The following is a 56,732-nucleotide window of genomic DNA, read 5'->3' as shown; positions in this document are numbered from 1 at the left end:
GTCGCCGAGGCGTGGGCGCTCGCCTGGGTCGATCCCTACCGTGCCTGCACCCACAACAAGGGCGTCATGAACGGCATCGACGCCGTCGCGCTCGCGACCGGCAACGACTGGCGCGGCATCGAAGCGGGGGCGCACGCGTACGCCGTGCGCGAGGGCGCGTATCGTCCGCTCAGCACGTGGCGCGTCGAGGGCGGCGCCCTCGAAGGCCGCCTCGAGGTGCCGTTGGCCGTCGCGACCGTGGGCGGCAACCTCGAGCTGAACGCGCGCGCGCGTCTCGCGCTGCGGCTGCTCGGCGTCGAGTCGGCGCGGGATCTGGCGGCGGTGATGGCCGCCGTCGGGCTGGCACAGAACTTCGCGGCCCTGCGTGCGCTCGTCACCGACGGCATCCAGCGCGGCCACATGGCGCTGCACGCACGCGGCCTCGCGCTCGCGGTCGGCGCCTCCGAGGAGCTCGCCGACCGCGTCGTCGAGCGGCTCATCGCCTCGGGCGAGATCAAGCTGCACAAGGCGCGCGAGATCCTCGCCGCGCTGCATGCGGAAAGCGCGGCCCGGCGATGAGCTTCGCCGCCGTCACCGATCCGGGTGAGGTCGCCGCGCGCGGCCCGGCGCTCGACGACGCCATCGCCCGCAGCCAGGAGTACCTGCTCGGCCTGCAGGCGCCCGACGGCTACTGGCACGCGCCGCTCGAGGCCAACGTCGGGATGGACGCGCAGTACGTCGTCTTCAACCGCTTCATGGGCCGGCGTCCGCAGGAGACCGAGCAGCGGCTCGCGGCGCGCATGCTGGCGACGCAGTCGGACGACGGCAGCTGGCCCCTCTACCACGGGGGGCCGGGGCACCAGTCGACGACCATCGAGGCCTACTTCGCCCTCAAGCTGACCGGCGTCTCCGCGGATCATCCCGCGATGCGGCGTGCGCGCGAGTTCATCCTGGCGCACGGCGGGCTCGAGAAGGCGCAGGTGTTCACGCGCACGTTCCTCGCCTACTTCGGGCAGTTCCCGTGGTGGGGCCTGCCGGCGATGCCGGTCGAGCTCGTGCTGCTGCCGCCGTGGTTCCCGATCAACATCTGGAAGATGGCGAGCTGGGCGCGCGAGACGGTCGTGCCGATGACCGTGCTGATGGCGTTCCGGCCGCGCGTCGCGCTCGAGCCCGGCTGCGGCGTGGAGGAGCTGTGGTGCGACCCGAGCCCGACCCCCGAGTCGCTCGGCTTCCCGCGCAGCAGGCAGTTCTTCACCTGGCGCAACTTCTTCCTCGCCCTGAACCGCACGCTCGAGGTGGTGGGCAGGAGCCCCTGGAAGCCCTTCCGTGCCCGGGCGCTGCGCGCGGCGGAGCAGTGGATCCTGGAGCGCCAGGACGCGAACGGCGGCTGGGGCGGCATCCAGCCGCCGATGCTGAACTGCGTGATGGCGCTGCGCACGCTCGGCTACCGCGACGACCACCCCGCGATCGTGAACGGCATCCGGGGCATCGAGGACTTCCTCATAGAGCACCAGGGCCAGCTCTTCTTCCAGCCCTGCGTCTCGCCGACGTGGGACACGGCGCTCACCGCCAAGGCGCTCCTCGACTCCGACCTTCCCGGCACGCACGACGCGCTCGTGCGTGCCGCCGACTGGCTGATCGACAACCAGATCTTCGCCCCGGGCGACTGGAGCGTCTACAACCCCGACCTCGATCCCGGCGGCTGGGCGTTCGAGTTCGCGAACGACTGGTACCCCGACGTCGACGACTCGGCGGTGATCCTCATGGTGCTGGACCGCATCCGCGCGAGCGACGTCCGTCGCCAGCGCCGCGCGATCGCGTACGGCACCAACTGGTCCTATGGCATGCAGAGCCGGAGCGGCGGCTGGGGCGCCTTCGACACGGACAACGACGCCGCCTGGCTGAACGAGATACCGTTCGCCGACATGCGCGCGATGATCGACCCGCCGACGGAGGACCTGACCGGCCGCCTGCTCGAGCTGATGGGCCAGCAGGGCTTCGACCTCGGCTACGCGCGCGCCCGCCGCGGCCGCGCCTTCCTGCTGCGGACGCAGCGCCCCGACGGCTCGTGGTGGGGCCGCTGGGGCGCGAACTTCGTCTACGGCACCTGGTCGGCGCTCTCCGGCCTGCGCGCCATCGGCGACGAGCCCGAGGCGGCGCACATGCAGCGCGCCGTCGCCTGGCTGAAGCGGCACCAGAACGCCGACGGCGGCTTCGGCGAGACGCTCGCCTCGTACGACGACGAGACGCTGGCCGGGCAGGGCGAGTCGACGCCGTCGCAGACGGCGTGGGCGGTGCTCGGGCTGCTCGCCGGCGAGCGCGGCGCGAGCCCGGAGTGCGAGCGCGCCGTCGCCTGGCTGCTCGAGCGCCAACGGCCCGGTGGGGGGTGGGACGAGACGCTCTTCACCGGCACGGGATTCCCGGGCCACTTCTACCTGCGGTACTGGATGTACCGCGACTACTTCCCGCTCATGGCCCTCGGTCGCTGGCGCCGGCGTCTGCGCGGGACGGAGGCCGCATCGTGAGCACCCCCGATCCGATCGGCGTCGGCATCGACGCCCTGGGCGTCTACCTGCCGCGCTACGTGCTGCCGCTCGAGCGCCTCGCCGCGGCGCGCGACGTGCCGGCGGAGAAGATCACCGTCGGCCTCGGCGCGCACGCGATGGCCGTGACGCCGCCCTGGGAAGACACCGTCACGCTCGCCGTCAACGCCGCGGCGCCGCTGTTCGCGCGCGGCGAGGTGCGCCGCGACGAGATCGGGCTCCTCGTCCTCGGCACCGAGACGGCCGTCGACCACGCCAAGCCCGCCAGCATCTTCGTGCACGAGCTGCTCGGCCTGCCGGCGTCGTGCCGCACCTTCGAGGTGAAGCACGCCTGCTACGGCGGCACCGCCGGCGTGCTGCTCGCCGCCGACTGGGTGCGCTCGCCGGCGTCGCGCGGGCGCAAGGCGCTGGTGCTCGCGTCGGACATCGCCCGCTACGAGCTCGGCTCCAGCGCCGAGTTCACGCAGGGCGCGGGCGCGGCGGCGATGGTGGTCTCGGCGGCGCCGCGGCTCCTGCGGCTGGATCCGGCGACCGGCGTCCATGCGAGCAGCGTCTGGGACTTCTGGAGGCCGCTCGACCGCCGCGAGGCGCTCGTCGACGGCAAGTTCTCGCTCGACTGCTATCTCGACGCGCTGACCGGCGCGCTCGCCGACTGGCGCACGGCGCGCAACGGCGACGGCGCGGGGCCGCTGCTCGAGCGCTTCGCAGCCTTCCTCTACCACACGCCCTTTCCGAAGATGGCGCACAAGGCGCACGCGCGCCTCGTCGCCGGCGAGGACGGCGACGCCGACGCGCGCGCGCACGCCTTCGAGCGCTCGTACGCCGAGCGCGTCGACCCGTGGCTGGCGCTGGCGCGGCAGTCGGGCAACACCTACACGGCGTCGCTCTGGCTGGCCCTGGCCTGGATGGCGGAGCAGCACGCGAGCGCGCTGGAGGAACGCGACGTCGCGCTCTTCTCCTACGGCTCGGGCAGCTGCGCCGAGTTCTTCACCGGCCGCTTCCCGACCGGCAGCGCGGCGGCGGCGGGCGCGATCGGCGCGCGCGCGCTGCTCGCGGGCCGGCGCGAGGTCGACGTCGCCGAGTACGAGGCGCTGCTGCGCGACGGGCCGCGCGGCGGCACGCCGCCGGCGGGCTACGGCGGCGTCTGCCATCTCGCCGAGGTGCGCGACCACAAGCGCGTGTACCGCTCGGAGGCGTGGGCGGCGTGATTCCGTCGGCGCTCGCCGAGGCGCACGCCTACTGCCGCGACGTGCTGAAGCGCAGCGGCAGCAACTTCGCGCAGGCGTTCCGCCTCCTGCCGCCCGAGCGGCGCGCCGGCCTCGAGGCGGTGTACGCGTTCTGTCGCTTCGTCGACGACGTCGCCGACGACGAGGGGCGCAAGGACCCGGCCGCGCTGCTCGCGCGCTGGCGCGACGAGCTGGATCGCGTCGTCGCCGGCAATGCGACGCATCCCATCGGCGTGGCGCTCGCCGACGCCGTGCAGCGCTTCCGGCTGCCGCGCGAGCCGTTCGAGGAGCTGATCCACGGCGTCGAGATGGATCTCCGCGTCCGTCGCTACGCGACCTGGGACGACCTCTACACCTACTGCTGGCGGGTGGCGTCCACGGTCGGGCTCCTCTGCATCGAGGTGTTCGGCCGCAAGCACGACTCCGCGACCGACTACGCCGTCGACCTCGGGATCGCCTTCCAGCTGACGAACATCCTGCGCGACGTCGCCGAGGACGCGCAGCGCGGGCGCATCTACCTGCCGCTCGAGGACCTGGCGCGCTTCGACGTGTCGGAAGACGAGCTGCTCTCCGGCCGCTGGTCGCCGCACGTGGGCGCGCTGCTCGCGTTCGAGTGCGGGCGGGCGCGGGCCTACTACCTGCGGGCGTCGGGCGCGCTCGATCCGGGCGACCGCCGGGCGCTCGCGCCGGCCGAGGCCATGCGCGCGATCTACGAGCGGTTGCTCGATCGCATCGAGGCGCGGCGCTTCGACGTCTTCGGCGCCCGCGTCACGCTGCACCGCTACGAGAAGGTCGGCCTCGCGCTCGCGGCGTGGGGGCGCTCGCAGCTGGCGGCGCTGACGTGACCCGCCACGTGGTGATCGTCGGTGGGGGCTTCGCGGGGCTCGCCGCCGGGGTCGCGCTCGCCGAGCGCGGGCTGGGTGTCACCGTGCTGGAGGCGCGCCAGCGTCTCGGCGGCCGCGCCTACTCGTTCCGCGACGCGGCGACCGGCGAGACCGTCGACAACGGCCAGCACGCGATGATGGGCTGCTACACGCGCACGCTCGGCTTCCTGCGCCGCATCGGTGCCGCCGGGAAGCTCGTGCGCCAGGAGAACCTGCGCGTCGACCTCGTGCATCCGACCGAGGGGAAGGGCTCGATCGCATGCCCGGGCTGGCCGAGCCCGCTGCACATGCTCGCCGGCATCACGCGCTATCGCCTGCTGTCGCGCGGCGAGCGCCTGCGGGCGCTGCTCGGCGGCCTGCGGCTCCTCGCGCGTCACCGGCGCCGGGACGCGGCCCTGGCGGCGGCGACGGTCGACGAGCTGCTCGTCGGGCTCGGACAGTCGGCGCACGCGCGCGCCGCGTTCTGGACGCCCGTCGTGCTGGCGACGCTGAACGAGTCGCCCGAGCGCGCCGCCGCCGGCCCGTTCGCCGAGGTGCTGGCGCGCGCCTTCTTCCGCTCGCGCGCCGACTCGCAGTTCGTGCTGCCGCGCGTGGGCCTGTCGGACCTCTACACCGACGACGCCCGCCGTCACATCGAGGCGCACGGCGGCCGCGTCGAGTCGGGCGCGCCGGCGGCGGCGCTCGAGACCGACGGCACGCGCCTGTCGGCCGTCGTGCTGCGCGACGGGCGGCGGCTCGCCGCCGACGCCTGCATCAGCACGGTGACGCCGCGTGCGCTGGGCCCGCTGCTGCCGCCCGCGCTGCGCGCCGCCCCCGCCCTGGACGGCCTCGACGCCTTCGAGACCTCGCCCATCGTCTCGGCCCACTGCTGGCTCGACCGCCCCGTGCTGGACGGCGACTTCGTCGGGCTCCTCGGCACGACCACGCAGTGGGCGTTCAACCGCACCCGGCTGACGGGCGAGACGGCCGGCGGGGGGCAGTGCGTCAGCGCCGTCATCAGCGCCGGGCGGGAGGTCGTCGGCTGGGAGACGTCGCGGGTCGCCGAGCGCGTCCTCGCCGACCTGCGCGCCGTGCTGCCGGCGGCGCGTGCGGCGGCGCTGCGGCACGCGGTGGTGGTGAAGGAGAAGCACGCGACGACGTCGCTGACGCCGGCGACCGAGCGCCGGCGACCCGGCCCGGTGACGCCGCTCGGCGGCTTCTTCCTGGCCGGCGACTGGACGGCCACCGGCCTGCCCGCCACCATCGAGAGCGCCGTCGAGAGCGGCGAGCGCGCCGCGGAATTGGTGGCGGCGCAATGGGGCGCGTGCTAGGCGCCCGAGAGCACACGGAGGACCCGATGCGATTTCCCCTGCACGTCGCCACCGACATGATGAAGTGGCAGCTCCGCAACTGGTGGGCCGGCAACCGGCGCTATCCGTTCGTGCTGATGCTGGAGCCCCTGCACACGTGCAACCTCGCCTGCATCGGCTGCTCGCCGGAGCGCTACAACGGCAACCTGAAGGACCGCCTCACGGTCGACCAATGCCTCGAGGCGGTCGACCAGTGCGGGGCGCCGGTGGTGTCGATCTGCGGCGGCGAGCCGACGGTGTATCCGGAGCTGGCCGAGCTGGTCGAGCGGACGATCGCGCGCAAGAAGCACGTCATCGTCTGCACCAACGGCATCCTCCTCGACCGCTTCTGGAAGAAGGGCACGCCGCACAAGCGCCTCATGATCAACGTGCACCTCGACGGCATGCGTGCGACGCACGACAAGATCACCGACCGCCCGGGCACCTTCGACCGGGCGATCGAGATGATCAGGGAGGGCAAGCAGCGCGGCTACGCCGTGTGCACCAACACCACGATCTTCCGCGAGACCGGCATGGACGAGATCGAGGAGATGTGCGCCTTCCTCACGGGCCTCGGCATCGACGGCATCCTGCTCTCGCCCGGCTACCACTACGAGAAGATCGCGGCGGACCGGTTCCTCCACAAGCAGGAGACGCACGAGAAGTTCACGCGCGTGCTCGAGCTGGCGAAGCGCTACCCGGTGTCGTCGACGCCGCTCTTCCTCGAGTTCGCCGCCGGCAAGCGCGACTACCCGTGCACGCCGTGGGGCAACCCGACGCGCTCGCCGAAGGGCTGGAAGGGTCCCTGCTACCTGATCGAAGGCAAGTACTACCCGACCTGGCGCGACTTCTGGGGCGGCGTCGACTGGGACTACTGGGAGACGCGCGAGGACGCGCGCTGCCAGAACTGCTTCATGCACTCCGGCTTCGAGCCGTCCGTCGTGCGCAAGCTCGGCGACTCGCCGAGCGACGTGCTGCGCATGGCCCGCTGGCAGATGGGCGCGTGACGGCGAGGCGGCCGGGCGACGGCGTCGCCCGGCCGCGCCGTGCGCGTCAGCGTCGCAGCCGCAGCTTCAGGACCAGCTTGCCGGACGAGGCGCGGTCGGCGCCGACGATCTGGAGCGTCGCGCGCAGTACCTTCGGGGCACCCTGCTTGTCGACCTGGTAGACGAGCGGCGCGTCGGCGAGCGTCACGTTCCAGCCCGTCTGCCCGGTGAGCGCCTCGATGCGCGCGACGACGTCCGAGAGCAGCGCGCGCCGGCTCTCGGCGTCGAGCGTCAGCGTGCGCGTGCGCCGCTTCCCGGAGCCGATGGCGGCGCGCAGCATGGTGCCGCGGTCGGTCTCGACGACGGCCGTGTCGGCGAGGCCGAGCCGCCAGGTGAGGTCCTTCCACGTCGTGCGGCGGCCGCCGAAGCGGAGCTTCGCCGTGCCGCGCAACGCCTGCGGCTCGGCGGGGAACGGCACCGGCAGGAGGTTGCGCGCGAAGAACGCCCAGGCCTCCTCGGCGAGGTTCAGGTCGGGGTTGACGTAGAGGATGTGGCCGCTGAAGAACGCGCCCGGGTACTCCTGTGCGACGACGCTGCACAGGCCCACCTCGAAGCCTGTCGCGCACTGCGCCGGGGCGAACGTCTCGCAGCGGGCGGCGCCGTGCGGCACCAGCGCCGGCGTGCCGGAGCAGCCGTGGATGTCGCGCCAGCGGGCGAAGGTCCCCGGCGCCGAGCCGAACGAGCCGTTCTCGTACGCGACCAGGACGTCGGTCAGGCCCATCACCATGCGGATCGGCATCGGGCGGGCGGGCGCGCAGGTGGCGAGGTTCGGATAGGGCAGGGGAAACGCCATCGGCGCCGCCGCCGCGAACAGGTCGGACGCCTCGCAGGCGAGCTTGTGCGACATCGCGCCGCCGTTCGAGAGGCCGGTGACGTAGGTCCGCCGCCGATCGACGTTGCCTTCGGCCGTCGCCGCCTCGATGACGGCGCGCAGGAAGGCGACGTCGTCGAGCCCCGGATTGCCGCAGCACACCCCGGCGTTCCACGCGTTGTTGAGGCCCTGCGGCCACACGACCAGGAACCCCTCCCGGTTGCTCACCGCCTCGAGGCCCGACAGCGCCTGCTGCACCGCTGCGTTCGCGCTCCAGCCGTGGATGTCGAGCACCAGCGGCACCTGCTTCGCCGGCGTCCAGCCGGGCGGCACGTGGACGCGGTACGTGCGCGTCTGACCGCCGACGTCGATGGTGCGGTCGTTGTCTCCGGGCACGAGGACCGCCGCCGCGAGCGACGGGAGCAGCAGGGCGGTGAGGAGGAGCGAGGGAAGCAGCATGCGGCGAATCTCCCGGTGTCAGCGGCGCTTCAGCGCCAGGGTGAGGCGACCCACGGCGGCGCCTGCCACGTCGCTCCGCCGGATGCGGAGCGTGGCGCGCAGCGCCCGCGGGACGCCGTTGCGGTCGAGCTGGACGTGCAGGACGGCGTTCGGGTCGAGGGTGATCTGCCAGCCCGACGTGCCGGTGAGCGCCTCGACGTGCGCGAGCACCTCGGCGGTCAGCCGCTCCAGCGACGGGGCGGTCGGGGTCAGCGTCACTGCGCGTGCACGCTTGCGGCGTCGCGCGCTGCCGCCGAGCTTCGCGCCGTCGGCGGTCGTCGCGTTCCACGTGCCGGCGCTCACCGCCGCCGTCCAGGTGATGCGCTCGCGCGCGCCCTTGCGGGTGCCGAAGCGCAGCCGTGCGGTGCCCGAGAGCGCGGTCTCGGCCGCCGGTGCGACCTCGGACAGCGTGAAGCGGGAGAGGAAGCGCCACGCTTCCTCGGCGAGCACGAGCTGGTCGTTCAGGTAGAGGACGTGCCCGCTGATCGGCAGTCCGGGAAAGGCCTGCGCGACCACGCTGCACAGAGAGACCTCGACTCCGGCGTTGCACGACGCGTACGTCTCGCAGCGCGCGACGCCGTGGGCCACGGTCGCCGGCGTGCCGGTGCAGCCGTTCGCGTCGCGCCACCAGGCGAAGGTGTCGGCCGCGGACGGGAACGGGCCGCCCTCGTAGGCGACGAGGGTGTCGGTGAGGCCCATCACGGTCAGCACCGGGATGGCGCGCGCCGGCCGGCAGTCCGCGAAGTCGGCGTACGGCAGCGGGAAGGCCATCGGCGCCACCGCCGCGAAGAGGTCGGCGGCGTCGCAGGCGAGGCGATGCGACATGGCGCCGCCGTTCGAGAGGCCCGTCGCGTAGATGCGCTCGGGGTCGACGCGGACCTCGGCGGCCGTGCGCGCGACCACCTCGCGCAGGAAGGCGACGTCGTCCCGGCTGGCGCCGGCGCAGCAGATGCCGGCGTTCCAGGCGTTGTCGACGCCGTTCGGCCACACCACGAGGACGCCCTCGCGATCGGCCACCGCCTGGATCCCGGAGACGATGCGCTGCTCGGCGCCGGTCGACGTCCAGCCGTGCAGGTCGAGGACCAGCGGCAGGTCCCGCGTGCCGTCGTATCCGGGCGGGACGTGCAGCACCCAGTCCCGCGGCGTCCCCGCGACGTCGCCGGTCCGCGGATGGTCCCCGGGGCCGACGGCAGCGGCCACGAGGCCAGGGACGAGCAGGGCCACCAGCCCCAACGCGGCGCGCATGACGCCGGCATGGGTACCGCGTCGCCCTCCGTGCCATCAACCCCGCACCGTGTCAGACGCGTCGCTGCACGGGCCGTACGGCCACCGAAGCCGACCGCAGGCGCGCCCGGCGCGGCCTCAGGACGCCTTGAACTCCTCGCCCTTCGCCGTCTTCTCGCGCAGCACCGTGAGCAGCCTCTCGGGCCCGCCCGACGCTACGATGTCCTGGAACTGCGAGCGGAAGTTCGACACCAGGCTCACCTGCTCGATCACGAAGTCGATGATCTTCCACTGCCCGTCGACCTTGCGCAGCCGGTAGTCGAGGTCGACGTCGGCGCCCGCGCCGCCGCGCAGGATGCGCGACTTCACGGTGACGTCGCCGTTCGACTCGGTGCGCTCGCTGGTCACCTGGATCTTCTCGTTGCGGTACTGGTCGAGGCGCCGGCCGTAGGTCTGCGAGAGGTGGCGGCGGAACTCGCGCATGAACTCGTCCTGCTGCGCGGGCGAGAAGCGGCTCCAGTTCCGCGCCAGGACGAGGCGCGAGAGGATCTCGAAGTCGACGCCCGAGACGACGATGTCCTCCACCTGCTGGCGCTTCTGCTCCTGCGACAGCGCCTCGTTCGAGAGGACCGCGATGATCCGGTCGGCGTTCGCCTGCACGACCGCCTTCGGATCCTCCCCGGCGCGCGCCACCGCGACGGTCGCGAGCAGCACGAAGGCCCCGAGGGCGAGGCGCTCAGTCCACGATCTCGTAGAGGCTGTCGTCATAGGTCTTGTCCTTTTCCGCGCGGTCCTCGATGAGCGCCTGCCGGCGCTGGAGATAGGCGTTGCGCACGAAGACGTAGTAGTCGAACGACGCCTCCTTCGCCTCCGCGACCTCGCTCAGGAAGGCGGCGCGGGTGTTGATCACGTCGAGGATGCGCGGGCCGATCGTCACCGCCGCGCTGACGAAGAACGGATAGATCGTCGCGGCGGCGTCGACGGGCAGCCCGGCGGTGTCGCGCACGGTCGACGGGCCGAGGATGGGGAGCACGAAGTAGGGCCCGGCGGGCGTGCCCCAGTGCGCCATGGTCTGGCCGAAGTCCTCGTACGACTGGCGCAGGCCGAGGTCGCTCGCCGGGTCGAGGAAGCCGGCGCCGCCGATCGCCGTGTTGACGACGAAGCGGGCCACGTCCTGCGAGGCGTCGAACAGCTTCAGCTGGAAGACGTTGTTCACGAAGTTCACCGGGAAGCGCAGGTTGTTGAAGAAGTTCGAGAACCCGGTGCGCATCGGCTGCGGCGTGATGTACGCCCAGCCCCTCGCCGTGGGCTCGAGCACCCAGGTGTCGAGGCCGTCGTTGAAGGCGAAGATCTTGCGGTTGAAGCCCTCCCAGGGGTCGTACTCCACGATCTGGGGCGCGACCTCGGCAGGCGTCTGCGCCTGTGCTGCCGCCGGGGCGGCCGTCGCCGGCCGCTCCACCTCCGGGGCACTCTCGTCGGCGTGGGCCGGGGGCGCGCCGCCCGCGAGACAGAGCCCCAGCCCGAGCGCAGCCCCGAGCCATGCGAGACGCGACATCACGATCCTCCCCCTCCGTCGCCCTTTCCGACGTCCGTATTGTGGATGAACTTCCCCAGCAGCCGCTCGAGCAGCACCGCCGACTCCGTGAACGCGAGCGCATCGCCCGACTTGAGGAGAGTGTCGTCGCCGCCGAGCTGAAGCGAGACGTAGCGGTCGCCGAGGAGGCCGGCGGTCACGATCGAGGCCGAGGTGTCGCTCGGCAGCCGCAGCGCCGGGTCGAGCTGGAGGGTCGCGCGGGCGCGGTAGTCCTGGTCGAGCGCGATGCCGCTCACCTGGCCGACCTTCACGCCCGAGATCACCACCGGCGCGCGCGCCTTGAGGCCCCCGAGCTCGTCGAAGTCGGCGTAGACGACGAGCGGCTCGGTGGTCGTGAACGTGACCCCGCCGACGCGCAGGGACAGGTAGGCGATGGCCGCGAGGCCCGCGACGACGAAGAGTCCGACGAGGAGATCGCGTCCCGGAGAACGGCTCACGTGCTCATACCCCCCACAGCGCAGTGATGACGTAGTCGATCAGCAGGATGGACACCGAGCCGACCACGACGGTCGCGGTCGTGGCGGCGCTCACGCCCGCCGACGTCGGCGCGCTCGTGAACCCGCGGTAGGTCGCGATCAGCCCGACCAGACCGCCGAACACCACCGCCTTCACGAGGCTGCCGAGCACGTCGTCGTGGAAGTCGACCGAGGTCTCGAGGCTCGACAGGTAGGCGCCGCCGTCGACGCCGAGCAGCTTCACGCCGACGAGGTAGCCGCCGAACACGCCGCACACGATGAACAGGGCCGACAGCAGCGGCATCACCAGCACCATGGCCACGGCCTTCGGCGTGACGACGACGTCGACCGGGTCGATGGACATCATGCGCAGGCCGTCGAGCTGCTCGGTGGCGACCATCGTGCCGATCTCCGCCGCGGTGGCGGAGCCGGCGCGGCCGGTGGCGAGGAGCGCCGTCAGCACGGGTCCGAGCTCGCGCACGAGGCTCAGGCCGACGACCGCCCCGAGCGCGCCCGTGGCGCCGAAGCGCTCGAGCGTGTTGTAGCCCTGGAGGCCCAGCACCATCCCCACCGCGAGCCCGCAGACGCAGATCACGACCAGGGACAGGACGCCCAGCTTGTACATCTCGTCGAGCAGCGCCCGGAAGCGGTACGGCGGCAGGACGATGCAGCGGACGACGTCGCCGGCGAACTGCGCCATCCGGCCGAGGTCGGCGACCGTGCGCACGGCGAGGAAGCCGAGGTCGCGGATCGGCCCGAGCATCACGCCGTCTCCGAGAGCGCCGACGGGTCGTGCTCGTCACCGGGGTCTTCCCCGAGGAAGGCGCGGACGCGCCGGTCCGGGCTCTGGCGCAGCTCGGCGGGCGGACCCTGGACGGCGCCGCCGTCCTGGAGCAGCACGATCCAGTCGGCCATGCGCATGGTGGAGTCGATGTCGTGCGAGACGACGACCAGGGTGAGCCCGTGGCCGGCGTTGATCCGGCGCAGGAGGCCCTCGATGCGCTTCGTCGAGATGGGATCGAGGCCGGAGAACGGCTCGTCGGCGAGGACGATGCCGGGGCGGCGGATGATCGCGCGCGCGAGTCCCACGCGCTTCACCATGCCGCCCGAGAGCTGGCTCGGCAGGAGGTCGTCGACGTCGCGCAGCCCGACGGCGGCGAGCCGGTCGTGCACCTCGGTCGCGATGGCGGTCTCGTCGAGATCGGTGTGCTCGCGCAGCGGGAAGGCGAGGTTGTCGAAGACCGACATCGAGTCGAGCAGCGCCCCGCTCTGGAACAGCATGCCGACCCCGCGGCGCACCTCGTAGAGCTCGCGCTCGGAGAGCCGGGTGACGTCGCGGCCGTCGACGCGGATGTGGCCGGCCCGCGGCTGCACGAGGCCGCCGATCAGGCGCAGCATCGTGCTCTTGCCCGAGCCGCTGCCGCCCAGGATCACGGTGATGCGCCCGCGGGGCATGACGCACGACAGGTTCCGGAAGACCGTTCGCCCGCCGAAGCCCATCTCCACCGCTTCGAACTCGATATGTGCGCCCTCGCCCATGCCCGGGGTGAGCTCGTCCTTGTAACAGTATCGGGCGTTGGCGCCAGCGGCTGGAGGTGTCAGGCGATTGGCCCGGCGCGCACCGGGTCTCACCCGGGCGGGAAGCGGATGGGGGCGCCGGGCCCCAGCGGGAGACCGAGGAGCACCCAGGCGACGGCCAGGGCGCTCCAGGCGACGCCGAAGGCGACGGCGTACGGCACCATCGCCGCGAGCAGCGTGCCGAGCCGCACCTCGGGGGCCCAGCGGCGCACGGCCACGATGACGATCGGGAAGTAGGGGTTCAGGGGCGTGACGCAGTTGGCGAAGGAATCGCCGACCCGGTAGAGCGCCTGCGTCACCTCGGGCGACCAGCCGAGCGCCATGAACATGGGCACGAAGACGGGTGCCATCGCGGCCCATTTGGCCGAGGCGCTCGCCATGATGAGATCGATGAACGCGGTGAGGCCCACGAATCCGAGGAGGAGGGGCACGCCGTTCAGGTCGGCGGCGCGGAGCGCATTCGCACCCGAGATCGCGACCACGAGCCCCAGCTCCGACTGGCGGAACCAGGCGACGAACTGTCCGGCGAAGAACGCGAGCACGACGTAGGGCCCCATGTCGGCCATCGCCCGCGCCATCATGCCGGCGGCGTCGCGGTCCGAGCGCAGCGAGCCGGTGGCGACGCCGTAGGCGATGCCGGGGACGGCGAACACCACCGTCAGCAGCGTCACGAGGCTCGCGAAGAACGGCTCCAGGTCGCCCGTCTCGGGCGCGCGCAGCGGCGCGCCGGGCAGGGCGAGCGCGACCACGCCGGCGAGCGCGACCACGACGGCGACGCCCGCCCAGCGCAGCCCGCGGCGCTCGAGCGCGTCGAGCGGGGTCAGCGCCGGCACGTCGGCGGGCGGCGTCCAGGCGCCGAGCCGCGGCTCGACGATGCGGTCGGAGACGAACCAGCCCACCAGCGTCAGCAGCGGCACCGAGGCGGCGAGGAACCAGTAGTTCGCCGTCGCGTAGACGGTGTACGACGGATCCCACAGCCGCGCCGCCTCCTGCGTGAGCCCGGCCAGCATCGGGTCGAGCGCCGACAGGAAGAGGTTGGCCGAGAAGCCGCCCGCGACGCCGGCGAACACGGCGGCGACGCCGGCGAGCGGGTGGCGGCCGAGGGTCGCGAAGAGCAGGGCCGCGAGCGGCGTCAGCACGACGTAGCCGGCGTCGGCGGCGACGTGGGAGTTGAGCCCCGCGAGCACGACGGCCGGCGTCACCAGCCGCGGCGGCACGCCGGTGACCGAGGCCCGCAGCACCGCGGCGAGGAGCCCGCTGCGCTCGGCGATGCCGATCCCGAGCATCACCGTCAGCACGACGCCGAGCGGCGCGAAGCCGGTGAAGTTCGGGACCACGCCCGTCAACACGGTGCGCAGGCCCGCCGACGACAGCAGGTCGACCACACCGACGCGCGCGCCGGTCACGGGATGCGTCACCGCGAGGCCGAGGTGCGCGGCGATCGACGACGCCGCCAGCGTCGCGGCCCCGAGCAACACGAAGATGGTCACGGGATCCGGCAGGCGGTTGCCGAGGCGCTCGATGCGCCCGAGGAGCCCGCCCGCCACCGGCCCGTCCATCGCGCGCCGTGATAGCGGCTTGGGGGCCCGGCGGGAAGCTTGCTAAGAGCTCCGCGTGCGAGCCGGCGATCGCGCGCGGTGGTGGGTGCTGCTCGGCTGCCTCGTCTGCCAGATGGGGCTCGGGCTCGGCGGGTACGTCTTCGCCGTCTTCCTGAAGCCCGTGGTCGCCGAGATGGGCTGGAGCCGGACGGCCTTCGCGGCCGCGGGTGGACCGCTGCTGCTCGCCATGGCGCTGGCGAGCCCGCTCGTCGGCGCGCTGGTCGAGCGCGTCGGCGCGCGGGCGGTCTTCGCCTCCGCCATCACGCTGGTGGCGGCCGCCCTGCTCGGGCTGTCGGTCATGCAATCGCTGTGGTCGTTCTACGCGCTCGGGTTCCTCCTCGGGGTCGCGATCACGGGGCTCGGCGACATCCCGGCGGGCGGCGTGGTGTCGGCCTGGTTCGGGCGCCGGCGCGGGCTCGCGCTCGGGCTCGTGTTCGTGGGCTCGAACCTGGGCGGGGCGCTCGTGCCGCTGGTCGCGGCGGAGGTCGCGGCGAGCGCGGGCTGGCGCGTGGCGCTGCGCGTGCTCGCCGTCGGCGGCTGGCTCCTCATCATCCCCTTCGCGCTGTGGGCGGTGCGCGAGCGGCCCGCGGACGCGCAGGCCGCGCCGGAGATCCCGCCCGACACGCTCGGCGGCGCGACGCTCGCCGAGGCCGTGCGGACGCCCGCGTTCTGGATCCTGGCGGGCGTCCTCTTCACCTTCTACTTCTACTACCTCGGCGTGAACCACCACCTGGTGGCGTTCCTCACCGACGTCGGCTTCAGCGACGCCGCCGCGGCGCGCCGGTTCGCGTGGGCGATCGCGGTCGGGATCGCGGGCAAGATCGGCGTCGGCCTCGTCGCCGACCGCATCCCCGTCCATCGGGCCGCGCTCCTGACCTTCGGTCTGCTGACGCTCGGCTCCTTCGCGCTGCTCGCCGTCGGCGAGGTGCCGCGGCTCCTGCCGCTGTTCCTCACCGTGCACGGGCTCACGGTCGCGGCGGAGAACGTCATGCTGCCGCTGCTCGTGGCGTGGTGCTTCGGGGCGCAACACCTGACGCGCATCTACGGCACCCTCATGCTCGCGCTGCTGCCCGGGGGCTTCCTCGGCGCCGTCTTCGCGGCCTGGGTGCAGGATCGGACGGGGCGCTACCTGCCGGCCTTCGTGGTGTTCGCGGTGCTGAACGCGTGCGCGCTCGGCGCGCTCGCGCGGCTGCGCGGCGCGGCCGCACGCAGCGGTGGATGATCGGCCGCCGGTCGGACGCCGTCGCGCCTTCCGCGTCGCCCCGTCGACATGCGGAGCGCCCGCCGTCGCCGGCCATGCGAACCTGCATCGCCCGCCGGCGTCGCCCGGTGCCCGCCGCGCGTGCGGCGCAATGCCCAGCCATCGGGCAGCGCGCGCCTCGGGATGCCGGGGGCCGACGGTCCCGTCTGTACCCGGTCGCGGTCCCGATCCTTGCTAACGGGCTCCGGGGGGGAGCGTCGGTGCCGGGACTCGAGTTTCTCTACGCCTTCGGGCGCGAGGTCATGGTCGCCCTGTACGAGGGCGGGCTGTGGATCCTCGTCGGCTTCGTCGTCGCCGGCATCCTCCACGTCTGGGTCGACCCGTCCCGGCTGGCGCGCCACCTCGGCGATCGCAGCCTCGGGGCGGCGCTGCGCGGGGCGGTGATCGGGGCGCCGATCCCGCTCTGCTCGTGCGCGGTGCTGCCCGCCGCGATCGAGCTGCGCAAGAAGGGCGCGAGCCGCGAGGCGACGCTCTCCTTCTTGATCACGACGCCGGAGGTGGGCGTCGACGCGGTGGCCTTCACCACCGCCTACTTCGGGCCGGTGATGGGCGTCATCCGGCCGCTGGTCGCGATCGTCACCGGCGTGGTCGCGGGCGCGCTGTCGCTGCGCATGCCGGACGACGGCCGGCCGCTCGCGGCGCCGCCGTGTCGGGTGCACCCGGACGGCGCCCCTGCGCCGGACGCCGCGCACGACCACGACCACGACCACGACGAGCACGCGCACCACGGCCACGACCACGGCGACCCGCTGGCCGCGGACGCCCCGGCGACGCCCGAGACGTTCGTCCAGAAGCTGCGGCGCGGCATGCGCTACTCCTTCGTCGACCTCTTCGACGACCTCGGCTTCTGGCTGGCCTTCGCCCTGGTCCTCACCGGCTTCCTCTCGGCCCTCCTGCCGGCCGACTTCTTCGACACCTACTTCCCGTCCTCGATCGCGGCGATGGCGCTGATGGTCGTCCTCGGCGCGCCGATGTACGTCTGCGCCAGCGCCTCGACGCCCCTCGCGGCGATGTTCGTCGCGAAGGGGGCGTCGGCCGGCGCGGCGCTCGTCTTCCTGCTCGTCGGGCCGCCGATGAACGGCGCCACGCTGGCCACCGTGCGGCGCTTCCTCGGGCCCGAGATGGTGCGGGTCTATCTCGGCTCCATCATCGGCGTGGCCATGGCCGCGGGGCTGCTCGTCGATCTCCTGCTGCCGGACCTCGGCGACATGGTGCGGCTCGGCGAGCCGCTCGAGCCCGAGGTGCTCGCGCCGCTGAAGACGCTCGGGATGCTCGTCTTCACCTGGTACCTCGTGCGCTCGCTGCGCCGCACCGGCCTGCGCGCCGGTCTCCACGAGATGTTCGCCAACGTGCGCGACGCCGCCGCGTGGGGACGCGAGATCGACCTCATGCCGCTGCTGCGCAGCCGCATCACGCAGGCGGTGCTGGCGGTGTGGGTCGCGGCGACGTTGCTGGAGGGCATCCACCGCGTGCCGCCGGGACAGCTCGGGCTGGTGCGCCGCTTCGGCGCCCTCGAGGGCGCGCCGCGCCAGCCCGGCCTGGTGTACGCGCTGCCGTTCATCGACGAGCTGTCGCTGGTGAAGACCGACGCGGTGCGCGAGCGTCCGATCAACTTCCTCGCCCGCCCCGGATCGCTCGAGCGCGACCGCGATCCCGAGGCCACGCTCTACGTCACCGCCGACGAGAACCTGATCGACATCCACGCCGAGGTGCAGTACCGGGCCGCGGATCCGGTCCGCTTCCGGCTCGAGGTCGAGGACCCCGACGCGGTGCTCGGCGCCGTCACCCGGGCGCAGCTCCTCCAGGCCATGGCGCTGCACCCGATCGACGCCACCTACACGCGCGATCGCGCCGAGGTGGAGACGTGGTTGCTGGGGCGCGTGCGCGCCGACGCCGAGAGGCTCGGGCTCGGCCTCTCGATCGTGTCGGTGCGCCTGCTCGACGTGCACGCGCCCGACACCGTGCACGAGGCGTTCCGCGACGTGGCGAGCGCCCACGAGGACCGCCTGACGACGATCCACCAGGCGACCGAGTATGCCAACGGCGTCGTGGCGGTGGCGCGCGGCGAGGCCGAGAAGCTGGTCGCGGAGTCGCAGGCCTGGGCCATGCAGCGCCTGGTGCAGGCGCACGGCGACTCATACCGCTTCCTGGCGCTCGCCGAGGTGCACCAGCAGGCGCCGGCGCTCACCGAAGCGCGGCTCTACGTCGAGACCGCGGAGCGCGTGCTGCCCGGCGCACGCAAGGTGATCCGGGCGACCGACGACGGGCCGCAGGGCTACGAGCTGTGGCTGCGCGGCGAGGGGATGGGCCAGCCGGCGCCGGCGATCGGCCCGGCGGTGGCCGCGAAGCCCCGGACGCCGCCGTCGATGGAAGAGCTGATGGAGGAGGACGACGAATGATGACGCGTGGCCGCGTGCTGCTCGCCGCCGGCGGCGTGCTCGCCCTGCTGCTCGTGCTGACGCCGTTCGTGGTGGACGAGACCGAGTACGCGATCGTCACCCGCTTCGGCCGGCCCGTGAAGGTCTACACCGACCCCGGCCTGCACGTGCGCATTCCCCTGATCGACCAGGTGGTCCGCCTCGACGCCCGCACGCTCCTCACCGAGCCGCCGCCGACCGAGTACCTGACGCTCGACAAGAAGAACATCGTCACCCGCTCGTTCCTCGCCTGGCGGGTGGCGGATCCGCTGCGCTATCTGCAGACGGTCGTCCTGCGCGACACGGCGGAGTCGCGTCTCGCCGCCGTCGCCGGCTCCGAGGTGGGCGCGGCGCTCGGCTCGGTCCCGTTCGAGGCGCTGGTGTCGACCGACCGCGCCAAGATGCGGCTCGACGCGCTGGTCGCGGACGTCGAGGAGCGCGTGCGCACGACCGCGGCGACGGAGTTCGGCATCGAGCTCGTCGCCTACCGGCTCGAGCGGCTGTCGTTCCCGCAGCAGAACGAGAACAGCGTCTACCAGCGCATGCGCGCCGAGCGGCAGCGCATCGCCAAGCAGTTCCGCTCGGAGGGCGAGGAGCAGGCCCTGCGCATCCGCGCCGAGGCCGACCGCGAGCGCGTGCGCATCATCTCCGAGGCCGAGCGTACGGCGGCCGAGACGCGCGGCAAGGCCGAGGCGGAGGCGGCGCGCATCTACGCCGACGCGCTCGGCCGGAACCCGGACTTCTACCGCTTCGTCCGCACGCTCGAGGCGTACGACAAGATCATCGACAAGGATACGACGCTCGTCCTCCCGGCGGACTCGCCGCTCATGAAGAGCCTCCTGAACGGCCCGCCCGCCGACGCCGCGCCGCTCGCCGCGCCGATCGCGGGCGAGGCAGCGGACCCTGCCGCGCGCGGCCGCACGCAGCCGGTGCGCAGCCCGGCCGCGATCCGCGGCCGGCGTCCGAGCTCGGGCGTCACCGCCGCCACCCCGCCCGGGCCGACCGCCGCCGCGCCGGTCGGCCGGGTGGCCGGCCGCGGACCGGCGGTGCCGTGACGGAACGGCTGCGCACGCTGCTCGCGCGGCGCGGGGTACGCGTCGGCCTCGGGCTCGGCGCGTTCGTCGCCTGGGTCGCGAGCGGCATCTACATGGTGCCGCCGACCAGCGTCGCGGTGACGCGCCTCTTCGGCGCCGTGCAGGATCAGGCCGTGCCGCCGGGTGTCCACTGGTGGTGGCCGCGCCCGATCGGCTGCGTCGATCGGGCGGAGGTGACGCGCACGTTCGCCATGCCCATCGGCGTGCGGCCGCAGGCGAAGCCCGACGCGACCGGGCACGACCTCGTCGATCCGATCGAGAGTCGCTGGGTGACCGGCGACACGAACATCATCCACCTGCGCAGCAAGGTGAGCTGGCGGATCGCCGATCCCGGCGCGTTCCTCCTGCGGACGCAGGATCCGGAGCGGCTGCTGCGCGTGGCCGTCGGCGCGGCGTTCACGGCGGCGACGAGCGGGATGCCGGTCGACGACATCCTGACCAGCGGCCGCCTCCTGCTGCGCGAGCAGGTGCAGCGCCGCGCCCAGGGAATGCTCGACGGCTGGCGCGTCGGCATCCAGGTGCTGTCGGTGAACCTCGACGGCGTCGACGCCCCCGCGCCGGTGGTGAAGGCGTTCCAGGAGGTGCAGAACGCGCGCGCCGACCGCGAGCGCCTCGTCTCCGAGGCCGAGGCCTACGCCAACACCACGGTACCCGTCGCCCGCGGCGAGGCGCAGAAGACGCTGCTCGAGGCGAAGGGGTTCGAGGATCGCCGCCTGAACGCCGCCCGCGCCGACGCCGACCGCTTCGCCCGGCTGGCCGCGGAGCACGATCGCGATCCCGCGCTGCTCGAGAAGCGGCTCTACCTCGAGACCGCGGAGCGCGTGATGCCGCGCGTGAAGCGCTACGTCCTCGAGCCGGGCGGCCGGCGCAGCATGCCGATCCGCATCCTCGAGTGACGCCGGCCTCAGGGCCGGTCGCGGGCCGGCAGCGCGGCCGGGCGGCCGAGCCGTGCCCGCACCCACGCCGGCACGGAGGCGCCGAGGTCGTCGAAGATGGCGTATGCGACCGGCGTCACGAGCAGCGTCAGCAGCAGCGAGAGCGACTGCCCGCCGATGACGACGACGGCGATCGTGTGGCGCTCCTCGGCGCCCGGCCCCGTGCCGAGGGCCAGCGGCAGCATGCCGGCGACGAGCGTCAGCGTCGTCATGAGGATCGGACGCAGCCGATCGCGGCTGCCGCGCAGGATGGCGCTGCGCCGGTCGAGGCCCAGCGCGCGCAGCTGCTTTATGTGGTCGACCTGGAGGATCGAGTTCTTCTTGACGACGCCGAACAGCACGAGGATGCCGAGCGCCGAGTAGAGGTTCAGCGTGTTGCCCGCGAGCCACAGCGACAGCAGCGCGAACGGGATCGCCAGCGGCAGCGACAGGAGGATCGTCACCGGGTCGATCAGGCTCTCGTACTGCGCGGCGAGGATCATGTACATGAACGCGATCGAGAGCAGGAACGCCCACAGGAACTCGACGAACGTGCGCTCCAGCTCGCGGCCGCGTCCCGAGACGTAGGTCGAGTAGCCCGGCGGCAGGCCCATCTCGGCGACGGCCAGCTTGATCGCGTCGAGGCGGTCGCCGAGCGCGTAGCCCGGGGCGACCGTGGCGCGGACGGCGGCGACGCGCTGGCGGTCGAGCCGGTCGATGCGCGACGCGGTCTCCGACGGCTGCAGCGACGCCACCCCGTCGAGTCGGACGAGGCCGCCGTCGCTGCGCGGCACGTAGAGGCGCGCGATCGTGTCCGGGTCGTTGCGGTCGCCCTCCTCGAGCCGGATCTGGACGTCGTAGTCCTCGTTGACGCTCGGGTCGATGAAGCGTGAGACGCGGTCGTCGCCGCCGACCATGAGCCGCATCGCGAGGGCCACGTCCTCGACGGCGACGCCGAGGTCGGCGGCGCGGTCGCGGTCGACGACGACCTGGAGCTCCGGCTTGTTGAGCTTGAGCGTCGTGTCGGCGTCCGCGATGCCGCCCATGGCGAGCATCCGATGGCGCAGCTCCTCGGACAGCTTGGCGAGCACGTCGAGGTCCGGGCCGCGGATGTTGAAGTCGATGTCGACCGGTGCGCCACCGAGGTTGAAGGCGGGCGCGTTGCGCACCGAGATGCGGAGGTCGGTGTACTGCCGCAGCTTCGCGCGCAGCGCCTGCATCACGTCGCGCTGCGTGTAGTTGTCGCGGAACGCGCCCAGCGGGTCGAGGCGGAGCAGGCCCGAGAGGAAGCGTGTGAGCGAGAAGTAGCGCTCCGCGTGCGGCGCGATGCGGACGTAGACCTGCGCCTGGTTCGTGCTGCCGAGGAACCCGCCGGCGACGGTCGAGAGCGCCGTCACCACGCCGGGCGTCGCGCGGATGTCCGCGACGACGCGCCGCACGGTGTCGTCCATCGCCGCGACGCTGGTGCCCTCCGGCGCGACGATGCTGACGTCGAACTCGGCCTCGTCGACGTCGGTCGGGACGTACTCCTGGCGGATGGCGCCGTAGAGCGGGATCGACGAGGCGATGACGACCAGCGCCAGGATCGCGACCAGCCGCGGGCGGTCGAGCACCCGTGCCAGCCAACGCTCGTAGAGCGCGTCGAGGCGGCCGTAGAGGCCCTCGCGCGAGTGGGCGTCGGCCGAGGTCTCCTCCGGCCGCAGCAGCCGCGCGCTCATGGTCGGCGTGAGCGTGAACGAGACGAGGAGGCTCACGAGGATCGCCACCGCCGCGGTCAGGCCGAACTGGTAGAGGAAGCGGCCCGAGATGCTCGACATGAACGAGACCGGCACGAACACCACGACGAGGCTCAGCGTCGTCGCCAGGACGGCGAGGCCGATCTCGGCGGTGGCCGCGCGCGCCGCCTCCATCGGCGCCATCTTCTTCTCCTCGACGAAGCGGAAGATGTTCTCGAGCACGACGATCGCGTCGTCGATGACGACGCCGACCATCAGCACGAGCGCCAGCATGGTGACGCTGTTCAGCGTGAAGCCGAGCGGCCACATGAAGGCGAAGGTGGCCACGACGGAGGTCGGGATCGCGATGCCGGCGATCAGCGTCGAGCGCCAGCTGCGCATGAAGAGCAGCACCACCAGGCAGGCGAGGATGCTGCCGAGCACGAGGTGCACCGTGATCTCGTGCAGGGCGGCGTGGATGTACCGCGACTGGTCGCGGATGATCTCGAGCCGCACGTCGGGCGGCAGCTGCGCGGTGATGCCGGCGAGGTTCTTCTTGACGGCTTCGATGACCGCGACGGTGTTGGCGCCGGTCTGCCGCCGCACCTCGAGGATCACCGTGGGGACGTCGTCGAGGCGGGCGATGGAGCGCTGCTCCTTGGTGCCGTCCTCGGCCCAGCCGACGTCGCGGACGCGGATCGGCGTGCCGTCGCGGGTGGCGACGACGAGGTCGGCGAAGGCGGCGGGGTCGCTGAGCCGCCCGATGGTGCGCAGGCTGTTCTCGACCGTGGCGCCGGTGACGTTGCCGCCGGGCACCTGCGTGTTCTGGCGTAGGATGGCGTCGCGGATGGCGGTGATGGGCAGGCCGAACGCGGCGACGCGATCGGCGTCGACCCAGACGTTGATCGCCCGTTCGAGCTGGCCGACCAGCAGCACCTCGCCGACGCCGCTCGAGCGCTCGAGCTGCGGCTTCACGATGCGGTCGGCGATGTCGGTGAGCTCGCGCAGCGGCCGGTCGGCGGAGAGGGCGATGGTGAGGACGGGCGTCGACTCGTTGTCGAACTTCGCCACCTGGGGCGGCTCGAGCTCCGGCGGCAGGTCCTGGAGCGCGGTCTGCACGCGGTCGCGCACGTCCTGCGCCGCGAGATCGCCGTTGCGCTCCAGCGCGAAGCTCGCCGCGATGAAGGTCGCGCCGGCGCCGGACACCGAGCGCAGCTCGTCGAGGCCCTCGACGGTGTTGACCGCCTCCTCGAGCCGCTGCGCGACCTCGGTCTCCATCTCCTCCGGCGCCGCGCCGGGGAGCAGGCTGCGCACGCGCACCTGCGGGATGTCGACGGTGGGGAAGCGGTCGACGCCGAGCTGCAGGTAGGCGGTGCCGCCCACCACCACCAGCGCCAGGATCAGCATGCTGGCGAAGATGGGCCGCCGGATGCAGACCTCGGCGAGCTTCTGCACCCGCTACGGCTCCGCCACGACGGCCTGGCCGCCGGTCAGGTTGCCCGGCGCGACGATGACCGCCTCGCCGGCGGCGAGCCCGTCGACCACCTCGACCACATCGGCGCTCTTGCGGCCGAGCCGGACGCGCTTCTCGGTGACCTTGCCGTCGGCGACGCCGAGCACCTTCGTCACGCCGGCGAACGAGACCACCGCGGACGCCGGCACGAGCACCGCCGGCTGCTCGGGATCGACGACGACGTCGGCGCGCGCGTAGGCGCCGGGGCGCAGCCCGCCGTCGGCGTTCGGCACCTCCGCCTCGATCATGATCGTGCGGGTTCTCTCGTCGACCGCGGGGCTGATGCGTACGACGCGGCCCTCGGCGGGGATCGGATGGCCCTCGACCTCGACGCGCACCGTCTGCCCGGTACGCAGGCTCGCGGCCTCGCGCTCGGGGATCGGCAGACGCAGGCGCAACGGGTGCTGGCGCACGATCGTCACCACCGCGGCGCCGACGTCGAGGTAGCCGCCCACCGAGAGGTGGCGCTCGCGCACGGCGCCGTCGAACGGGGCGCGCAGGGTGGCGTCGGCGAGCTGCTGCTCGGCGAGCGCGAGCTGCGTGCGGCGCTCGGCCAGCAGCGCCTGCCGATTGCGCACCTCCTCGAGCGCCTCCTGGTAACGCGCCTCGGCGACGCGCCAGTCGGCGTCGGCCTGATCGAGCTCGGCGCGCGAGAGGATGCCGTCCTTCTGCAGGCTGGCGTAGCGCTCGCGCTGGAGGCGGGCCTGCTCGAGCACCGCGCGCGCCTGGCGGACGAGAGCGGCCTTCGCGGGCTCGACCTCGTCGGCGTCACCGTCGAGGGGGACGCCGAGCCGCGCCCGCGCCTGCGCCAGCGCCGTCCGCGCCTGCTCGACGCGCAGGCGGAAGTCGGTCGGATCGAGCACGGCGACGACGTCGCCGGCGCGCACGACCGAGCCCAGGTCGACCGGCAGCTCGGTCAGGCGGCCGGCCACCTTGGTGTTGAGCACGACCTGGTCCTCGGCGGCGAGCGTGCCGGTGGCCGTGACCGTGCGGGGCAGGGTGCCGGCGTCGGCCCGTACCAGCGTGACGGCCTTCGGCTCGGCGGCCTTCGGCCGCGCGGTCGCGTCGGCGTCGCCCTGTCCGCACCCGCTCTCCAGGGCCGCCAGCACGAGGACCAGGACGGCGACGGCGGCGTGGACGCGGGGGAAGGCGGGCACCACGGCGAATCTTAGAGCATGAGGACGAGCGCGATGCATGCATGCACGGACGGACGGGCTCGCGTTGGACGCCGGTGCGCGGTCCGGATTCAGGCCGTGCCGGTTTGAGCGCCCGGCGCGGTGCGTGGTACGCGGACGGGATCGTGTCCGACGGGCTCGACGCCGACCTCTTCCGCCGCATCCAGGACCGCGTCGCCGTGGTCGGCATCGGCCACCTGCCATTCGCCAAGGACATCGGCAGGCCGATCGCCGACACCGCGGTCGAGGCCATCCAGCTGGCCCTGCGCGACGCCGGCCTCCCCAACGAGGCCGTGGACGGCATGTGCATGCTGGAGATGGAGGCCACGCACGAGGTCTCCATCGCCCGCCGCCTGGGGGTCGACCAGCTGACGTGGTGGTCCAAGATCTCCTACGGCGGCGGCGCGTCGAGCGGCACGCTCATGCATGCGGCGGCGGCGATCGCGTCTGGCCTCGCCACCACCGTCGTCTGCCACCGTGCCCGCAACCGCGGCGCCAAGACGTCGCGTCCGTGGGCCAACGAGCGCACGCTCGTAAAGGACGACAAGGCGCTGCACACCCCGTGGGGGCTGATCCGCCCGGTCGACGTCATCGGCATGTGGGCCCATCGTCACATGTACGAGTTCGGCACCACCCGCGAGCACCTCGGCAACGTCGCGATCGCCGCCCGCAAGCACGCGCAGCAGAACCCCTACGCGATGATGCGCGGCCGCCCGCTCGACCTGGAGACCTACCTCGCCGGCCGCGTCATCGGCTGGCCGCTGACGCTCTACGACTGCTGCCTCGAGACCGACGGTGCGCTCGCCTGCGTCCTCACCACCGTCGAGCGCGCGCGCGATCTGCGCCAGAAGCCGGTCCTCGTGCACGCGGTGGCGCAGGCGTCGGGCCCGAACCCGACGCACCTCGCCAACTACAACAACTGGCCGACGATGGAGACGACCGGGAAATGGTGCGGCGACCTCCTGTGGTCGCGCGCGCAGCTGCGGCCGGCGGACATGGACTGCGCGCAGATCTACGACGCCTTCACGCCGCAGGTGATCATGGGGCTCGAGGACTACGGCTTCTGCAAGCGCGGCGAGGGCGGGCCGTTCACCGAGGGCGGCCGCATCGAGCTCGGCGGCGCGCTGCCGGTGCTCACCTCCGGCGGTGGGCTCTCCGAGGCCTACGTGCACGGCTTCAACCTCGTCCTCGAGGGCGTGCGGCAGATCCGCGGCACGTCCGTGAACCAGGTCCCGGGCTGCAAGGCGACGCTCGTCACCGGCGCCTCGGGCGTCGCGACCAGCGCGGTGGTGCTCCGTGGCGAGTGACCGCTTCCTCGAGGACGATCGGCCGCTGCATGCCGACTACCCGCTGCCGGATCTCGACGACCCGATCATGCGGCCGTTCTGGGACGGCTGCCGCGAGGGCCGGCTCATGCAGCAGCGCGACCGCGTGACGGGCGCCTGCCACTGGCCGCCGAAGCCGCTCTACTGGCAGGACGGCACGCGCCTCGCGTGGTTCGAGGCGAGCGGCCGGGGGACCGTCTACACCTACGTCGTCGCGCAGCCGCCGTTCCTGCCGGCGATGGAGCACCTGCTGCCGCACATCATGGTGGTCGTCGAGCTGGCCGAGGGTCCGCGCATCGTCGGGCACATGGTGCGCACGCCGCCCGACGCCATGCGCATCGGGCTGCCCGTGCGGGTGTGCTGGAAGCGCCTCACCGACCAGGTCACGCTCCCGGTGTGGGAGCCCGATCCGGACGCCGCCTGAGCGCCTGCCGCGCCGCGCCGCCGCCTCAGCCGGCCTTGGCGACGTCGTCGAAGTCCGTCGACAGCGACAGCGCCTCCCACGCCGCCAGCTCCGCCGACAGGGCGTCGAGCTTGGCGCGCACGAAGCGCACCGCGTCGGGCCCGAGGAGCAGGTGCCCGGGCGGATCGAGCGACGTGACCAGCGTCAGGATCGCGCGTGCCGCCTTCTGCGGATCGCCCGGCTGCGTGCCGTTCGACCGGGCGCGGTTCGCGCGCACCGGCTCGTAGGACGCGTCGTAGTCGGCGATCCGGCGCGGCGCGCGCAGCATCGAGCGGCCGGCCCAATCGGTGCGGAAGCGTCCGGGCTCGACCGCGGTGACGCCGATGCCGAACGGCGCGACCTCCTGGCGCAGCGTCTCGGTGATGCCCTCCAGCGCGAACTTGCTCGCGTGGTAGAATCCGAGGCCCGGGAACGTCGTGAGGCCGCCCATCGAGGTGACGTTGACGATGTGGCCGCGCCGCCGTGTGCGCATGTGGGGCAGGACCGCCTGGATCACCGCCACCGCGCCGACGACGTTGACCTCCAGCTGGCGGTGCAAGTCGACGAGCGATCCCTCCTCGACGAGGCCCTCGAAGCCGTAGCCCGCGTTGTTGACGAGCACGTCGATCGCGCCGACGTCGGCCTCGACCTCGGTGACGACGCGCGGCACCGCGGGCAGGTCGGTGACGTCGAGGAGGAAGCCGAAGGAACGACCCGGCGCGAGCGCGTCGAAGGCGGCGCGCGCGGCCGCCGCGCGCACCGTGCCGGCGACGCGGTGGCCGTCGGCCAGCGCGGCTTCGGCGAGCGCGCGGCCGAAGCCCGTGCTCACGCCGGTGATGAAGAACGTCTTCGGATCAGCCATGGCGCCAGAAGGCACCCGGCGCGCGACGAAGTACACCTGTCCTTTGGGACAGGCCGTCAGCCCTGCCGCTGCACGAGGACGCCGTACCAGCCGAGCCCGGCGTAGGTCTCGTAGCCGGGCGTCAGCGCGAAGCCGACGACGCTGCCGGCGCCGTCGCCGTAGCTGCCCATCGTGCGGCCGCGGGTGTCGAGCGGGAAGGTCTCGGCGAGGATGCCGCGGCGGTCCGAGGCGGCGAGGACGCGGTGGTGCGCGTCGAGGATCAGCTGGCGGGTGCGCGGGCGCTCCTCGTCGAGGAGACGCACGCCGTCGACCACCGTCTGCGCCTGGCCCTCCCAGTCGAAGAAGATGCCGAGGACGCCGGTCGGCTCGCCGTACGTCTCGCCGCCGGCACGGATCGCGGCGGCGTAGGTCGCGACCGAGCGTCCGCCGAGGCCCGCGTTGCAGGCGATGTCGGCGACCGCGTACGCGCTGCCGTCGCGGGTCGCGAGCGCCTGGCGGAACCACGGCTCGTGCGCCACCTGCCGGCCGGCGGCGTCGGGGTAGCGCTCGGGGCGCCCGTTGGCGAGCACGGTGCCGCGGGCGTCGACGACCCAGAGGTCGAGATAGACGGTGTACGAGTCGAGGATCACGCCGAGGCGGCGGCTGGCGTGCGCGCGCCGCTCGGCGGTCGGTCCGGCGGCGCAGTCGACGACGGCGGAGTCGGTCGCCCACCAGCGTACGTCGCACGAGCGCTCGTAGAGGTTGCGGTCGATGATCTCGATCATGTTGCGCGCCAGATCGGCGAGCCGCGTGCCGCGGACGTTGGTGACCAGCTGCGTGCCCAGCCGGTCCAGCTCCGCGAGCCGGGCCGCGAGGGCGCCCTGGAGCCCGTCGGTCACCCGGTTCACCTCGGCGCTGAACTCGCCGATCTCCTTCGCCACCACCGCGAAGCCGCGGCCCGCCTGGCCGGCGCGGCCCGCCTCGATGAGCGAGTTCAGGGCCAGGATCTTGGTGCGCCCGGTGATGCGCTGGAGATCGCGCACGTTGCGCCGGGCGACGTCCGATACCTCACGGGAGAGGGCGAGGATGCGCTCGGGCATGGTGAGCGCACTATCGGCCACTTCGCCGCCGTTCTTGAGGCGTCGGGGGCAGGGTCGGGTCTCACGCCGCCCGCCCGCGTTGCTCCTCCTCACCATCGCGACGGCCATGCCTCGTCGTCGCGCCGCGCCGGGCGGCGCGATCCCACCCGATCTTCGGCAACGAACTTCGGACTCGGGACACTAGTGCGCCGGGAGGCCGCTGCGCCAGGCGAGCGCCTTCGGCGTCAGGCGGTGGAAGAACCCCGGCGTGAGCCGCTTGAGACGCCACAGCCAGCGACCGTCGCCATGGGGCAGGATGTAGAGGGCGTCGCGCGCGACGCCGTCGAGGGCGATGCGTGCGACGGCGTCGGCCTGGACGCCGGCGCGGCGCATGAGCGCCGCGGCCATGTCGCGCATGGCGGCGTCGCCCGAGATGCGCGACGCCGCGACGATGCCGGTCTGGAAGAACGTCGGGCAGAGCACGCTGACGCCGATGCCGAGCGGCACGAGCTCGCCGTAGAGCGTCTCCGAGAGCGCCACGACGCCCGCCTTGCTGACGTTGTAGGGTCCCATCAGCGGCGCCGCGAGCAGGCCCGCCGCCGAGGCGACGTTGAGCAGGTGGCCGCGCCCCTGGCGGCGCAGGCGGGGTACGAAGACGTGGCAGCCGTGGATCGGTCCCCACAGGTTGACGCCGAGCGTCCACTCCCAGTCGGCCGTCGGGACGTCGCCGACGGCGCCGCCGGCCGCGACGCCGGCGTTGTTGACCACGAGGTCGACGCCGCCGAGGAGGCGCTCGGTCTCGTCGGCGAGCTGCTCCACCTCGGCGAGCCGCGTGACGTCGCAGGAGACCGCGTGCGCCTCGGCACCGCCGAGCGCCGCGACGGTGGCCGCGGCGGCGTCGGCGTCGACGTCGCTCACGACGAGACGCCCGCCGCGTCGCGCGAGCTCGACGCACAGCGCGCGACCGAGCCCGCCGCCGGCTCCGGTGACGACCGCGCGCGGTGCGTGGGGGAGAGGCATCGGCGCCGTGTAGGCCGCGGTCGATGCGGTGTCAACGCGCATGCGAACCTTGCGTGGGCGTGCCCGGCGCGTACGGTGCGCGGCATGAGCGCCACCGACACGATCCCGCAGTTCGCGAAAATGCTCGGCAACCTCGACGCCTGGCTCGCGAAGGCCGTCGCGTTCGCCGAGCAGAGGAAGTTCCCCCCCGACGTGCTCGCACAGGCCCGCCTCGCGCCCGATCAGTACGAGCTGGCGCGCCAGGTGCAGTCGGCGTGCGACGCCGCGAAGTTCGCCGCGGCGTACCTGTCGGGCGAGGCCGCGCCGTCGCACCCGGACACCGAGACCACGGTGACCGAGCTGCGCGCGCGCGTCGCCACGTGCCTCGCCTACCTGCGCGGCGTCGGCGCGGAGCAGCTCGCCGGCTTCGCGACCCGGCGCGTCGCGCCGCCGTGGCTGCAGGGCAAGTGGATGCGCGGCGATCGCTACCTCACCGAGGTGGCGATCCCGAACTTCTACTTCCACGTGACCACGGCGTACGCGATCCTGCGCCACAACGGCGTCGAGCTCGGCAAGATGGACTACATCGGCGGGCTGCCGATCGAGGAGGGGTGAGGGCGGCCGATCGGCTCAGGGCCACGGGCCGAGCCAGCCGGCGGCGGCGCCCGCGAGCGCCAGCACCAGCGCCGCGGGGACGATCGCGCGGCGCAGCCCGGGCGCACCGAGTGCGATGCAGAGCGCGGTCTTGGTCGCGGTGTTCGCCAGCACCGCGATCAGCACCGTGCGCGCCGCCGCCGGCAGCGCGGCGGGCGTCGTCGCGGTGAGGCTCGCCATCGACAGCGCGACGGCGTCGGTGTCGGTGAGACCGGCGAGGGCGCCGGCGAGGTAGAGCCCGCCGTCGCCGAGCCGCTGCTCCGCGACGCGGACGGCGATCAGCACGAGCGCGTACACGGCTCCGAAACGCAGCGCCGTCGTGAGCTCGAACGGATTGGCGCCGACGGCGACGTTGCCGCGCTCCTGCGGCCGCGTGCGCCACCACAGCGCGGCGCAGATGGCGGCGCTCGCGACGCCCATCGCCCCGAGTGGGACGACGAGCGCCGCTGCGAGCGGCGGATGCGCCACGCACACGAGGATCCACACGCGCACCAGCATCACGCTCCAGGCGAGGAGGACCGCCAGCGCCAGGTCGCGGGCGAGCTGCGGGACGTCGCGGCTGCGGCGGGCGAGCCCGAGCGTCGACGCGGTGCTCGACACCAGCCCGCCGAGGAGACCCGTCAGGCCGAGCCCGTGCTCGCTGCCGAGGACCTTCACGAGCACGTAGCCGACGAAGTCGACGCCGGCGATGAGGACCACCATCCACCACAGCCGCTGCGGGTTGAGGACGTCGAACGGCGGCGGCCCGAGCGGGCGATCGGGCAGGAGCGGCAGGACGACGACGGTGATGATCGCGAACTTGAGCGTCGCCTCGACGTCGGCGGGCTCGACGTGCCGCGCGAGCCGGTGCAGCCAGCCCTTCAACGTGAGGAGGAGCACGCTCGCCACCGCCGCCATCGCCGCGACGCCGATCCAGCCGCTGCCGCACAGCGTGCCGAGGAGGAACGCCAGCAGCGCCGTGATCTCCGAGGTGAGCCCGAGATGCCCGCGATCGGAGGTGGCGACGTAGGAGGTGACGAGCAGCGCGGCCAGCCCGACGAAGGCGACGGTCGCGATCGCCGGCAACCCGAGCTGCGTCTGCACCACGGCGCAGAGCGCGCCGAGGAGCGTGACCAGCGCGAACGTGCGGACGCCGCCGAAGGTGCCGTCGGGCTCGCGCGCCCGCTCGCGCTCGAGGCCGAGGAGCAGGCCCAGCGCGAGCGCGGCGCCGAGGCGCCACGCCAGCGTGACGTCGTCCGGCGGATCGATCACCAGCGATGCAGCTCGGGGAGCACCTCGGCTGCGAAGAGCCGCAGGCTGGCCTCGACGCGCTCGATCGGCAGCGAGCCGTAGCGCGCGATGACGGCGAGCTCGAAGTCGCCGATCGCGGCGCGGCGCGCGCGCAGCTTCTCGAGGATCGTCGCCGGCGAGCCGTAGCTCTGCACCTGGAGGTACATCTGCGCCTGGTCTTCCTTGCCGATCGCCGACAGCACCTCGGACGCCTGCGCGTACATCTCGTAGCCGCGCGTACCCCGGAAGTGCGCGCCGGTGAGCTCGTAGTGGTCCAGCACCGAGAGGTAGTACTCGGCCATGTGCACCCGCGCCGCGTCGGCGGCCTCGGCGTCGGTCGGGGCACAGAGCATGAGATCGGAGGTGAGCGGCCCGGGCGGCGTCCCCGCCTGCGTTTCGCCCCACACGCGCCGGTAGGTCGCGAGCGACGTCGCCGCCCACGTCTCCCACGGGATCTGCGAGAAGATCGCGAGCCGCGCCCCGAGGCGCGCCGCCTGCTCGACCGAGTCCGGCGACATGCCGATGGCGTACAGCCGATCGCGGAACCCGCGCAGCGGCCGCGGCCGGATGTCGGTGCGCGGCTGCGGGTAGTAGGTGCCGCTCCCCTCCATCCAGCCGCGATCGGTCGCCTCGAGGACGAGCCGCGCCGCCTCGTCGAAGCGATCGCGCGACTCGGCCATGTCGACGCCGAAGCCCGCATACTCTCCGCGCGCGAGCCCACGCCCGAGCCCGAGCACCGCCCGGCCGTTCGAGAGATGATCGAGCAGCACGATCTTCTCCGCCACCCGCAGCGGATCGTTCCAGGGCAGGATGAACGCCCCCGTTCCGAGCCCGATGCGCTCCGTCCGCGCCGCCAGCCACGACAGGAACTGCGCGTTGTCGGGACAGGCCGCATAGTCGAAGAAGTGGTGCTCGACCACGAACACCTTGTCGAACCCGAGCGGCTCCGTGAGCTCCGCGATGCGCCGCTCGACCGCGAAGTGCTCCGCGTCGGAGAGCGCGCCCCGGTAGTTCTGGAAGATGAGCTGGAGGGCGACCTGCATGCGGCGGGCGTAGCACACGGCGGCCGGCGCGCGCACGACGCGGGGCGGAGCCGCGCCGACGACGGCGAGCCCGGCGCCTGGGAGCGGCGCGACCTCGGCTGGCGCACCGGCGAGCTCCGTGGCCTCCCGTTGCCCCCGCCCGCGCCGCGGTGCTACCGCGGCCCCATGTCCCACGCCCTCGTCGTCCGGGCCACGCGCGGCCCGGTCGCGCCGCTCACCTGCTGGACGTCGCCGGCGCACGCCGTGGCGGTGGCGGCGTTCCGCGGGAAGCGCCCGCCGCGGCTGCGCTGAGCGTGCGCAGCCCGTATCCACTGTCGAGCGGCGCGATCGTTCGTGCCTCGCTCGAGGTCTACCGGCGGCAATTCACCGTCCTCTTCGTCACCGCGGCGCTGCTCGGCCTGCCGGGTGCGTTGGCGGGGCTCGGCGGCTCGCCGGTGCCGGAGTCGGGCGGCGAGATCCTCGCCCTGCTCGCGGTCGGCGTCGTCGAGGTGCTCGCCTCGGTCGTCGCCATCGTACAGGTGGCGGCGGCGCGGCGTGGCGCGGCGCCGACGCTGGCGGGTGGCGTCACCGCCGGCGCGCAGCGTCTGCTGTCGGTCCTCGGGGCGCTCGGCCTGTCGACGGTGTGGGTGATGGCGGTCGCCGCGCCGATGGCGGTGCTCGCCGGCGGCGTGTGGGTCGTCGTGCCGCGCAGCGACGATCCGCAGATCGTCGCGCTGGAGGCGTCGGTGCTCCTGCTCGTCGTCCTCGTGCCGGCGACGTGGATGATGCTGCGCTACTTCTTCGTGGTGGTCGTGGCCGCGCTCGAGCCGGGTACGCCGCCGCTGCGACGCTCGGCGGCGCTCGCGCGCGGCGCCTACTGGAAGCTCGGCGTCGTCGGCCTGGTCGGCTGGCTCGCCTGGATGCCCGCCACGGTCCTGCCGTGGGCGGACAGCCTCGGCGGTCTCGTCGGCGACGGCCCGGACACGACGACGGGCATGGCGCTCCAGATCGCCGCCTGGCTCGCCGCCGCGCTCGCCGTGCCCTTCAGCGCCGCGTTGACGGTGCTCGTCTACGACGACCAGCGTGCCCGCACGGACGCCGCGGCATAGGTCACGCGGGTACGGGTCACGCGTTCGGGAAGGCGATGCCGACCGCGTCCGTGGCGCGGAACGGCAGGTCGAGGCGCGGCCGGCGCGGGCACGGCCCGGCATGGAGCCCCGGCCGCTCGGGGAAGCGCGTCGGGTAGTAGTTGTACTGGAAGAGCAGCGCCATCGCGCGCTCGTCGAGCGCCGGGATCGCGCGCAGCGCCGCCCGCACGTCGGCGACGGTGCAGGCGGCGATGCCGGCCTCGATGCGCTCGGGCTCCCATGGCGTCGGAGTGAAGTCGGCGTCGTCGGCGCTGCCGTCGTCGGGGACGGGGTCGTTGTGGCGCCGCCAGAGCGACGGCTCGCCGGGCAGGGCGAACGGATCGACGGGCTCGGTGCCGAGCCAGACGTTGAAGTGCACGTGCGGGACGTTCCAGGGGAACATGAGGAACATGTCGATGCCCGACGCGCCCGAGCGGGCGATCGGCTGGCCGCGTCGCACGAGGTCGCCGGGGCGCACGAGCGCGCGGCCGAGGTGGTTGGACGTGGTCACGAGCCCGCCGCCGTGGTCGAGGAATATCTTGAGCCCGCCGCGGTTGAACTCGCTCGAGACGCGCAGCACGCGGGCCGGGGCGGCGGCGACCACCACGGTGCCGGGCGGGACCGCGAAGTCGGTGCCGTTGTGGCTGTCGTAGGTGAGGGTGCCGCCGCGGAAGTCGCGGACCTGCGTGCGGCGCACCGACCAGCCGTCGGCGATCGGCGTCTGCGTGTGGTTGAAGAGGTTGTAGATGGCGACGCGGCCGTCGGCGCGCCGGCGGCCGAGCCAGAGGCCGACGCCGAGGACGGGATCGAGGATGCCGAGGCTCGTGCGGTCGAAGCGCGACGGCGGCACGCCCTCGTCGCCGCGGAAGGTGACGAGCGCCTCGCGCAGGCGCACGGAGAGGGGCGAGAGGCCGAACGTCTCGGCGAGCGACAGCGGCGAGTCGAGGGCGTCCATCGCCCGGGTCTACGACGGACGGCGTCGCCTGCGAAGCGGTGGCCCGGCGCGGGGCGTCCCGTGTATGAGCGACGCCCGATGCGCCGCGCGTCCGCCCCCGTGCTCGCCGCCGTCGTGGCCCTCGCGGGCTGCGGCGGCGACGCCTCGCCCCCGCCCGATCCGTATCGCGTCGTCATCGACGTCGGCCCGCAGATCCGCGCCTTCGGCGAGGACACGGCCAGCGCCGACGAGGCCGGCGACCAGCTCGCGCAGCTCGGCGTGCCCGTGATCCCCGCGCTGGCGGCGGCGCTCGGGCGCGAGCCGCGCGACGTGCGCGTGAAGGCCGTCGAGGTGCTGGCGGCGATCGAGGCGCCCGAGTCCGTGCCGCCGCTGCTCGCCGCCGCCCGCGACGACGCCGACCCGGACGTCCGCGCCGATGCGCTGCGCGCGCTCGGCGTGCTCGCCGACCCGCGTGCCCGGCCGCTGCTCGAGGAGCGGCTCGCCGACCCGGACCCGACCGTCCGCGTGGGCGCGATCATGGGCTGCGCGACGCTGTGCACGTCGGAGGCGGCGGTCGCACGGCTCACCGACGTCGCGCTCGATCCGACACAGCCGGCCGTGGCGTTGGCCGCGCGCACGACGCTCGCGCAGCTGCGCACGCAGGGCGGCGAGGTGGCCGCCGTCGCCGAGCGGGCGCGGCTCGCACCGCGCCAGGGCTCGACGCCGGACGGCCGCGCGCTCGCGGCGCTGCTGGCGTCGGATTCGCATGCCGCGGCCGCGTGCCGGCGCTGGTCGCGGCCCTGCCGGAGGCGTCGCCGCCGCTTCAGCGCCAGCTGGTGTGGCGCCCGGCGCGTTCGCCGGCGCGACCGCCGTGCCGGCGATGGCCGCGCTGCTGGCGAGCCACGACTCGACGCTGCGGCTCTACGCGAGCGACGCGCTGATCAAGCTGCGCGACCGCGGCGTGGCGCCGGCGGGGGCGGCGCTCGGGGGCTACGCGGGGCCGCAGCCGCGCGGGCCGATGCCGCCGCCCGAGTTCTGAAAAAAAGAGCGGCGGGCGGGGTCCATCGCCGGACCCCGCCCGTTCCGTGGGACGCGGGTTACTGCTGCGTGGCGAGCGCGACGCCCGCGGCGCCGACCACGATGCCCGAGCGGCACGAGCTGGTCGGCGGGGTCGGCACGCCGAGCGCGGCGAGCAGCAGGTGACCGGTGGCGCAGTTCGCCGGGTCGGGGTTCGTGCGGATGCGGAAGCGCGCATCGAACGGCTGGTTGGCGACCAGGCCCGCGGCCTGGAGGATGTTGCCGGCGACCTGCCAGATGGTCGCGCTGCACTTGCCCACGCCCTCGGGGGCGCCGCAGGGCGGCTGCGCCATGCCGCCGCAGCTCGGGCTGCCCGGGGAGAAGTCCGGGTGGCTGTGGATGGTGCACTTCCCGCCCGTCATCGTGAACTCGATGAAGTATGCGGCGGCGAGCGGGCTGCCGACGAGGTCGCCGCCGGCGGTGCCCGACGCCTCGATTTCGACCACGTACTCGCCGTCCGGGAACCCGGGCTTGGCCGGATCGGCACTGGCCTTCGCGAGCTTCAGCGCGAACGAGCCGCCCCCCGTCGGCGGCTTGCCGGCGACCGCGGCCATCGGCTTCGACGACACGGCCCCCGCCGTCTTCGGCGTCGGGCTCGACGGCCCGGGGGCCGGCATCTTCACGATCGTGACGCTCGACTTGCCGGCTCCCTTCACCTGCGCGCCGGCGGAGGCCGCGAAGGCCACGAGCACACCGGCTGCGAGAATCCCCACGCTACGTGCTGTCCACATGCTGTCGTTCCCCTCTCTTCGCGAGACTCTGTTGAGTGTGAGCCAAACGGACGTTCGGTGACGTAGCGAAAGGGTGCTTCGCTCGTCAACGAATTTAGCAAGGAAATTACTGACGCAGCGCGCGAGCGCAGCGCGTCGGAGTCAGCGACGGCGCGTCGCCCAGGCGCGCGGCGACATGCCGGTCCAGCGCTTGAACGCGCGCGAGAACGTGCTCGTGTCGGCGAAGCCGAGCACGAAGGCGATCTCGGTGACCGACAGCCGGCCGGCTTCGACGTACGTGCGTGCGACGCTGACGCGTGCGTCGGCGAGCAGCGCGCTGAACGACGTCCCCTCGGCGGCGAGGTGACGCTGGAGGTTTCGGGTGCTCATGCCGAGCGTGCGCGCGATCGTCGCCTTCGACGGCGCGCCGCCGGGCAGCGCGTCGAGCAATGCCTGCTGCACGCGCGTCGCGACGCGGCTCCGCTCGAGGCGGGTGAGGAAGCGCACGAGCACCTCGTCGTTGCCGCGCGCGAGCTCGGCGTTGCCGGTCGGCAGCGGATCGTCCAGGTCGGCGCGCGTCCACTCGACGACGTTCGCCGGCTGGTCGAACTCGATCGGGGCGCGGAACACCCGATCGTAGGGCGCGCGGTCGCGCGGTGCCGGGCGCGCGAAGGCGACGCGCAGGGGATCGCACGGCGCCGGGGCGCGCAGCGCGCGCGCCTGCCGCACGCAGAGCGCGGCCACGGCGTCGACGGCCTGGAAGGGGATGTCGGGCTGGCGCGAGACGTCGATGTGGAAGCGGTAGCGATCGCCCGCGTCGACGAGCGACAGCTCGAGCACGTCGCCGACGAGACGGCGGTGGCGGACGATGCGCTCGAACGCCTCCCTCAGCGTGACGCTCGCGAGCACGGCGTAGCCGAGGGCATGGAACGTCGTCTGTGCCGTGTAGCGGGGCATCTCGAGCCCGAGGGCAGGGTTGCCCGTCGTCTCCACCGCCACCGCCCACAGCCGGTTCAGCGCCGTGCGTGGGACGCGGGCATCGGGGCCGAGGGCCGCGGGGTCGATGCCCGCGCGGGCCGCGAGCGCCCCGGCGTCGAGGCCGCGCGCCGCGAGCGCCCGCAGGATGGTCGCGGACCAGGGGCCGAAGGTCGACGTCGGGCTGCGCGGGCTCGTCGGCATGGCGGTTTGGCTCGGTCGGCAAAGACAATGGCCCGTCCTGCAAAGCAAGGCGCGCGGCCGCTCGGCTACCGTGGGCCGCATGACGGACCCGATCATCAAGGTCGCCGACCTGGCGTTCCCGCGCTTCCGCGCGCCGGACCTGGACCGGATGGAGGCGTTCCTCCTCGACTTCGGCATGCAGCGCGCCGCGCGTACGCCGCACGCGCTCTACATGCGTGGCACCGACGCCCGCCACCACGTCCACGTGACGCATCTGGGCGAGCCGGCGTTCCTCGGCCTGGCGTTCCTCGCGGCGTCGCGGGGCGACCTCGTCACGCTGGCGGCGGCGGTGGGCGGGGCGGTGCAGCCGCTGGGCGAGCCGGGCGGCGGCGAGGTCGTGCGGCTGCACGACCCCGACGGCCGCCGCATCGACGTCGTGTGGGGTCTCGCGACGCCGGCGCCGCTGCCGGTGCGGCCGCATCCGGCGCTCAACACCGGCGCGGCGCGAGCCCGCGTCGGCACGCTCCAGCGCGTCGACCCCGGGCCGTCACAGGTGAAGCGCTGCGGCCACGCGGCGATCAAGACCGCGGACCTCGCGGCGCTGTGGCCGTGGTATCGCCGCCACCTGGGCCTCCTCGTCTCGGACGACCTCTTCGTCGAGGAGCCGGCGCGGCCGCTCGGGCGCTTCGCGCGCTGCGACCGCGGCGTCGATCCGGCCGACCATCACACGCTCCTCTTCCTCGAGATGGGCGAGGCGAAGCTCGGCCACGTCGCCTGGGAGGTCGCCGATTTCGACGACCTCATGGTCGGCCACGACCACCTCGCGACCGCCGGGATGCGCCACTACTGGGGCATCGGTCGCCACGTCCTGGGCGGGCAGATCTTCGACTACTGGAAGGACCCCTTCGGCTTCACCGTCGAGCACTGGACGGACAGCGACCTCCTCGACGCCGCCGCGGCGCCGGGGACCCACTCCCTCATGGCCGCGGGCAACCAGTGGGGGCCGCCCCCGCCGCCGGATCTGGACTTCTGAGCATGGACCTCGGCATCGGCGGACGGACGGCCATCGTGTGCGCGTCGAGCCGCGGGCTCGGCCGCGCCTGCGCCACCGCGCTCGCGCACGAAGGCGTGAACCTGGTCGTCAACGCGCGCGGGCGCGACGAGCTGGAGGCCACGGCGGCGGCGCTGCGCGCCGAGACCGGCGTGACCGTCATGACGGTCGCCGGCGACGTCGGCGACGTCGCGACGCGCGCCGCGCTCCTCGACGCCTGCCCCGAGCCCGACGTCCTCGTCACCAACAACGGCGGCCCGGCGCCGGGCCGCTTCCAGGATTGGGACGACGACGCCTGGACGGCTGCGTTCCGTGCCAACATGCTCGCCCCGATGGCGCTCATGCGCGCCGTGGTCGACGGTATGGTCGAGCGCCGCTTCGGCCGCATCGTCAACATCACCTCGGCGATGGTGAAGGCGCCGCAGGCGCCGATGGGCCTCTCGGCCGGCGTGCGCACCGGGCTCACGGCGGCGAGCAAGGCGCTCTCGCTGCAGGTGGCGTGGGCCAACGTCACCGTGAACAACCTCCTGCCCGAGCGCATCGAGACCGACCGCCAGGTGCAGATGGCCCAGCTCCAGGCGATGGTGCAGGGGATCACCGTGGACGAGGCGTACGCGCGCATCCGGGCGCACATCCCGGCCGGCCGGCTCGGGCGTCCCGAGGAGGTCGGTGCCGCCTGCGCGTTTCTGTGCAGCGTCCACGCCGGCTTCGTCACCGGGCAGAACCTGCAGCTCGACGGCGGCGCCCACCCGGGGCTGCTGTGACGACGGACGCGGCGGTCCTCGTCGTCGGCGCCGGGCCGACGGGCCTCATGGCGGCGCTCCTGCTGCGGCGGCTCGGGGTCGCGGCGCTCGTCGTCGAGCGCCGCGGCGGCCCGCAGCGCGCGCCGGCGGCGCACGTCGTCAACGCGCGCACGTTCGAGATCTGCCGGCAGGCGGGCGTCGACATGGCGGCCGTCGCCGCCGCCTCCGCGCCGCCGGCGGACGCGGGCGCGACCGTGTGGGTGACGCGCCTCGGCGGTGAGGTGCTCGGCCGGCTGCGCTTCGAGCGCCAGGACGACGAGGTGCTGGGCCTCACGCCGACGCCGCTGCGCAACCTCGCGCAGCACCGCTTCGAGCCGATCCTGCTCGACGCCGTCACCGCGTCCGGCGCCGCGCCGCCGCGCTTCGGGCATCGCTGGCTCGCGTCCGAGGCCGACGCGGACGGCGTCACCTCGCGCATCGCAGGCCCGGATGGCGCCTACGCCGTGCGCAGCCGCTACGTGATCGCGGCCGACGGCGCGGGCAGCGGCGTACGGGTGGCGCTCGGCATCACGCCGCTCGGACCCGAGCGCCTGCAGAGCTTCCTCATGATCCACTTCGCGGCGAACCTGCGCGCGCTCGTCGCCGACTGCCCGGCGGTGCTCTACTGGGTGAGCGATCCGGCCTGCGCCGGCACCTTCGTCGCGCACGACATCGACGGCGACTGGGTGTTCATGCACCCGCTGGCCGAGGACGAGTCGCCGGCGGGATACGATGCCGCGCGCTGCGAGGCGCTCGTGCGGCGGGCGCTGCTGCGGCCCGACGTCGGCCTCCGGGTCCGCACGACGTCCGCGTGGACGATGAGCTGCCAGGTCGCCGAGCGCTACGGCGACGGCCGCATCTTCCTCGCCGGCGACGCCGCGCACCGCTTCCCGCCGACGGGCGGTCTCGGCCTCAACACCGGCGTGCAGGACGCGCACAACCTCGCCTGGAAGCTCGCCGCCGTGCTGGCCGGCTCGGCGTCGCCGGCGCTGCTGGCCACGTACGAAACGGAGCGCCGCCCGGTCGCGCAGTACAACGCGGAGCAGAGCCTGCGGAACGCGATGCGGATGATGGAGGTGCCGCAGGCGCTCGGCTTCGACCCCGACCCGGCCGAGGCGCAGCGCGCCTACGCGGCCGTGCTCGCCGATCCTGCGCGCCGGGCCGAGGTCGCGGCGGCGATCGCGAACCAGGCGGAGCACTTCGACATGCTCGGCCTGCAGCTGGGCTACGCGTATACCGACGGCGCCTTGGCACCCGACGGCACACCGCCGCCGGCGGCGGACGATCCCGTGCGCACGTTCGTGCCGTCGACGCGGCCCGGCGCGCGCCTGGCGCACGGCTGGATCGACGACGGCGGCGGCACCCGCCGCTCGACGCTCGATCTCGTCGCCGTCGGCCGGCCGACGCTGCTGGTCGGCCCGGCGGGCGACGCCTGGATCGCGGCCGCACGCGGGCTCGATCCGGCGCCCGCGTGCGTGCGGATCGGCGTCGACGTCGCGGATGCGAACGCGTGGTGGACGCGCGTCGCCGGCCTGGCGCCCGACGGCGCGCTCCTCGTGCGCCCGGATCAGCACGTCGCCTGGCGCGCGCTCCGCGGCGTGTCCGAGCCCGCGGCGGCGCTCCGCGGCGGGCTCGCGGCGATGCTCGGACGCGCGGTGTGACACCGTCGCGGGGTGGCTCTCGTCGGCGCGTCCTGCGCGACCCGATCGCGCCGTGGCCCAGGTGCTCGCCGCCCGTACGGGCAAGGTCAGCTCGTCCACCTGGAGCGCCTCGGCGGCAAGGACTTCTTCGACGCCGCCGTGCGGCTCGAGCGGATCGACGCGGTCGTCGTCCGCGTGCGCAGCGACTGACGCGTCAGCGCCGCGTCAGCAGGACGACCGGGATGTCGCGCGCGGTCCTGCGCTGGTAGCCGTCGTAGTCCGGCCACTCTTTCGTCATCGTCGGCCAGACGCGCTGCTTCTCCGCCGGCGTCGCGGTGCGGGCGGTGACCGGGATCACCTGGTCCCGAACCTGGATCTCGACCTCGGGGTGGGCGAGGAGGTTCTTGTACCAGCCCGGGTGCTCGGGGGCGCCGCCCTTCGAGGCGACGATGACGAAGGCGTCGCCGTCGCGCCCGTAGATGAGCGGGTTCTTGTGCCTCGCGCCGGTCCTGCGGCCGCGTGTGTGCAGGATGAGGATGCTGGTGCCGTTCCAGTCGTGGCCGACCTTGCCGCCGGTGGCCTCGTACTGGCGCACGTGCTCGTCGCCGAAGAGGGAGAAGTCTGGCATGTCCGGTGAGTGCCACGCCGGATGCGTCGTGGCGATCCCCCGCGTCGCGGTGTAGTCCCGCGGCATGCGCGACGGGACGACGGTGGCCCTCGTCACGGGGGCGAACACGGGCATCGGCCGCGCGACGGCGCTGGACCTGGCCCGGCGGGGCCTGCTGGTCTTCGTCGCCAGCCGCAGCCGGGAGAAGGGTCGCGAGGCCGTGGCCGCCATCCGAGAGGCCACGGGCTCGGCCCAGGTCGAGCTGCTGGAACTCGACCTGGGGTCGCTCGCCTCGGTGCGCCGCGCTGCCGACGCCTTCCTCGCGACCGGGCTGCCGCTGCATCTCCTCGTCAACAACGCCGGGGTCGCCGGCCAGCGCGGCCTCACCGCCGACGGCTTCGAGCTGCACTTCGGCACCAACCATCTCGGGCACTTCCTGCTGACGCAGCGGCTGCTGCCGCGGCTCGTGGCCTCGGCGCCGGCGCGCATCGTCAACGTCGCGAGCAAGGCGCACTTCGACGCGCGCGGCATCGACTGGACGGTGCTCGAGCGCTCGACGCCGAGCTTCACGGGCCTCCAGGAGTACGCGGTCTCGAAGCTCTGCAACGTCCTCTTCACGCAGGAGCTGGCGCGCCGGCTCGCCGGCACCGGGGTGACGGTCTACGCGCTGCACCCCGGCGTGGTCGCCTCGGACGCCTGGCGCCGCATCCCCTGGCCGATCCGGCCGCTCGTCACCCGCCGCATGATCTCCAACCAGGAGGGCGCACGGACGACGCTCCACTGCGCCACCTCCGAGGAGGCGGGGCGCGAAAGCGGCCTCTACTACGACCGCTGCGCGCCGAAGGCGCCGCTGCCGCTCGCGAACGACGCCGCGCTCGCCGCCGAGCTGTGGGCGCGCAGCGAGGCCTTCCTCGCGGCCCGCGGCGGCGCGGCGGCCACGGCGATCTGCTAGGGTCCGCGCCCCCATGATCCGTCTCGAAGCGATCTCGAAGCAGCACGGCGGCCGCATCCTCTTCCTCGACGCGCAGATGGCCGTCTTCCGCGGCGAGAAGATCGGCCTCGTCGGTCCGAACGGGGCCGGCAAGTCGACGATCTTCCGCATGATCGTCGGCGAGGAGGAGCCCGATTCGGGGAGCGTCCTCACGGAGAAGCGGGTCGTCGTCGGCTACTTCTCGCAGACGGTCGGCGAGATGGGCGGCCGCAGCGTGCTCGAGGAGTCCATGGCCGGGGCGGGGGAGGTCTCGCAGGTCGCGCACGAGCTGCACGAGCTCGAGAACGCCATGGCCGACCCGGCGCGGGCCGACGACCTCGAGCGGCTCGTCGCCCGCTTCGGCGACGTCCAGGCGCGCTTCGACGAGCTCGACGGCTACGGCCTCGAGGCGCGCGCGCAGGAGATCCTGACCGGCCTCGGCTTCGCGCCCGAGGTGATCGCGCGTGACGTCGGCGAGCTGTCCGGGGGCTGGAAGATGCGCGCGGCGCTGGCGCGGCTCCTGCTCATGAAGCCGGACGCGCTCCTGCTCGACGAGCCCACGAACCACCTCGACATCGAGTCGATCCTCTGGCTCGAGCGCTTCCTCCAGGACTTCGAGGGCGCCGTGGTCATGACCTCGCACGACCGCGAGTTCATGAACCGCATCGTCGGCAAGATCGTCGAGATCGACGGCGGCGAGCTGACCACCTACACGGGCGACTACGACTTCTACGAGCGCCAGCGCCAGGTCGCCGAGGCGCAGGCCCAGGCGCAGTACGAGCGCCAGCAGGCCATGCTGGCGAAGGAAGAGGCGTTCATCGCCCGCTTCAAGGCCCGCGCTAGCCACGCCGCCCAGGTGCAGTCGCGCGCGAAGAAGCTCGAGAAGATCGAGAAGGTCGAGCCGCCCCGCCGCCGCCAGGTGGTGCGCTTCGACTTTCCGACCCCGCCGCGCTCGGGCGACGACGTCGTGAAGCTCGACGGCGTAGTGAAGGGCTTCGGGGCGCGGCGCATCTACGACGGCTTCGACTTCCTCGTCCGCCGCCGCGAGCGCTGGTGCGTCATGGGCGTCAACGGAGCGGGGAAGAGCACGCTGCTGCGCATGATCGCCGGCGAGGCCGAGCCCGACGGCGGGCGCGTGGCGCTCGGCGCCAGCGTCAAGGTCGGCTACTTCGCGCAGCACGCGATGGAGATCCTGGATCCGCGCCGCACGGTGCTGGACGCCCTGCAGGACGCGCACCCGAAGGCGTCGCTCGGCGCGCTGCGCGGCCTCGCGGGGGCGTTCGGCTTCTCGGGCGACGACGTCGACAAGCCGGGCCGGGTGCTCTCGGGCGGCGAGCGTGCCCGTCTGGTGATGGCGCGCATGCTCTTCGACCCGCCGAACTTCCTCGTCCTCGACGAGCCTACGAACCATCTCGACCTCGCCACCCAGGAGATGCTGGTCGAGGCGCTCGCCGACTTCGAGGGCACGATGATCTTCGTCTCGCACGACCGTGCCGTGCTGCGCGCGCTGTCGAACCGCGTGCTCGAGCTGGGCGGCGAGGGCGGGCCGCGGCAGTACGGCGGCGGGTACGCCGAGTACGTCGCCGAGACCGGCTACGAAGCGCCGGGCGTGCGCTGAGGGGGCGTCCTCGCCGACGCCTCGGCCGATGCGCACCGGGGCGCTGCTTCCGTAGGCAGGCCCGCGCCCACATCGCGTGCAGCCAGACCCCGGTCCGGCCGGGCGCCCGTCACCGCCGCGCAACCTTCTGGCAGCGGAAATGAGTGCTTAGCCCGAACGGGCGGCGCTCCCGCATCGCTGGCACCGCCGTTGCTGCTGGGGGCCAACGGCGCGAAGCCAAACGCCAGGATTGGCGGCAATACGGGAGGGCTGTCCATGCTCGAGCGAATCCATCCGCATCATCCGAAGTGGTCCAAGGTCGCGTCGGTAGCCGCAGCGCTACTGGCGCTCGGAGCCGTGTCCGCGGGCGCCGAGGAGGCGGCGCCGGTCTTCGACTCGGGCGACACCGCCTGGGTTCTCTGCTCGGCGGCGCTGGTCCTCATGATGACGCTCCCAGGCCTGGCGCTGTTCTACGGCGGCCTGGTGCGGGCGAAGAACGTCCTCAACGTCTTCATGCAGTGCTTCATTTCCGCGGGTCTCGTCGGCGTGGTGTGGATCGCGTTCGGCTACAGCTTCGCCTTCGGCGACGGCAACGCGTTCTTCGGCGATTTCTCGAAGGTGATGCTCGCCGGCGTCACGATGGACTCGGCGGTCGAGAACGGCGCGGGCCGGAACATCCCCGAGCTGGCGTTCCTGATGTTCCAGGGAATGTTCGCGATCATCACGCCGGCGCTGATCCTCGGCGCGGTGGCCGAGCGCATGAAGTTCAGCGCCTGGATCGCCTTCATCGTCGTGTGGCTGGTCGCCGTGTACTGCCCGCTGGCCCACATGGTCTGGGGCGGTGAGGGCTGGATCCTCCAGTCGGGCGCGATCGACTTCGCGGGCGGCCTGGTCGTCCACATGTCGAGCGGCTTCTCGGCGCTCGTCTGCGCGGTCTGGCTCGGCAAGCGCCGGGGCTTCGGCAAGGAGCCGATGCCGCCGCACAGCCTGGTGCTCTGTCTCGTGGGCGCCGGCCTCCTGTGGATGGGCTGGTTCGGCTTCAACGCTGGCAGCGCCCTGGGCGCGACCCCGCTCGCCGCAATGGCGTTCGTCAACACCAGCACATGCGCGTCGGCGGCGGTGCTCGCCTGGGCGGTCATCGAGTATCTGCATCACGGCAAGCCGACCGCCCTCGGCGCCGCGACCGCGGCGGTCGCCGGCCTGGTGGCGATCACCCCCGCCTGCGGCAACGTCGCCCCCGGTGGCGCCATGCTGCTCGGCTTCGGCGTGGCGGTGATCTCCTACGTCGCCTGCGGCATCCTCAAGCCGGCCCTCGGCTACGACGACTCGCTCGACGTCTTCGGCGTCCACGGGCTCGGCGGAGCCTGGGGCGCGATCGGCTCCGGCATCTTCGCGGTGAGCTTGGGCTCGGGGATCGAGACCAACGCGCAGCAGGTCATGGTCCAGCTGAAGGGCGTCGCCTTCGCGGCGGTGTTCGCGCCGGCGGTCACCGCCATCATCCTGCTCGCGCTGACGGCGGTGTTCGGCACGCTGAGGGCGGCCGAAGAGGACGAGGTCGAGGGGCTCGACCTGTCGCAGCACAGCGAGAGCGCCTACGGCTTCGCCGGCGGCTCGGTCGTCGTGCCGGAGCTCGGCGGGGCGGGGTTCCATTCGGCGCCCACCGCCAAGCCGGTGCACACGACGGCGAGCTGACACGGTCCTCGTCTCCTGGCGCGGCGGAGGCCGCCGTCGTCGACCTGCCCGGTCGGCGGCGGCGGCCTTCCTGCGTCCAGGGGGGCGGTCTCAGACGTCGGCGACGTCGTGGGCGCCACGCAGCACGCCCTGGAGCAGCGGGTGTGCCGTCAGCTCCAGCGCCTCGAGCACGTCGGCTTCCAGCAGCCCCGCCCGCCGCGCGCTCTTCAGGACGTGCGGCACGCGACGACCCGAGGCGATGTCCTCGACGTCGGCCGCGTTGATCGCCTCCTGCTCGTGCAGCATGTCCGGTGCCAGCCGCTCGGCGTCGGCGACGCCCGCCTCCTGCAGCCGACGCACGACGCGGGCGAGCATGATCGGGCCGGGGCGGTCGAGCAGCGTGCCCAGGATCTGCCCGAGCCAGGTGCGCGCGAAGGCGACGTGCGCCTCGAGCGGATGCGTGCGCATCCACTCGGCGACGTAGAGGACGCCGAAGCCCATGTGGCGGCTCTCGTCGCGGGTGATCAGCTCGAGGATGCGGCGCAGCAGCGGGTGCGTCGCGTCGCGCGCGATGCCCTCGAAGATGTTCATGGCGAAGCTCTCGAGGAAGAACTGCTCGGTGGCGATCAGCTCGAGCGGATCGTGCGCGGCGAGCAGGGCGTCGAACATCGCCTCGGTGCCGGCGTCGATGGGCTCCAGCTCCTCGCCCATCTTCTCGATGAAGCGGCGATAGGCGAGGTGGTGCCGGGCCTCGTCCATCGCCTGCGCGGCGGCGTGGTTGCGGTAGTCCTCCTCCCGCAGCCCGAGCACCAGCGCGGCGCAGACGTTCTGGGCGACGCTCTCGCCGACCTGGAGGATGTTCAGCATGCGCCCGAGCGCGCGCCGCGTGGCGCGGCTCTTGGCGCCGTCGGGGAGGGCCTGGAAGGTCGGCGTCCTGCCGAACGCCGCCCAGCCGGTTCCGACCAGCGGGTCGTCGGGCGCGATCGCGAGCGTCCAGTCGACGTCGTGCTCGAAGTCCCAGTCGGCCGAGTGCGCCTTGGCGAAGAGCGCGGCCACGCCGGGATGGCCCGTGATGGGGAGGGTCAGCAGATCACGCGTGCGCATGCGGCACCTCGGGCGCGGACCGTAGCCGGGGCGCGCCGCCGGCGGAAGAGGGCTCCCGCGTGGCGCCGGGGACGCGCCCCCGCTACAAGACGCCCGTGCCTGCTCCCTCCGCTCCATTGGCCCGCTTGCGCGTCGGCATCGTCGGAGGCGGGGTCATGGGCACCGTCCATTCGGCGATGCTCGTGCAGATCGCGGCGGCCGGCCGTCCGGTCGAGCTGGTGGCCGTCGCCGATCGGGTTCCCGAGCGCCGCCGGCTGCTCGCGGCGACCTACGGGTTCGCGCGCCAGTTCGACGACGGCCTGACGCTCGTGAAGGAGACCGATCTCGACGCGGTCTTCGTCTGCACGCCGACGGTGTCGCACGCTGCGATCGTCCACGCCGCGGCGGCGCGGGGTCTGCACCTCTTCTGCGAGAAGCCGCTCGGCATGAGCGCCGCCGAGGGCGACGGCATGGTCGCGGCGATCGACCGCGCGGGCGTGCAGGCCCAGATCGGGCTCGTGCTGCGCTTCTCCGCCGTCTACACCGTGATGCGCGATCTCCTGTGCGAGCCCGAGGCCGGAGAGCCCGTGGCGGTCGTCTTCCGCGACGACCAGGTGTTCCCGGTCCGCGGCCTCCACGCCACGGGCTGGCGCGGCGATCGCACGCAGTCGGCCGGCGGCACGCTGATCGAGCACGGCGTCCACGACCTCGATCTCCTCACCTGGATGTTCGGCCCGATCGCGCGCCTGCGCGCCTGGGAGCAGAACCGCGCCGGCGTCCCCGGCATCGAGGACTACGTCGCGGTCGACGTGACCTTCACGAGCGGCCTGCGCGCCCAGCTGGTGTCGATCTGGCACGACATGCTCCAGCGCCCGTCGAACCGCCGGCTCGAGGTCTTCTGCCGCCGGGCGTTCGTCGCCAGCGAGGCCGACATGCACGGCGACGTCGTCATGCAGCGCGGCGACGACGCGGAGACGCGCCTCGCCGCCGACGAGGTCCTGCGGCGCTTCCTCGCCCATCACCCCGACGCCCCCGAGGCGCTGCGGCCGATCTACGGGGTCTCGTATCTCGTCCAGGATCTCGCCTTCGTCGACGCGCTCCTCGCCGGCCGCCCGGTGGCGCCGACGCTGCACGAGGGGCTCGCCGCGCAGCACCTCGCGGAGCGCGTGTACGAGGCGGCGCGGACCGGCGAGGAGGTCGTCCTGGCGGCCGTCCCGCCGGCGCCACGGTAGTCGCCGATCTCGATCGCCCTCGCATGCGCATCCGCAGATGCCGGAGCATGCGGGATACGCATTCCGACGTAGGCCGCGTCCATTGCAACCCACGCGGACGTGCGGCGACATGGGCGGCGATGTTCGTCCGCGCGCTCCTCGTCGTCCTCGCGTCCGCCGGTCTCGCCGCCGCCCAGAGCCAGACCTTCGGCAGCTCGCTCGCCACGGCGCCGAACGTCTCCATCGACTGCGCCCTCTACCCGACCATCGCCGATCCGTCGGGCGCGTACGCGCTGGTGTCCTCCGGGGTGGCGGACTGCACCTGGCGGCAGGCGGGCGTGTTCGGCGTCGCGAACGACCCGCGCTTCAGCTCGGTGCCCGGCGACGGGCGCATCACCAGCGTCACGATCCGCTCCGGCCCGGCGCCGGTGGCGCCGATCCGCTTCGCGATCTTCCGCCAGCTCTCGACGCCGGGCTTCGGCGCCGAGTCGCAGTGCTGCTTCTTCGTCGGCGAGACGGCGCCGGTGCAGCCGACGCCGAACTCGGTCGAGACCTTCGCCGTCGACCTGCCCGTGCAGCGCAACACCATCGACGGCATCTTCGCCGTCGACCTCGTCGGCATCAGCGCCGCCGCCGGCACCGGCACCCTGCCGTTGTTCGTCCCCGGCCGCGTCAACGCGTTCGATCTGACCACCCCCGGCTCGGTGAACGCCGGCATCTTCTACCCGCGCCTCGGGGCGATCCCGAACGACGTCGGCGGCGGCCGTCGCGAGGAGGGCATCCCCGGCGTCGAGCTGCTCATGCAGTGGACCTGGTGCCCCGCCGGCTTCGGCGGCGGGCCGGGCGCCTGCACCGCCGGCGGCGGTGGTGGCGGTGGCGGTGGCGGTGCGGCCGGCCCTGCGCTGCGCGCGACCAACGCGCCGGTGAGCGGCCCGCGCGCGCTGGTCGACCTCGTCTGCAACGGCGACGCCGCGTGCCGCGGGCGGCTCGAGCTGCTCGGGCTCGCCGCCATCGCGAGCGCGCCGGCGCGCGCGGGCGGCACGCCGCGCTACGGCAAGGTGAAGTACGACCTCGCCCCGGGCGCCACCGCCACGCTGCGCGTGAAGCTGAAGCGCAAGGCGAAGCGGCTCGTGAAGAAGAACGGCAGCCTCCAGGTCGGCGTGCGCCTGACGCCCGCCGGCGGCACGCCCATCACGGGCACGCTCGTGCTGACGCGCTGAGCTCCGTCGCGGGCACCGACCCGGCGCGCCGCGCGCCGCCGCCGGCCACGGCACGGGCGACGGCAGCGCGCCGGCGGTCAGCGCTTCAAGCGTCCGGCGTCGGCCAGGTCCTTCGGCCTTCCTGCGGCGAGCTTGTTCCGCACCAAGGCATCCCGACCGATGAAGTCGACGCGATGCCCATCGATCGTCGCCGGCTCGCGCGTAGCCCAGGCGTCGTCGAACGTCACGCCGCTGATCTCGGTCAGCAGGTCGATGCGACGGGGCGGAAGACCGATCTGGTAGACGAGACCGGGCGTCGCGAAGTCGCGCGGCGAAATGCCGGCCGCCTGCAGCGGAGCACCGAACCGCGTCAACGCCGACCACAGCCGGGCGGAATTCTGCTCGCCCGGTCGCACGAAGACGTCCAGATCGCCGGTGAATCGCGGCACGCCGTGCAGCGCGAGCGCATAGGCGCCGACGATCACGAACTCGACGCCCTCGGCGACCAGCGCGAGCAGCAGGTCGCGGAAGTCGTCGTTCAGATCGGCGAGCGAGGTCATTCCTCAGGTGGGCGCTCGCCACGACGGTAGAGTCGCGTCGGGATCGAGCTGCGATCGTAGATGGGAAGCGGCCGCCCCGACAGCAGCCAAGCCTCGCGCGCGAGTGGCCACATCATGGCGATGCGCTGCGCTGGCGTCGTGGTCTCGAGCACGTCCTCGGGCTCTGCCCCGAGGCGGTAGCGACGGACCGGCCAGCGCGAGCGGTCGCTCGACATCACGTCAGCATAGTCGCTTCGGCTCGCGGTGTCACACCGCGTTGGCCGCCTCGCCGACGCGCTCCAGCGGCCTACTTCGCCGCCGATGGTATCCGGCACCGCCCGGTGCGACGTCACAGGATGCGCGACAGCCCCGGCAGCCGGCGGATGCCGTCGGCGACCGCGAAGGTCGCGGGCACCGCCAGGGCGCACAGCACGACGAAGCGGAGCAGGGGCTGGGGCGGCAGCAGCGCGACGAGCGCGGTGCCGGCGACGACGAAGAACGGGTGGACGATGTACGCGGTGTACGCGCCGCGCGACAGGCGGCGCGCCAGCCGCCCCTGCGTCGCCCAGCGCTCGCGGAAGAGGACCAGCAGCCAGGCGCTCATGCCGACGCAGATCCACGGCTCCCACATCGCGTAGAGCAGCGCCGCCAGGTGCGGGCCGCCGTTCACCTGACCGATGCCGCCGACGAACGGCGTCGCGAGCAAGAGCGGCATCGCCCAGCGCGCGCGCCGTCCCCAGCACGCGACGAACGGGCGGTCCAGCCCGTCGAGCCAGCGGTTCGCGTGCGCCCGGAGTCCGAAGGTGAAGAAGGCGACGTAGAGCGGGAAGTAGCCCAGCTGGAGCCCGAGGACGTCCCAGCCGGTCGGGAAGACGAAGCGGACGAGGAAGGCGGTGAGGCCGATGCCGACGACGAAGCCGAGGATCGTGCGGTCCGACGGGAACGGGTGTGTCCCCGTGACCTCCCGGGGGTGGCCGGAGGCGACGCGTGCGGCCGCGTAGGCCGAGCCGAAGACGAGCAGTGCCAGCACGAACCAGAGCGGCCCGGGACCGACGAGGTGGCCGTAGTCGCGGCTCACGAACGCGACGAGGCCGGCCGCATCGCCGTCGCGCAGCCGGACGATGAGCCACGAGAGAATCGGATTCAGCACGAAGAAGTAGACGACGAGGGGGATGCCGAGCCGCGCGAAGCGGTCGCGCAGGAACGCCGCCGCACCCTTGGCGTCGTACGAGGCGGGCGTCACGTACGCCGAGATCGCGAAGAAGAGGCTCATGAAGAAGGCCTGGTTCACGGCGGTGAAGACGGTGAGGAGCAGGGCGGACTCGCTGTCCGGCGGGGCGGGCAGCGCCCAGTACCAGCCGCCGGTCGCGCCCGCGGCGATGGCCGCGTGGTGGCAGATCACGAGCGCGGTGAGGAACGTGCGCAGGTTGTCGAGGTAGAGCAGCCGCTCGCGCGCCGGCGCCGGCTGCGTCTCACGGATGCTTACAAGCATGCCGTCTGCCATGCCATGCGACATCGAGGGTGTCGACGCAGCGAATTCACGGCGGTCCGGGTCCCGGTCCGCCGGGCGGCGGCGCCGACCCGGTGGCAGGGCGCGCGCGGCGTTCAGTCCGTCGCCGGCAGCGCCAGCGGCAGCGTCACCGGCCGCGACAGCCACGCGGCCGAGCGCCACGGCGGCGGGGCGGCGAAGTCGTACGCGCCGAGGATCGCCACCGGCGTGCCGTGCGCCAGGACCTTGCGGTCTGGGCCGAGGATCCACCCGTGTCCCCAGGCGAAGAGCCAGCGGGCGTCGCGCTCGAGCATGCGCACGCACGAGTGGCTCGCCGGGCGCCCGGGCAGTGCGAACTGGTGGAAGGCGAGGCCGTCGTGGCTCGCGAAGTTGAAGTACCAGGGCATGAACCACTCCGCGTCGACCGTGCTGTGGCGGCCCTTCGACTTCCAGTTGAGATGGTAGTCGCCCGCCGGGGTCTGGCTGCCGCGCCGTCCGGTGCTGACGGGTCCCCAGCGCACGAGCACACCATGGGCGTAGGCCCCGAACACCTGGCCCGGCACGTCGACCGCGATCGCGGTCGGATACGGCAGCGCGGCGGGCCAGACGGCGGGCATCGGCGAGTGCGTGAGGCCGTCGTCGGCAAAGTCGTCCGGCACGACGACGACGTCGAGACGCGGCAGGTGCGCGCGATCGGCGCGGTTCAGCTTCTCCAGCAGCGCGAGCTCGGCGGCGCTGCGCTTCGCGAGCGCGGTGCGCGGCGGCTCGAAGCGGTAGGGCACCGCCGGCATGGCCGCGGCCCCGGTGGCGGCAAGCAGGCAGAGGAGGGCGGGCCAGGCGAGCCGACGGACCGGAGGCACGGGGCGGCTTGTATGGGCAGGCCCGGGATCCGGCAATGCCGTACGAGCGGCGAGGCATGCAGGCGGGGCCCCGGACGCTTCGCTCCGCCGAGCGGTGTCGGCTATCGTGCGCCGCGATGCCCGATCCCCAGCGTCGCTACGACGAACTCAAAGCCCTCGGCCTGAAGCTCGACATGACCCGCGGCAAGCCCTGTGCCGCGCAGCTCGACCTCGCACAGGCGCTCCTCACCACGGTCACCGGCGACGTCCGCGCCGCCGACGGCACCGACTGCCGCAACTACGGCGGCGTCGACGGCCTGCCGGAGGCGAAGGCGCTCTTCGCCGGCATGATCGGCGTGGCGCCGTCGGAGGTCATCGTCGGGGGCAGCTCCAGCTTGAACCTCATGTACGACGGCGTCGTGCGGTGCCTGCTGCACGCGCCGCCGGGCGGTGAGACGCCGTGGCGCGCGCTGCCGAAGGTCCGCTGGGCGTGCCCGGTGCCGGGATACGACCGGCACTTCGCCGTCTGCGAGAGCCTCGGCATCGAGATGACGACGGTGCCGATGCGCGACGACGGCCCCGACATGGACGCGCTCGAGGCGCTCGTCGCCGCCGACGCGGCGGTACGCGGTATGTGGCTCGTGCCGCGCTTCAGCAATCCGACCGGCGCCGTGGTGTCCCCCGAGGTGGTGCGCCGTCTCGCCGGCATGAAGACCGCGGCGCCGGACTTCCGCATCTTCTGGGACGACGCCTACGCGGTCCACGTCCTCGGCGACGCGCCGGTCGAGATCCCGAGCATCCTCGAGGCGTGCCGGGAGGCCGGCAATGCCGACCGCGTCGTTCTCTTCGGCTCGACGTCGAAGATCACCTTCGCCGGCGCCGGCGTCGCCTTCATGGCCGCCAGCGACGCCAACGTGGCGTGGGCGAAGAAGCATCTCGCCATCCAGACCATCGGCCCCGACAAGCTGAACCAGCTGCGTCACGTCCGCTTCCTCGGCGACCAGACCGGCATCCGCGCGCACATGCAGAAGCACGCGGCCATCCTGCGGCCCAAGTTCGCGCGCGTGCTGTCGGTGCTCGAGGAGGAGCTCGGCGGCTCGGGGCTCGCGCGCTGGACGAAGCCCGAGGGCGGCTACTTCGTCACGATGTGGGTGCCGAAGGGGACGGCGTCGAAGGTCGTGAATCTGGCGAAGGACGCGGGCGTCGCGCTCACCCCCGCCGGCGCGACGCATCCGTACGGCAAGGACCCCGACGACGCGGTGCTGCGTCTCGCGCCCTCGTTCCCGAGCGTCGAGGAGATCGATCAGGCGATGCGGGTCGTGGCCGTGTGCGTGCGGCTGGCGGCGGCGTAGGGCCGCTCGCCACGACCGGCGTCGGGAGTTTGCCTCCGTCTCGCGCGGCGCGGTAGGCAGATCGAGGCCATGCTCGAGCCTCGGTTCTGCGTACGTCCGCGCGGACCCTCACGGGCGAGTCCGGCATGACGCCGTGTGACACGAGGCCGATCGTCGACTGGCTGGTCGATGGGGCGCGGTCGGCGGCCGACACCGAAGGCGTGCTGGCCGAGCTGTGCGAGCGGCTCGCCGGCTGTGGCATGCCGTTGTCGCGCGCGGCGCTGTTCGTGCACACGCTGCATCCGCAGGTCATGGGCATCCGCTTCCTGTGGAAGCCCGGCGAGGCCGTCGAGGTGGATCGCGCGCCGTTCGAGGCGTTCGAAGCCGAGGACTTCCGGCACAGCCCGGTCCGGCACGTCATCGATACCGGCGTCGCGCTCCGCCGCCGGCTCGCGGATGCGAGCTGTCGGCTCGATTCCGCCGTGGTGCGTGATCTGCGCGCCGCCGGCGCCACGGACTATCTCGCCGTGCCGCTGCGGTTCGCCGACGGCACCGTGCGCTGCGCGACCTTCACGACCGAGGCGCCGGGAGGCTTCCGCGACGCGCAGGTCGCCGGCCTCCAGGCGATCGTCGCCCCGCTGGCGCGGGTGGTGGAGAACCAGACGCTCCGCTACACGGCGAGCACGCTGCTCGACACCTACGTCGGCGCCCACGCTGGGCAGCGTGTCTTCGCAGGGCAGATCAGGCGAGGCCAGACGACCACCATCGATGCGGCGATCTGGCTGTCGGACATGCGGCATTTCACGCGCTTCGCCGATCGGCTGCCGCCCCAGGCGCTCATCGATCTCCTCAATCGCTACTTCGACTGCCAGGTCCCGGGGATCGTGGGGCGGGGCGGTGAGGTGCTGAAGTTCGTCGGCGACGGCCTGCTCGCGATCTTCGCCATCGCGCCCGGCGGCGACGACGTGCGGGAGGTCTGCGGGGCCGCGCTCGACGCCGCGCACGAGGCTCGCAGGGCGGTTCTCGCCGCCTTCGGCGACGCACCGGCGCTCGTCGAGGAGGGGCCGCGGTTCGGGCTGGCGCTGCACCTGGGCCAGGTCCTGTACGGCAACATCGGGAGCGGGAATCGTCTCGACTTCACGTGCATCGGGCCTGCCGTGAATCTCGCCGCGCGCCTCGAGAAGCTGTCCGGAGGGCTCGGCCGCACGATCGTTGCCTCCGAGGAGTTCGCCCGCCATCTCCCGGCGTCGCGCCTCGTGCGCGTGGGGGACTTCGCCCTCCCGGGATTCGCGGCGCCGCGAGCGGTCTTCGGGCTCGACGACGAGTGACGCGGTGACGCAAGGAGGGGCCGTGTCGCTCTACAGCATGCAGAACCCGGTGTTCGTCACCTACGTCATCGCGTCCGCGCTCATGATCCTGAAGCTCATGGGCCAGGGCTGGATGACGGTCGCCCGGATGATCGGCAGCGACGGCGGGCTGCTCAACCCCGAGGACCTTCGCGCCGGCCCGGCGAATCGCAACCCGCGGCCGGAGCAGCTGGAGCCGAACGCCGAGGTGGAGCGCGCGCGGCGCATCCATCGCAACGATCTGGAGAGCATCCCGGCCTTCCTGGCGTGCGGGCTGCTCTTCGTGGCGGTCGAGCCGCCGCTGTGGCTCGCGCAGGTCGCGATGTACGGGTTCGTGATCGCGCGCCTGGGCCACACCCTCGCCTATGCGACCAGGCAGCGCCACGAGCTGCGGGCGACGCTGTTCTCGATCGGATCGCTGCTGGTGATCTTCATGGCGATCTATGCCCTCGCCGGCGCGCTCCGGCAGCGCTGAGCGATCGCCCGGCGGACGCACGGCTAGCCTGCCAGCACGAAGTCGACGATCAGCCCGATCTGTGCGACCAGCATCGGCTCGCCGCCGACGACCACGGCGCCGCGCGCGGCCGCGGCGGCGAGAAACGCCGTGGGCTGGCGGATGACGACGTCGGCGGCGAGCGTACCCGGCGTCATCCCGGAGACGTCACAGGGCAGGGCGGCGTCGCCGGGGCGCATGCCGAGCGCGGTGGCGTTGACGACGAGGTCGTGGCCGGACGGGTCGGGCCCGCCGAGGGCGACGGCGAGCGCGGGCCACGCGGCGCGGACGTGGTCGGCCAACGCCGCGGCGCGCGCCGTGGTCCGGTTGTAGAGGGTCAGCCGCGTGGCGCCGTGGCGCCCCATCGCGAACGCGATCGCCGCCGCCGCGCCGCCGGCGCCGCATAGGAATACGCGCCGGCCGCGTACGGCGTGGCCCGACGCGGCGAGCCCTGCGACGAAGCCCTCGCCGTCGAACATCGTGCCCACGAGGCGGCCGTCGGCGGTGCGGCGGATCGTGTTGCAGGCGCCGACCTGACGCGCCTCGGCGGAGACGTCGTCCAGCAGGGCGACGATCGCCTCCTTGTGCGGCATCGTGACGACGCCGCCCGCGAAGCTCTGCATCGCGCGCAGCCCGTCGACGACCCGGGCGAGCCCGTCCGCCGCGACCTGGATCGGGACCATCACGGCGTCGTCGCCGCGTGCGGCCAGCGCGTCGTTCACCAGGCGGGGAGCGCGTGCATGGGCGATGGGATCGCCGAGGATGGCGAGGACGCGGGTCGTGCCGGTGATCGTCACGGGCGGGTCATGCCCGCCCGGGCGGCGCCGGCGCCACGGCCGCGCCCGGCGTGCGCCGGGCCGGGCGGGCCCAGAAGCGTCGCTTCGCGATCTCCGCCGAGCCGACGTAGAGCGCGACCACCACCGCCAGGGCCGGGAAGAAGCTCGCGGGCAGAGGCACGAGCCCGAGCGGGGCAGCGAGCGGCGTCCACGGGATCGCGACGGTGACCATGCCCACGCCGACGGTCGCGACCGTGAGCGCGCGGCCGGGCGGGCTGCGCCAGGCGGCGCGCCGCGTCCGGATGACCAGCACGATCAGCGTCGCCGAGAGCACCGACTCGACGAACCAGCCGGTGCGGAACTCCTCGGGTCCGGCGTCGAGGACGAACAGGAGAACCGCGAAGGTGAGATAGTCGAACACCGAGCTCAGCACGCCGAAGACGATCATGAAGTCGCGGATGAAGGTCACGTCGAAGCGCCGGGGGTGCGCCACCCACTCGTCGTCGACGCGGTCGGTGGCGATCGCCATCTCGGGCAGGTCGGTGAGCAGGTTGGTCAGCAGGATCTGCTTCGGCAGGAGCGGCAGGAACGGCAGGAAGAGCGACGCGCCCGCCATGC

General features: G+C 73.4%; 53 protein-coding genes (2 of these 53 cut by a window edge). 27 read left to right on the top strand and 26 right to left on the bottom strand.

What is annotated here, in order from left to right:
- The 6 genes in view from KIT14_21185 to hpnH are tightly spaced (at most 26 nt apart) and all read left to right on the top strand, a layout consistent with a single transcriptional unit that may run on beyond the window.
- Positions 1-558 carry the 3' end of a hydroxymethylglutaryl-CoA reductase, degradative gene (locus tag KIT14_21185; protein ID MCW5893038.1) on the top strand. 747 nt of this gene lie to the left of the window's left edge, so 558 of the gene's 1,305 nt are visible here — the last part of the coding sequence; its start codon lies beyond the left edge, outside the window; it ends in the stop codon at positions 556-558.
- Entirely contained in the window at positions 555-2,504 is a 1,950-nt protein-coding gene (shc, locus tag KIT14_21180) for a squalene--hopene cyclase (protein ID MCW5893037.1), read from the top strand. Before KIT14_21185 ends, shc begins: the two co-directional genes overlap by 4 nt.
- On the top strand, positions 2,501-3,730 hold the full coding sequence (locus KIT14_21175) for a hydroxymethylglutaryl-CoA synthase (GenBank protein MCW5893036.1): 1,230 nt from the start codon (positions 2,501-2,503) through the stop codon (positions 3,728-3,730). Before shc ends, KIT14_21175 begins: the two co-directional genes overlap by 4 nt.
- Entirely contained in the window at positions 3,730-4,593 is an 864-nt protein-coding gene (hpnD, locus tag KIT14_21170; protein ID MCW5893035.1) for a presqualene diphosphate synthase HpnD, read from the top strand. The genes KIT14_21175 and hpnD overlap by 1 nt, the downstream gene beginning before the upstream one ends.
- Entirely contained in the window at positions 4,590-5,942 is a 1,353-nt protein-coding gene (hpnE, locus tag KIT14_21165; protein MCW5893034.1) for a hydroxysqualene dehydroxylase HpnE, read from the top strand. Before hpnD ends, hpnE begins: the two co-directional genes overlap by 4 nt.
- A 26-nt stretch (positions 5,943-5,968) precedes the next feature.
- Complete coding sequence (gene hpnH / locus KIT14_21160; protein MCW5893033.1) at positions 5,969-6,967, top strand: adenosyl-hopene transferase HpnH; 999 nt, start codon at positions 5,969-5,971, stop codon at positions 6,965-6,967.
- Between the two features lie 46 nt (positions 6,968-7,013).
- Here hpnH and KIT14_21155 read toward each other — a convergent pair whose 3' ends face one another.
- From KIT14_21155 to KIT14_21120, 8 genes are all read right to left on the bottom strand, one after another.
- Entirely contained in the window at positions 7,014-8,276 is a 1,263-nt protein-coding gene (locus tag KIT14_21155) for a prolyl oligopeptidase family serine peptidase (GenBank protein MCW5893032.1), read from the bottom strand.
- An 18-nt stretch (positions 8,277-8,294) separates the two neighbouring features.
- On the bottom strand, positions 8,295-9,560 hold the full coding sequence (locus KIT14_21150) for a hypothetical protein (GenBank protein ID MCW5893031.1): 1,266 nt from the start codon (positions 9,558-9,560) through the stop codon (positions 8,295-8,297).
- A gap of 117 nt (positions 9,561-9,677) precedes the next feature.
- Positions 9,678-10,253: an ABC transporter substrate-binding protein gene (locus KIT14_21145; GenBank protein ID MCW5893030.1), complete on the bottom strand. Its 576-nt coding sequence runs from the start codon at positions 10,251-10,253 to the stop codon at positions 9,678-9,680.
- A gap of 22 nt (positions 10,254-10,275) precedes the next feature.
- On the bottom strand, positions 10,276-11,094 hold the full coding sequence (locus tag KIT14_21140) for a VacJ family lipoprotein (GenBank protein MCW5893029.1): 819 nt from the start codon (positions 11,092-11,094) through the stop codon (positions 10,276-10,278).
- On the bottom strand, positions 11,094-11,570 hold the full coding sequence (gene mlaD / locus KIT14_21135; GenBank protein ID MCW5893028.1) for an outer membrane lipid asymmetry maintenance protein MlaD: 477 nt from the start codon (positions 11,568-11,570) through the stop codon (positions 11,094-11,096). Before mlaD ends, KIT14_21140 begins: the two co-directional genes overlap by 1 nt.
- A gap of 4 nt (positions 11,571-11,574) precedes the next feature.
- Complete coding sequence (locus KIT14_21130; GenBank protein MCW5893027.1) at positions 11,575-12,351, bottom strand: ABC transporter permease; 777 nt, start codon at positions 12,349-12,351, stop codon at positions 11,575-11,577.
- Positions 12,351-13,127, bottom strand: a complete 777-nt coding sequence (locus tag KIT14_21125) for an ATP-binding cassette domain-containing protein (GenBank protein ID MCW5893026.1) — start codon at positions 13,125-13,127, stop codon at positions 12,351-12,353. The genes KIT14_21130 and KIT14_21125 overlap by 1 nt, the downstream gene beginning before the upstream one ends.
- 89 nt (positions 13,128-13,216) lie before the next feature.
- Positions 13,217-14,725, bottom strand: coding sequence for an AbgT family transporter (locus KIT14_21120; GenBank protein ID MCW5893025.1), 1,509 nt, complete (start codon positions 14,723-14,725; stop codon positions 13,217-13,219).
- A gap of 55 nt (positions 14,726-14,780) precedes the next feature.
- On the opposite strand from KIT14_21120, the gene KIT14_21115 reads away from it, so the two are divergent.
- From KIT14_21115 to hflK, 4 genes are all read left to right on the top strand, one after another.
- On the top strand, positions 14,781-15,986 hold the full coding sequence (locus KIT14_21115) for an MFS transporter (protein MCW5893024.1): 1,206 nt from the start codon (positions 14,781-14,783) through the stop codon (positions 15,984-15,986).
- Positions 15,987-16,225: 239 nt separating this feature from the next.
- The gene (locus KIT14_21110) at positions 16,226-18,424 is read left to right on the top strand and encodes an SO_0444 family Cu/Zn efflux transporter (GenBank protein MCW5893023.1); all 2,199 of its coding nucleotides are present in this window, start codon (positions 16,226-16,228) and stop codon (positions 18,422-18,424) included.
- Entirely contained in the window at positions 18,421-19,497 is a 1,077-nt protein-coding gene (locus KIT14_21105; GenBank protein MCW5893022.1) for a protease modulator HflC, read from the top strand. The genes KIT14_21110 and KIT14_21105 overlap by 4 nt, the downstream gene beginning before the upstream one ends.
- Positions 19,494-20,432 carry an FtsH protease activity modulator HflK gene (gene hflK, locus KIT14_21100; GenBank protein MCW5893021.1) on the top strand — a complete coding sequence of 313 codons (939 nt, stop codon included), beginning with the start codon at positions 19,494-19,496 and terminating at the stop codon, positions 20,430-20,432. Before KIT14_21105 ends, hflK begins: the two co-directional genes overlap by 4 nt.
- 8 nt (positions 20,433-20,440) lie before the next feature.
- Here the strand turns inward: hflK and KIT14_21095 are convergent, their stop codons facing one another.
- Positions 20,441-23,620, bottom strand: coding sequence for an efflux RND transporter permease subunit (locus KIT14_21095; protein ID MCW5893020.1), 3,180 nt, complete (start codon positions 23,618-23,620; stop codon positions 20,441-20,443).
- A gap of 3 nt (positions 23,621-23,623) precedes the next feature.
- The gene (locus KIT14_21090) at positions 23,624-24,835 is read right to left on the bottom strand and encodes an efflux RND transporter periplasmic adaptor subunit (protein ID MCW5893019.1); all 1,212 of its coding nucleotides are present in this window, start codon (positions 24,833-24,835) and stop codon (positions 23,624-23,626) included.
- Positions 24,836-25,014: 179 nt separating this feature from the next.
- Here KIT14_21090 and KIT14_21085 point away from each other — a divergent pair, with 179 nt between their 5' ends.
- A complete protein-coding gene (locus KIT14_21085; GenBank protein ID MCW5893018.1) occupies positions 25,015-26,160 on the top strand; it encodes a lipid-transfer protein in 1,146 nt (381 codons plus the stop codon).
- Entirely contained in the window at positions 26,150-26,602 is a 453-nt protein-coding gene (locus KIT14_21080; GenBank protein ID MCW5893017.1) for an OB-fold domain-containing protein, read from the top strand. Before KIT14_21085 ends, KIT14_21080 begins: the two co-directional genes overlap by 11 nt.
- Before the next feature lie 25 nt (positions 26,603-26,627).
- Here KIT14_21080 and KIT14_21075 read toward each other — a convergent pair whose 3' ends face one another.
- From KIT14_21075 to KIT14_21065, 3 genes are all read right to left on the bottom strand, one after another.
- Positions 26,628-27,482: an oxidoreductase gene (locus KIT14_21075; GenBank protein MCW5893016.1), complete on the bottom strand. Its 855-nt coding sequence runs from the start codon at positions 27,480-27,482 to the stop codon at positions 26,628-26,630.
- Positions 27,483-27,538: 56 nt separating this feature from the next.
- On the bottom strand, positions 27,539-28,657 hold the full coding sequence (locus tag KIT14_21070; GenBank protein ID MCW5893015.1) for a chemotaxis protein: 1,119 nt from the start codon (positions 28,655-28,657) through the stop codon (positions 27,539-27,541).
- Between the two features lie 84 nt (positions 28,658-28,741).
- Positions 28,742-29,560, bottom strand: a complete 819-nt coding sequence (locus KIT14_21065; protein ID MCW5893014.1) for an SDR family NAD(P)-dependent oxidoreductase — start codon at positions 29,558-29,560, stop codon at positions 28,742-28,744.
- An 84-nt stretch (positions 29,561-29,644) separates the two neighbouring features.
- Here KIT14_21065 and KIT14_21060 point away from each other — a divergent pair, with 84 nt between their 5' ends.
- The gene (locus tag KIT14_21060) at positions 29,645-30,154 is read left to right on the top strand and encodes a DUF1993 domain-containing protein (protein ID MCW5893013.1); all 510 of its coding nucleotides are present in this window, start codon (positions 29,645-29,647) and stop codon (positions 30,152-30,154) included.
- Between the two features lie 15 nt (positions 30,155-30,169).
- Here the strand turns inward: KIT14_21060 and KIT14_21055 are convergent, their stop codons facing one another.
- Together KIT14_21055 and KIT14_21050 are read right to left on the bottom strand one after the other, a co-directional pair.
- On the bottom strand, positions 30,170-31,444 hold the full coding sequence (locus KIT14_21055) for an MgtC/SapB family protein (protein ID MCW5893012.1): 1,275 nt from the start codon (positions 31,442-31,444) through the stop codon (positions 30,170-30,172).
- The gene (locus tag KIT14_21050) at positions 31,441-32,505 is read right to left on the bottom strand and encodes an LLM class flavin-dependent oxidoreductase (GenBank protein MCW5893011.1); all 1,065 of its coding nucleotides are present in this window, start codon (positions 32,503-32,505) and stop codon (positions 31,441-31,443) included. Before KIT14_21050 ends, KIT14_21055 begins: the two co-directional genes overlap by 4 nt.
- Positions 32,506-32,798: 293 nt before the next feature.
- Between KIT14_21050 and KIT14_21045 the strand changes: the two genes are divergently transcribed.
- Positions 32,799-33,593: a hypothetical protein gene (locus KIT14_21045; GenBank protein MCW5893010.1), complete on the top strand. Its 795-nt coding sequence runs from the start codon at positions 32,799-32,801 to the stop codon at positions 33,591-33,593.
- 16 nt (positions 33,594-33,609) lie between these two features.
- Here KIT14_21045 and KIT14_21040 read toward each other — a convergent pair whose 3' ends face one another.
- Positions 33,610-34,566, bottom strand: a complete 957-nt coding sequence (locus tag KIT14_21040) for a M23 family metallopeptidase (GenBank protein MCW5893009.1) — start codon at positions 34,564-34,566, stop codon at positions 33,610-33,612.
- Positions 34,567-34,644: 78 nt separating this feature from the next.
- Between KIT14_21040 and KIT14_21035 the strand changes: the two genes are divergently transcribed.
- Positions 34,645-35,748, top strand: a complete 1,104-nt coding sequence (locus tag KIT14_21035; protein ID MCW5893008.1) for a HEAT repeat domain-containing protein — start codon at positions 34,645-34,647, stop codon at positions 35,746-35,748.
- Here the strand turns inward: KIT14_21035 and KIT14_21030 are convergent.
- The gene (locus KIT14_21030) at positions 35,643-36,335 is read right to left on the bottom strand and encodes a hypothetical protein (protein ID MCW5893007.1); all 693 of its coding nucleotides are present in this window, start codon (positions 36,333-36,335) and stop codon (positions 35,643-35,645) included. The two genes, KIT14_21035 and KIT14_21030, sit on opposite strands and share 106 nt — an antisense overlap.
- Before the next feature lie 159 nt (positions 36,336-36,494).
- Positions 36,495-37,511, bottom strand: coding sequence for an AraC family transcriptional regulator (locus KIT14_21025; GenBank protein MCW5893006.1), 1,017 nt, complete (start codon positions 37,509-37,511; stop codon positions 36,495-36,497).
- A 91-nt stretch (positions 37,512-37,602) separates the two neighbouring features.
- Between KIT14_21025 and KIT14_21020 the strand changes: the two genes are divergently transcribed.
- Genes KIT14_21020 through KIT14_21005 form a run of 4 tightly spaced genes read left to right on the top strand, consistent with a single transcriptional unit; the run spans position 37,603 to position 41,173 of the window.
- The gene (locus tag KIT14_21020) at positions 37,603-38,523 is read left to right on the top strand and encodes a VOC family protein (protein MCW5893005.1); all 921 of its coding nucleotides are present in this window, start codon (positions 37,603-37,605) and stop codon (positions 38,521-38,523) included.
- Positions 38,524-38,525: 2 nt separating this feature from the next.
- On the top strand, positions 38,526-39,305 hold the full coding sequence (locus tag KIT14_21015; protein ID MCW5893004.1) for an SDR family oxidoreductase: 780 nt from the start codon (positions 38,526-38,528) through the stop codon (positions 39,303-39,305).
- On the top strand, positions 39,302-40,984 hold the full coding sequence (locus tag KIT14_21010; GenBank protein MCW5893003.1) for an FAD-dependent monooxygenase: 1,683 nt from the start codon (positions 39,302-39,304) through the stop codon (positions 40,982-40,984). The genes KIT14_21015 and KIT14_21010 overlap by 4 nt, the downstream gene beginning before the upstream one ends.
- Before the next feature lie 12 nt (positions 40,985-40,996).
- On the top strand, positions 40,997-41,173 hold the full coding sequence (locus KIT14_21005) for a hypothetical protein (GenBank protein ID MCW5893002.1): 177 nt from the start codon (positions 40,997-40,999) through the stop codon (positions 41,171-41,173).
- Between the two features lie 4 nt (positions 41,174-41,177).
- Here KIT14_21005 and KIT14_21000 read toward each other — a convergent pair whose 3' ends face one another.
- Positions 41,178-41,591: a nitroreductase family deazaflavin-dependent oxidoreductase gene (locus KIT14_21000; GenBank protein ID MCW5893001.1), complete on the bottom strand. Its 414-nt coding sequence runs from the start codon at positions 41,589-41,591 to the stop codon at positions 41,178-41,180.
- Between the two features lie 64 nt (positions 41,592-41,655).
- Here KIT14_21000 and KIT14_20995 point away from each other — a divergent pair, with 64 nt between their 5' ends.
- From KIT14_20995 to KIT14_20985, 3 genes are all read left to right on the top strand, one after another.
- The gene (locus tag KIT14_20995) at positions 41,656-42,522 is read left to right on the top strand and encodes an SDR family oxidoreductase (protein ID MCW5893000.1); all 867 of its coding nucleotides are present in this window, start codon (positions 41,656-41,658) and stop codon (positions 42,520-42,522) included.
- A 13-nt stretch (positions 42,523-42,535) separates the two neighbouring features.
- On the top strand, positions 42,536-44,158 hold the full coding sequence (locus KIT14_20990) for an ABC-F family ATP-binding cassette domain-containing protein (GenBank protein ID MCW5892999.1): 1,623 nt from the start codon (positions 42,536-42,538) through the stop codon (positions 44,156-44,158).
- Positions 44,159-44,413: 255 nt separating this feature from the next.
- Positions 44,414-45,829, top strand: a complete 1,416-nt coding sequence (locus KIT14_20985) for an ammonium transporter (protein ID MCW5892998.1) — start codon at positions 44,414-44,416, stop codon at positions 45,827-45,829.
- A 90-nt stretch (positions 45,830-45,919) separates the two neighbouring features.
- Here KIT14_20985 and KIT14_20980 read toward each other — a convergent pair whose 3' ends face one another.
- A complete protein-coding gene (locus KIT14_20980; protein ID MCW5892997.1) occupies positions 45,920-46,912 on the bottom strand; it encodes a ferritin-like domain-containing protein in 993 nt (330 codons plus the stop codon).
- Between the two features lie 155 nt (positions 46,913-47,067).
- Between KIT14_20980 and KIT14_20975 the strand changes: the two genes are divergently transcribed.
- Both KIT14_20975 and KIT14_20970 read left to right on the top strand, forming a co-directional pair.
- The gene (locus KIT14_20975; protein ID MCW5892996.1) at positions 47,068-48,123 is read left to right on the top strand and encodes a Gfo/Idh/MocA family oxidoreductase; all 1,056 of its coding nucleotides are present in this window, start codon (positions 47,068-47,070) and stop codon (positions 48,121-48,123) included.
- 119 nt (positions 48,124-48,242) lie between these two features.
- Entirely contained in the window at positions 48,243-49,322 is a 1,080-nt protein-coding gene (locus tag KIT14_20970; protein MCW5892995.1) for a hypothetical protein, read from the top strand.
- Between the two features lie 77 nt (positions 49,323-49,399).
- Here KIT14_20970 and KIT14_20965 read toward each other — a convergent pair whose 3' ends face one another.
- The 4 genes from KIT14_20965 to KIT14_20950 form a co-directional block, all read right to left on the bottom strand.
- Positions 49,400-49,861, bottom strand: a complete 462-nt coding sequence (locus tag KIT14_20965) for a nucleotidyltransferase (GenBank protein MCW5892994.1) — start codon at positions 49,859-49,861, stop codon at positions 49,400-49,402.
- Positions 49,858-50,076: a hypothetical protein gene (locus KIT14_20960; GenBank protein ID MCW5892993.1), complete on the bottom strand. Its 219-nt coding sequence runs from the start codon at positions 50,074-50,076 to the stop codon at positions 49,858-49,860. Before KIT14_20960 ends, KIT14_20965 begins: the two co-directional genes overlap by 4 nt.
- A gap of 113 nt (positions 50,077-50,189) precedes the next feature.
- A complete protein-coding gene (locus KIT14_20955; protein MCW5892992.1) occupies positions 50,190-51,332 on the bottom strand; it encodes an acyltransferase family protein in 1,143 nt (380 codons plus the stop codon).
- Between the two features lie 113 nt (positions 51,333-51,445).
- Complete coding sequence (locus KIT14_20950) at positions 51,446-52,189, bottom strand: L,D-transpeptidase (GenBank protein ID MCW5892991.1); 744 nt, start codon at positions 52,187-52,189, stop codon at positions 51,446-51,448.
- Between the two features lie 116 nt (positions 52,190-52,305).
- On the opposite strand from KIT14_20950, the gene KIT14_20945 reads away from it, so the two are divergent.
- The 3 genes from KIT14_20945 to KIT14_20935 all read left to right on the top strand — a co-directional run bounded on the left by KIT14_20945 (position 52,306) and on the right by KIT14_20935 (position 55,320).
- On the top strand, positions 52,306-53,520 hold the full coding sequence (locus tag KIT14_20945; protein ID MCW5892990.1) for an aminotransferase class I/II-fold pyridoxal phosphate-dependent enzyme: 1,215 nt from the start codon (positions 52,306-52,308) through the stop codon (positions 53,518-53,520).
- A 125-nt stretch (positions 53,521-53,645) separates the two neighbouring features.
- Positions 53,646-54,827, top strand: a complete 1,182-nt coding sequence (locus tag KIT14_20940; GenBank protein MCW5892989.1) for an adenylate/guanylate cyclase domain-containing protein — start codon at positions 53,646-53,648, stop codon at positions 54,825-54,827.
- 22 nt (positions 54,828-54,849) lie between these two features.
- Positions 54,850-55,320 (top strand): MAPEG family protein, encoded by a 471-nt coding sequence (locus KIT14_20935; protein ID MCW5892988.1) that lies wholly within the window; start codon positions 54,850-54,852, stop codon positions 55,318-55,320.
- Between the two features lie 23 nt (positions 55,321-55,343).
- On the opposite strand, the gene KIT14_20930 is transcribed toward KIT14_20935, so the two are convergent.
- Together KIT14_20930 and mgtA are read right to left on the bottom strand one after the other, a co-directional pair.
- On the bottom strand, positions 55,344-56,135 hold the full coding sequence (locus tag KIT14_20930) for a shikimate dehydrogenase (GenBank protein ID MCW5892987.1): 792 nt from the start codon (positions 56,133-56,135) through the stop codon (positions 55,344-55,346).
- 7 nt (positions 56,136-56,142) lie between these two features.
- Positions 56,143-56,732, bottom strand: the 3' portion of a protein-coding gene (mgtA, locus tag KIT14_20925) for a magnesium-translocating P-type ATPase (protein ID MCW5892986.1). 1,990 nt of this gene lie beyond the right edge of the window; only the last 590 of its 2,580 coding nucleotides appear in the window; its start codon lies beyond the right edge, outside the window; the stop codon is at positions 56,143-56,145.

This window comes from bacterium, assembly GCA_026129405.1.
In the GTDB taxonomy this organism is placed as follows: Bacteria; Desulfobacterota; Binatia; order DP-6; family DP-6; genus JAHCID01.
The sequence above is the reverse complement of the archived record's forward strand: the minus strand, read 5'-3'. Positions and strand labels throughout refer to the sequence as shown.

What these genes read in the sequence shown, in the direction of transcription:
- KIT14_21150 (MCW5893031.1), bottom strand. Translation starts at nt 9,560, where the DNA reads ATGCGCGCCGCGTTGGGGCTGGTGGCCCTGCTCGTCCCTGGCCTCGTG.
- KIT14_21015 (MCW5893004.1), top strand. Translation starts at nt 38,526, where the DNA reads ATGGACCTCGGCATCGGCGGACGGACGGCCATCGTGTGCGCGTCGAGC.
- KIT14_20955 (MCW5892992.1), bottom strand. Translation starts at nt 51,332, where the DNA reads ATGCTTGTAAGCATCCGTGAGACGCAGCCGGCGCCGGCGCGCGAGCGG.
- KIT14_21065 (MCW5893014.1), bottom strand. Translation starts at nt 29,560, where the DNA reads ATGCCTCTCCCCCACGCACCGCGCGCGGTCGTCACCGGAGCCGGCGGC.
- KIT14_20975 (MCW5892996.1), top strand. Translation starts at nt 47,068, where the DNA reads ATGGGCACCGTCCATTCGGCGATGCTCGTGCAGATCGCGGCGGCCGGC.
- KIT14_20940 (MCW5892989.1), top strand. Translation starts at nt 53,646, where the DNA reads ATGACGCCGTGTGACACGAGGCCGATCGTCGACTGGCTGGTCGATGGG.
- KIT14_21130 (MCW5893027.1), bottom strand. Translation starts at nt 12,351, where the DNA reads ATGCTCGGGCCGATCCGCGACCTCGGCTTCCTCGCCGTGCGCACGGTC.
- KIT14_20980 (MCW5892997.1), bottom strand. Translation starts at nt 46,912, where the DNA reads ATGCGCACGCGTGATCTGCTGACCCTCCCCATCACGGGCCATCCCGGC.
- hpnH (MCW5893033.1), top strand. Translation starts at nt 5,969, where the DNA reads ATGCGATTTCCCCTGCACGTCGCCACCGACATGATGAAGTGGCAGCTC.
- KIT14_21120 (MCW5893025.1), bottom strand. Translation starts at nt 14,725, where the DNA reads ATGGACGGGCCGGTGGCGGGCGGGCTCCTCGGGCGCATCGAGCGCCTC.
- KIT14_21075 (MCW5893016.1), bottom strand. Translation starts at nt 27,482, where the DNA reads ATGGCTGATCCGAAGACGTTCTTCATCACCGGCGTGAGCACGGGCTTC.
- KIT14_20965 (MCW5892994.1), bottom strand. Translation starts at nt 49,861, where the DNA reads ATGACCTCGCTCGCCGATCTGAACGACGACTTCCGCGACCTGCTGCTC.
- KIT14_21070 (MCW5893015.1), bottom strand. Translation starts at nt 28,657, where the DNA reads ATGGTGAGGAGGAGCAACGCGGGCGGGCGGCGTGAGACCCGACCCTGC.
- shc (MCW5893037.1), top strand. Translation starts at nt 555, where the DNA reads ATGAGCTTCGCCGCCGTCACCGATCCGGGTGAGGTCGCCGCGCGCGGC.
- KIT14_20945 (MCW5892990.1), top strand. Translation starts at nt 52,306, where the DNA reads ATGCCCGATCCCCAGCGTCGCTACGACGAACTCAAAGCCCTCGGCCTG.
- KIT14_21050 (MCW5893011.1), bottom strand. Translation starts at nt 32,505, where the DNA reads ATGCAGGTCGCCCTCCAGCTCATCTTCCAGAACTACCGGGGCGCGCTC.
- KIT14_20960 (MCW5892993.1), bottom strand. Translation starts at nt 50,076, where the DNA reads ATGTCGAGCGACCGCTCGCGCTGGCCGGTCCGTCGCTACCGCCTCGGG.
- KIT14_21025 (MCW5893006.1), bottom strand. Translation starts at nt 37,511, where the DNA reads ATGCCGACGAGCCCGCGCAGCCCGACGTCGACCTTCGGCCCCTGGTCC.
- KIT14_20990 (MCW5892999.1), top strand. Translation starts at nt 42,536, where the DNA reads ATGATCCGTCTCGAAGCGATCTCGAAGCAGCACGGCGGCCGCATCCTC.
- KIT14_20995 (MCW5893000.1), top strand. Translation starts at nt 41,656, where the DNA reads ATGCGCGACGGGACGACGGTGGCCCTCGTCACGGGGGCGAACACGGGC.
- KIT14_21000 (MCW5893001.1), bottom strand. Translation starts at nt 41,591, where the DNA reads ATGCCAGACTTCTCCCTCTTCGGCGACGAGCACGTGCGCCAGTACGAG.
- KIT14_21105 (MCW5893022.1), top strand. Translation starts at nt 18,421, where the DNA reads ATGATGACGCGTGGCCGCGTGCTGCTCGCCGCCGGCGGCGTGCTCGCC.
- KIT14_21125 (MCW5893026.1), bottom strand. Translation starts at nt 13,127, where the DNA reads ATGGGCGAGGGCGCACATATCGAGTTCGAAGCGGTGGAGATGGGCTTC.
- KIT14_20985 (MCW5892998.1), top strand. Translation starts at nt 44,414, where the DNA reads ATGCTCGAGCGAATCCATCCGCATCATCCGAAGTGGTCCAAGGTCGCG.
- KIT14_21035 (MCW5893008.1), top strand. Translation starts at nt 34,645, where the DNA reads ATGCGCCGCGCGTCCGCCCCCGTGCTCGCCGCCGTCGTGGCCCTCGCG.
- KIT14_21040 (MCW5893009.1), bottom strand. Translation starts at nt 34,566, where the DNA reads ATGGACGCCCTCGACTCGCCGCTGTCGCTCGCCGAGACGTTCGGCCTC.
- KIT14_21060 (MCW5893013.1), top strand. Translation starts at nt 29,645, where the DNA reads ATGAGCGCCACCGACACGATCCCGCAGTTCGCGAAAATGCTCGGCAAC.
- KIT14_21140 (MCW5893029.1), bottom strand. Translation starts at nt 11,094, where the DNA reads ATGTCGCGTCTCGCATGGCTCGGGGCTGCGCTCGGGCTGGGGCTCTGT.
- KIT14_20970 (MCW5892995.1), top strand. Translation starts at nt 48,243, where the DNA reads ATGTTCGTCCGCGCGCTCCTCGTCGTCCTCGCGTCCGCCGGTCTCGCC.
- KIT14_21155 (MCW5893032.1), bottom strand. Translation starts at nt 8,276, where the DNA reads ATGCTGCTTCCCTCGCTCCTCCTCACCGCCCTGCTGCTCCCGTCGCTC.